This window comes from Tardiphaga sp. 285_C5_N1_2, from assembly GCF_052076065.1.
Lineage (GTDB): Bacteria > Pseudomonadota > Alphaproteobacteria > Rhizobiales > Xanthobacteraceae > Tardiphaga > Tardiphaga robiniae.
Map to the genome: position 1 here is coordinate 4,086,349 of NZ_CP197241.1, position 57,671 is coordinate 4,144,019.

The following is a 57,671-nucleotide window of genomic DNA, read 5'->3' on the forward strand; positions in this document are numbered from 1 at the left end:
TCATGGTCGGCTTCGGCGGGTTTTCGAGATTGTCTTCCACCTTGTCGATCTTCGAGATCTTCGACAGTTCGGCGATGTAGAGCGTCCCGTCCTTGAAGGCGAGACCGTTCGGGCGATAGAGGCCGGAGGCCAGCACCTTCACCTGGCGCTTGCCATCCTTGTTCATGACGGCATAGACCTTGTCGACGAGGCGCGAACCCACAAAGACCGTGCCCTTGTCGCCTTCGCGCATCGAGCGCGCATTGGCCATGCCGGCGGCGTAAACCTCGATATTGAAGCCCGCGGGCACTTTCAGTTTGGCAGTCGGCAGCTTGTCGGCGGCGGACGGAATCGGCGGCGGCGCGACGGGCGCGAGCTTGGCTGCAGCAGCGCCATCGGGACGGCCGATCAGCGGCGAGCCGGGCGGCAGCGCAGGCGCGGCGGCAACGGCTGGCGCAGCTGCAGGTGCCGGAGCGGCAGCCTGTGGTGCTGCTGGCGCTGGCGCCGCTGCGGGAGCGGCCGGCGCTGCACTCGGAGCTGCTGCAGGAGCCGGTGTTGCAGGTGATGTATCGGACTGCTGGGCAAAAGCGCCGCTTGTAAAGACGCCGATGAACGCACCGGCAAGCAATGCCCGGCGCGCGGACGTGTAGACACTCATGGATCTCTCCCCTTTTTTACGGAAGCCTTCTCTGCTCGCAGCACATGAGATGCGCCGCCCCCGAGGCTTTCCGGATCGCACTGTTGGATATTTTTATGTCGCTGCGCAATCAAAACATGGCGCGCGAGCAAGCCTGTGCGGATTCCCGCAATCGGCTAAAGCCTTTTCGGTTCTGATAGAGTTAGAACCGAGGCTCTAGCGTTGTGTATTGACGCGTTTTCTTGACGCGAACCGGTGCCCACTTCGCTCGACAACGCTCTAATGCCGCGTTGCGGACTCATCGGTGGCATCGAGCAGTGCTTCGGTGAACGGAAATTCAAGCACGATTTCGCCGTCCTTGTCCGTGACTTCCAGCACCGCTTTGAGCAGATCGCTCGGCGTGCCCTCGGAGCGCAGCAATTGCAGGATCATCGACCGCGCCACATCCCAGGCATGATCGGGATCCCGCAGCTCCTCGCCTTCGGGATCGACCACCAGCTCGTCGTTGATGCGTGTGTTGAAGAAATAAAGCGGCATGGCAATTCTCTTGGCACTGGGCTTGGGCGCCGACACAGAAGACCTCAGACCACGCGAATATCCCGGAAGATGCGGCGGGCTGAGGACGAAACGATGCCTTTCAACCAAAGGCCATCGCTATCTATGGAACGTTCTCGCCATTGCAATGTTGCAGCGCAACCGATTGTGCATTGCACGCATATTGTACCCCCATCGCTTCACATTGTGATGACGAAGTTGTTGGCGAACCTTTGAGCAGGGAATAGAGTTATGGTTATGCAGTACCTGACTGCAGATAAGCGGGAGAGAAATATGGCCTGGAAAGCACCTAAGATCGTCGAAGTTGCAGTCGGCATGGAAATCAACATGTACGCCTGCGCGGCGCGCAAGTAAGACTTGAGCTCAAGCTAAGTTTTGGGGGCGCCTTCGTCGACGACAGGCGCCCCGCGTCTTTTTACGAGACGCTAATTGGCCGGGATTCAGGGCGATCTCATGTTGCGTGTTGTCGTTCTTGGAGCCGCGGCCGGCGGCGGTGTTCCGCAATGGAATTGCGGATGCCGTATTTGTCGCGCGGCGCGCAATGAGCGGCCAGACTTGCGGAGCGGTCAGGCCTCGATCGCGGTCTCCACCGACAATGCCAACTGGTTCCTGATCAATGCCTCGCCCGACCTGCGACAACAGGTCACCGATACGCCCCAGCTTCATCCCCACCCCGATCATGTCAGGCATTCGCCGATCGCGGGCGTGATCCTCACCAATGGCGAGGTCGATGCGGTGGCCGGGCTCTTGTCGATGCGGGAAGGTTCGCCATTTACAATCTATGCGCACACACGTGTGCTGGCGATCCTGAAAGCCAACAGCATTTTCAACGTGCTCTCGGACAAGAACGTGCGCCGCGACGCCATCGAGATTGATACGTCTTTCGAACCGAAGCTGCAGGATGGCGCGCCGTCCGGCCTGGAGGTGCTGCCTTTCGTCGTGCCCGGCAAAAGCGCGTGGTATCTCGAAGGCCAGGCACATCCGGCCGGTGAGGATGGCGACGGCGATACGCTGGGTCTGCGGATTGCCGAGAAGGCCACCGGCAAGCATTTCTATTTTATCGCCGCCTGCGCGCGGGTGACACCCGAACTGAAACAACGCATCTCCGGCGCCCCGCTGGTGTTCTTCGACGGCACCGTCTGGCGCGACGACGAACTCATCGCGGCAGGATTGGGCCAGAAGACCGGCCAGAGCATGGGGCATCTGTCGATGTCCGGCGTGGATGGCGCCATCAGTGAACTGGCCGATGCCGGCATCGCCAGAAAGTTCTTCCTGCACATCAACAATTCGAACCCGGCGCTGCTACATGATTCCACCGAGCGCGCCGCATTGACCACCGCCGGCTGGCAAATCCCCGGCAATGGCATGGAGATCACGCTGTGAACGCACCCAGTGCAAACACGCTCGGCGCCAACGCCATTTCCGCCTATTCGATTTCGCCAGGGGTGCCGCTGGACAATGCCGCGCAACTGGAAGAGACGCTGCGCCATATTGGCGCGACGCGCTATCACAGCCTGCATCCGTTTCATAAATTGTTGCACGGCGGCAAGCTCAACAAGGGCCAGGTGCAGGCCTGGGCGCTGAACCGCTACTATTATCAGAGCACGATCCCCATCAAGGACGCCGTGGTGATCTCGCGCTTCCGCGACCGGGCGACACGCGTGGAATGGCGGCACCGCATCGAGGATCACGACGGTGATACCGGCGCCGAAGGCGGCATCGAGCGCTGGCTGAAGCTGACCGAAGGGCTCGGTCTCGACTCAGCCTATGTGGAATCCACCGAAGGCATCCTGCCGGCGACGCGTTTTGCCGTGGAGGCCTATGTGCATTTCGTGCGCGACAGGACGCCGCTGGAGGCCATCGCCTCGTCGCTGACGGAACTGTTCGCCCCCAACCTGCATGAAGAGCGCATCTCTGGCATGCTGAAGCACTATGACTTCGTCAATCCGGACATCATGAGCTATTTCAGCCGCCGCCTGACCCAGGCGCCGCGCGATGCCGGCTTTGCGCTGGATTACGTCAAGCAGCACGCCAACACCCCGGCCGAGCGCCGCGCGGTTTGCAATGCACTGATCTTCAAGACCAATGTGTTGTGGGTGCAGCTCGATGCGCTGTATCATGCCTATGTCGATGGCCATGTGCCGCCGGGCGCGTTCGTCCCGGCCAAGTAAGAAGGCAACGATGACGGAGTTGCGCAGCAATCGTCGGATCAGTGTCAGCGAGGCCAGCAAGCCGATCTTGCCGCGCCACGCCCGGCTGAAGTTCGACGAGACGCGCCAGCGCTGGGTGATCCTGGCGCCGGAGCGCGTGCTGGCGCCGGACGATATTGCCGTCGAAATCCTGCAGCTTTGCGATGGCGAACGTAACGTCGCCGATATCATCGACCTCCTGGTGGCGAAATACGCCGCGCCGCGCGACGATATCGGCACCGATGTCGTGGCCATGCTGCAGGACCTCGCCGACAAGGGCTTTCTCACGCAAGCGCGGGAGAAGACATCATGAGCCCCACCCTCACCGACGCCAGCCCCGTCTTCACCGATCCCGCCGACGGTCTCGCGATCATGGAGCGCACGCGCTCGACCGCAGAGACCTTCGGCATTCCCCTCGCCGTGCTGGCCGAACTCACCCATCGCTGCCCGCTGCAATGTCCATACTGCTCCAATCCCGTGGAGCTCGACCGCGGCAGCACCGAGCTGACCACCGACGAATGGAAGAAGGTGCTGTCCGAGCTTGCCGAGATCGGCGTGCTGCAGATCCACTTCTCCGGCGGCGAACCGACCGCGCGCAAGGACATCGTCGAGCTGGTGCAGCATGCGACGGATGTGGGTCTGTATTCCAATCTCATCACCTCGGCGGTGCTGCTGACGCGCGACAAGCTCGCAGCGCTGGCGGATGCCGGGCTGTGCCATGTGCAGATCAGCTTCCAGGGCAATGAGCCCGTCGTCGCCGACCGCGTCGGCGGTTACAAGAATGGCCACAACAAGAAACTCGAAGTCGCCAAATGGACGCGCGAACTCGACCTGCCGCTGACGGTGAATGCGGTGATGCACCGGCAGAACCTGCATCAGCTCGCCGATATCATCCAGATGGCCGTCGATCTGGATGCCGACCGGTTGGAGGTCGCGAATGTGCAATATTACGGCTGGGCGCTGAAGAACCGCGCCGCCCTGATGCCGACCATCGATCAGATCGAGGAGACCAGCCGCATCGTCGAGGATGCGCAGCTGCGTCTGAAAGGCATTCTCGATATCGACTATGTCGTTCCGGACTATTACGCGCTGCGACCGAAAAAATGCATGGGCGGCTGGGGCCGGCAGTTCTTCAACATCTCTCCATCAGGCAAGATCCTGCCGTGCCATGCCGCCGAGACCATCACCGGAATGGAATTTGAATCCGTGCGCTCCAATCATTCGATCGCCTGGATCTGGCAGAACTCCGAAGCCTTCAACCGCTATCGCGGCACCGGCTGGATGCCCGAGCCATGCCAGAGCTGCGCGTTCAAGGAAGTGGATTTTGGCGGCTGCCGCTGCCAGGCCTTCGCGCTGACGGGCGACGCCGGAAATACCGACCCCGCCTGCACGCTGTCGCCGCGGCATGCAGAAATCTTCAAACTGGCCGAGACGGAATCCACCGAGGGCCGCGACCGCTTCATCTATCGCAACTTCAACGGCGGCACGCTGGAGCCGGACGCGGACCACGTTCATGGCCGCTGATGTCCCCGCCCCGGTGAATGCGGACCTGTTTGCGCCGCTGACCTCGGAACATCTCGATGTCGGCGACGGCCACGCAATCCATGTGGAGAGCGTCGGCCGCAGCGACGGCATTCCGGCAGTCTATCTGCATGGCGGCCCCGGCTCCGGCTGCCAGCCCGATCACCGCCGGCTGTTCGATCCGCAGCGCTTTCACACCGTGTTGTTTGATCAGCGCGGCGCCGGCCGCAGCAAGCCGAAAGGCAAGCGCGAGGCGAATACGCTGCCGCATCTGATCGCGGATATGGAAACGATCCGGCAGACATTCGGCTTCGACAAATGGCTCGTGGTCGGCGGCTCATGGGGGGCGACGCTGGCGCTGGCCTATGCGCAGGCCCATCCGGATCGCGTGACCGGCATCGTGCTGCGCGCAACGTTTCTCGGCACGCGGGAAGAATTGCACGATGTCTTCAACGTCATGCTGCCGCGGCATTATCCCGGCCTGCATGGAGATTTTTTGAGCGCCCTTCCCGAAGCCGAGCGCGCCGATCCGCTGCCGAACTTCTATCGCCGCATTCTCGATGCCGATCCGGCCGTGCATGTCCCGGCGATCCGCGCCTGGGGCGGCACCGAAGCCATCCTGTCGGAGATCGCGCCGAAGCGCACGCGGCTCGACCGTGCCGAACTCGGCAACACCACGCGGATGATGCCCGCGACACCCGCGATGGAAGCACATTACTTCAAGCACGACTGCTTTATGCGGCCACATCAACTGATAGAGGATGCCGGCAGGCTCAGCGGCATTCCCGGCGTCATCATTCAGGGCCGTTACGACTTCCTCTGCCCGCCCGCCACATCGCATGCCCTGGCCAGGCGCTGGACCGATGCCGAGGTACGCATCGTTGAAGGCGCCGGTCACAGCCTGTATGACCCCGGCATGCGCGATGCGGTCATGAAGGCCATCGCCGATGTGGCGTCGAAACTGAAATAGGACTTCTGGAATGCCGATCAAAGGCACGGGAATGCTGATGACGTCGATGGATATCGACGCCAGCCATGAGCAGGAATTCAACCAATGGTACGACCGCGAGCATCTTGCCGAGCGCGTCGCCATCGAGGGCTTCAATGAGGCGCGGCGCTATGTGGCCGTGAACGCCAGGCCGAAGTATCTCGGCCTGTATTCGACCGCGACATTCGACGTGCTGGACAGTGATGCCTATCGCACGGCGCTGGCCAACCAGACCAAGTGGTCGCTGACCAATATCGGCCGCTTCCAGAACATGCTGCGTTCGGTGGCTCGGATCACTGTGAGCCGCGGTCAGGGCCGCGGCGCGGCACTTGGACTGGTGCGCATCCGGCCACCCGCCGAAGGCGCTGACAAACTGCGCAGCGCCATCGAAGCGAAGCTCGATCCCGGCGATATCAACGGCATCATTTCGATGCATCTGATGGAGAGCGATCCCCGGCTGTCGAAGCCGCTCACCGACGATCCCGCCGCACCCAATCCCGCCGCCCGCGACTGGTATGTGATGATCGACGGCACGGATGTCGAAGCCGTCGCTGCGATCATGAAGGGCCGCTTCACTGCGGCCATTGCAGCGGCAAAGGCAGAGCTGATTTCCGAGGGGACCTACCGGCTGATGTGGGACCTGGCGAAGAGCGATCTTTGAATTCACGGTCGACGCGACGCTACCTAACCTCTCCCCGCTTGCGGGGAGAGGTCGGAGTCGGCGCGCAGCGACGGCTCCGGGTGAGGGGGAGTTAGAGGTGAAGCTCAGCAAAAGCCCCTCACCCCACCCTCTCCCCGCAAGTGCGGGGCGAGGGAGTGCATCGACCGCGCCCAGCCTCGATTGAACGCATCCCGCTTCTGACGAGACCAAGGTGAACTGGCCCGCAACGGGCCGCCTCACCTTGCGAGACGTCGATGACCATCCGTGTGCTGTCCCTTCTGGTTCTCACCGCCGCTCTGATCATCGGCAGCCCGCTGGCGCGCGCCGAGGACGAGCCGGCCAAGGTCGATGCGGTGAAGGCAGCCGAATTCAACAAGCGCATGTTTGCCGGCCCGCTGGGTCCGAAGCTGACCTATGCCTGCTTCGTCCGGCGCTATGACGCCGAGCATCTGGCGCGGCACCCCAAGCAGAAGGTCAGCACCATGAAGCTGCTGGTCGTCGCCGGGCATCCGCCCGAAGAAAGCTATACGCCCTACTCGTTCCGGCTCGGATTCAAATATCGCCATCGCAAAGGCGACTGGGATTCCAGCGGCTCTTGCGGCCAGATCCAGGATACCGACAAGGGCCAGGAGGTGAAGTTCGCATGCAGCGTCGATTGCGATGGCGGCGGCATTGCGATCGGCCTGGCCAAAGACATCGACGCGACGCTGGTCCGCGTCGAGCGCGTCCGCATCTGGCAGAACAGCAAGCCCGATGAAGAACCCGGCACCGACGCGCTCACCGGCGGCGAAGATGACAAGATTTTCCGGCTCGACCGCACGAATCTGAAGGAGTGTGAGTCGTTGATCACGGACCGCAAGGAACTCGCGGCGATGCGCAGCAAGTGAGCGTGATTGACGCCAAATCGGAGCCAACCATGAATCGACGCAGCCTATTGTGGACCGCTCTGTCGACGGTCGGCGCGGGACTATTGGCATCGCGAGCGAATGCCACAACGGCCGACCAGAAACCGCCCGCCAAGCTCAAGGTCGTCTATCACCTCGCCGATGCCGACAGGGTGAATTTCGCCCTCGGCAATATCCAGAACCACTTCGATGGCGTCGGCGGCCCCGACAACGTTACCATCGCACTGGTCGTGCTCGGCCCGGCGCTGAAGTCATTTGCCCGGGCTTCCACCAATCCCGACATTACCGCGCGGGTCGGCAAATTCACCAAGGCCGGCCTGCAACTGGCCGCCTGCAGCAACACCATGAAGGCGCAGGATGTGACGCTGGACGGCCTGCTGCCGGGCTTCACCATCGCCGACCGCGGCGGCGTGGTCCGGATCGCGGAGCTGCAGTCGCAGGGCTATCTGTATATTCGGCCCTGACTCCCAGCTCTTCGCCGTCATTGCGAGGAGCCCTTGCGACGAAGCAATCCAGTCTTTCTTCGCTTGTGCCCCTCTGGATTGCCGCGTCGCTTCGCTCCTCGCAATGACGTGAGGGGCTGGAGGCGCTCCCCAACCCACAAAACCGACGCACAAAATTTGCACAATTGTCATGCCGCCGGGCCAATCTGGCGAACACGGAATTGCGATCCGGCTCCCGCGCCCTGAATGGAACCGTTCGGCTTGCCATGCGTATGGGTTTGGGGCGATCATTGGAACCGGGCCGCGGAACGTTTCGCGCGGCGATCGGCCTTTTGATAATTGTAAGCAGAACAAGGCATCATGAATCCCGTCAAAGCACTCGAATCCCACGGTCAGGCCGTCTGGCTGGACTTCCTCGCCCGCGGCTTCGTCGCCAAGGGCGACCTCAAGAAGCTGATCGACACTGACGCCGTGAAGGGCGTGACGTCGAATCCGGCGATCTTCGAGAAGGCGATTGGAAGTTCGGACGAATATGATGCCCCGATTGCCGAGGCGCTGAAGTCCGGCGACAAATCGCCTGCCGACCTGTTCGAGCACATTGCCGTCGAGGATATCCAGCACGCCGCCGATGTGCTGAAGCCGGTCTATGACAAGATGAAAGGCGACGACGGTTTCGTCAGCCTGGAAGTCTCGCCCTATCTCGCCAATGACACCAAGGGCACGGTCACTGAGGCGGAGCGCCTGTGGGCGAGCGTCAAGCGCCCGAACCTGATGGTGAAGGTGCCGGCGACGCCGGAAGGCCTGCCCGCGATCCAGCAACTGATCGGCGAAGGCATCAGCATCAACGTGACGCTGCTGTTCGCGCAGAAGACCTATGTGGAGGTCGCCGAGGCCTATCTGAATGGTCTGGAAAAATATGTTGCCGGCGGCGGCGATCCCTCGCATGTGGCCAGCGTCGCCTCGTTCTTCGTCAGCCGCATCGATGCGCAGGTCGACAAGCAGCTCGACGACAAGATCGCCAAGGCCAATGATCCATCCGAGAAGGCGCGGCTCAAGGACCTCAAGGGCAAGGTCGCCATCGCCAATGCGAAACTCGCCTATCAGGAATATCTGGAACTGTTCGCCGGCCCGCGCTGGGAGAAACTGAAGGCCAAAGGCGCAAAACCGCAGCGCCTGCTCTGGGCCTCCACCGGCGTGAAGAGCAAGGATTATCGCGACACGCTCTATGTGGAAGAGCTGATCGGGAAGAACACCGTCAATACCGTGCCGCCCGCCACGCTGGACGCGTTCCGCGACCACGGCGAAGTGCGCGACAGCCTCGAAGAGAATGTCGAGGATGCCAAGAAGGTGCTGGCCGACCTCGCCAAGACCGGCATCTCGCTCGACGCGATCACCACGCATCTGGTCGAGGACGGCGTCAAGCTGTTCGCCGATGCGGCCGACAAACTCTACGGCGCTGTGGCGCACAAGCGCGCAACATCGCTGGGTAACGGCATCGGCGTGCAGAAGCTGGCGCTGGGCGACGGCATCACGAAGAAGGTCGCAACCTCCACCGAAGAGTGGCGTGCGTCTGCGAAGATCCGCCGGCTCTGGCACAAGGACAAATCGGTCTGGACCGGCGCGGACGAAGACAAGTGGCTGGGCTGGCTGAACAGCGCTTTTGCCGAGAAGGCCAAGCTCGCCGACTACAACGACTTCGCCAATTGGGTGAAGGCGCAGGGATTCACCGATGCGGTGGTGCTCGGCATGGGCGGCTCGAGCCTCGGGCCGGAAGTGCTGGCGCAGACCTTCGCCAAGGTGTCGGGATTCCCGAAACTGCATGTGCTGGATTCCACCGATCCCGCACAGGTGCGCGCCATGGGCGCTGCAGTGACCATCGCCAAGACACTCTTCATCGTCTCCAGCAAATCCGGCGGCACGACCGAGCCGAATGTGATGAAGAACTATTTCTTCGACGAGGTGACCAAGGCGGTCGGCGCCGACAAGGCCGGTTCACATTTCGTCGCCGTCACCGATCCCGGCTCATCGCTGGAGAAGGTCGCGAAGACGCAAAAGTTTGCGCACATCTTCCATGGCGATCCGACCATTGGCGGGCGCTATTCGGTGCTGTCGCCGTTCGGCCTCGTGCCGGCGGCCGCTGCGGGCGTCGACCTCACCAAACTGCTGGACCTCACGCTGTCGATGGTCCGCTCCTGTGGGCCGGACGTGCCACCCGCTGAAAATCCCGGCGTGCAGCTCGGCCTCGCGATGGGCAATGCCGGCCTCGATGGGCGTGACAAGGTCACGATCCTGTCTTCGAAGAAGATCGCCGATTTCGGCGCATGGGCCGAACAGCTCATTGCCGAATCCACCGGCAAGGATGGCAAGGGACTGATCCCGATCGACGGCGAGACGCTGGGCGAGCCCTCCGTCTATGGCACCGATCGCTTCTTCATCGACCTGCGCACATCAGGCGAAGACGACAAGGGACATGACGACAAGCTGGCTGCGCTGGAGAAGGCGGGCCATCCCGTCGCGCGCATCGTAATGCCGTCCATCGATCATCTCGGCCAGGAATTCTTCCGCTTCGAGATCGCGACAGCCGTTGCCGGCTCCATACTCGGCATCAATCCGTTCAACCAGCCGGATGTCGAGGCCGCCAAGATCAAGACGCGCGAGCTGACGGAAGCCTTCGAGAAGACCGGTTCGCTGCCACCGGAGACGCCGGTGGTGTCGTCAAAGGAAGCCGATCTCTATACCGACGATAGCAATGCCGAACTGCTGAAGAAGGCCGGCGCCAATGGCGATCTGACGTCATGGCTGAAGGCGCATTTCCGCCGCGTCACGCCCGGCGACTATGTCGCGCTGCTCGCTTATGTCGAACGCGACGGCGCCCATATCGACACGCTGCAGCACATACGGATGGCGGTGCGCGACAAGAAGAAGGTGGCAACCTGCGCCGAATTCGGCCCTCGCTTCCTGCATTCGACGGGCCAGGCCTATAAAGGCGGGCCGGACACCGGCGTGTTCCTGCAGATCACGGCGGACGATGCCAAGGATCTCGCTATCCCCGATTACCGGGCGTCGTTCGGTGTCATCAAGGCGGCACAGGCGCGTGGTGACTTTGGCGTGCTCACGGATCGCAACCGCCGTGCGCTGCGCGTCCATCTCAAGGGCGACCTCAAGGCCGGACTTGCTGTTCTCGACAAGGCGATTACTGCCGCATTGAACTAAACGACGATCCGCATGGCCCGGACATTGCTTCGGGTCATGCGCAATCAATAAAGGACATCACACAATGCAGCTCGGCATGATCGGTCTCGGCCGAATGGGCGGAAATATTGTCCGCCGCCTGATGAAGAACGGTCACACCGCGGTTGTCTATGACAAGGACGCCAAGGCCGTCAGCGGCCTTGCCTCCGAAGGTGCCACCGGCGGATCGTCGCTGGAAGATTTCGTCAAGAAGCTCGACAAGCCGCGGGCCGTCTGGGTCATGTTGCCAGCCGGCAAGATCACCGAGACCACCATCGATGCGCTGACCAGGCTGCTGGAGCCCGGCGATACCATCATCGACGGCGGCAACACGTTCTGGCAGGACGACGTCCGCCGCGGCAAGGCGCTGAAAGAAAAGGGCCTGTATTACATCGACGTCGGCACGTCCGGCGGCGTCTGGGGCATCGATCGCGGCTATTGCATGATGATCGGCGGTGAAAAGAGCGTCGTCGATCGGCTCGATCCGATCTTCAAGACGCTGGCGCCGGGCATCGGCGACATCCCGCGTACGCCGGGCCGCGACAACAGCGATCCGCGCATCGAGAACGGCTATATCCATGCCGGCCCGGTCGGCGCCGGGCATTTCGTCAAGATGGTCCATAACGGCATCGAATACGGACTGATGCAGGCCTATGCCGAAGGCTTCGACATCATGAAGAACGCCAATATCGAGGCGCTGCCGGAAGCGCATCGCTTCGACCTTAATCTGCCCGATATCGCCGAAGTCTGGCGCCGCGGCAGCGTGATCCCGTCATGGTTGCTCGACCTCACCTCCTCGGCGCTCGCCAAGAACGAGACGCTGGATACCTATTCCGGCTTCGTCGAGGATTCCGGCGAAGGCCGCTGGACGGTGAATGCCGCCATCGACGAGGCGGTGCCCGCCGAAGTGCTCACGGCGGCGTTGTTTGCGCGGTTTCGATCGCGCAAGGAACATACATTTGCAGAGAAGATTCTATCCGCGATGCGCGCCGGTTTCGGCGGCCACAAAGAGCCCGATCAGCATCCGGATCCAAAACGGCAGGACGCGCCTGATATCATCAAACCAAAGGCGTAGCCCGCATGACCGAGATACAACCTCCAGGCCCTGCCAAATCCAAGAAGAAGCCAGACCCTTGCGCATTCGTGATCTTCGGCGTCACCGGCGATCTCGCCCACCGGCTGGTCATCGCGGCGCTGTATAACCTGCAGGCGGCCGATCTTCTGCCGGAGAAATTCTGCGTCGTCGGCATCGCCCGCAAGGACATGACCGGCGCGGAACTCCGCGACGACCTGATGAAGGGCCTGAAGCAATATGCGACGCGCCCGGTTGACGACGCCATCGCGCAGAAGCTGCTCAATTGCGTCACCTGCATCGAAGCCGATCCGGGCGAGCCGGAATCCTTCGATCGCATGCGCGAACAGCTCGACAAACTCGAGGAAGCACGCGGGACCGGGGGCAATCGCCTATTCTATCTGGCAACGCCGCCTTCGGCCTTCGCGCCGATCGCGCGTCAGCTCGGCCGCACCGGCATGCTGAAGGAAAACGGCTCGTGGCGTCGCCTCGTGGTCGAGAAGCCGTTCGGCACGGACCTCGAATCCGCGAAGAAGCTGAATAATGAACTGCTCGGCCTGATGAACGAGCAGCAGATCTACCGGATCGATCACTATCTCGGCAAGGAGACGGTGCAGAACATCCTGGTGCTGCGCTTTGCCAATGGCATGTTCGAGCCGATCTGGAATCGCAACCATATCGATCACGTGCAGATCACCGTGGACGAGAAACTCGGCGTCGGCCATCGCGGCTCGTTCTACGATGCGACCGGCGCGCTGCGCGACATGGTGCCGAACCATCTGTTTCAATTGCTATCGCTAGTCGCGATGGAGCCGCCCGCGCGTTTCGAGGCCAATGCGGTGCGCTCCGAGAAAGCTGAAGTGCTCGCCGCCGTCACCACGCAGACCGAAGCCGAAGCACTGCAGAATTCGGTTCGCGCGCAATATGTCGCCGGCCATGTGGGCGATACCGACATTGGTGATTATCTGAAGACCAAGGACGTCAAGGAAGGCAGTACCACCGAGACCTATGCAGCGATGAAGCTGTCGATCGACAACTGGCGCTGGGCCGGCGTTCCCTTTTATCTGCGCACCGGTAAGGCACTTGGTATCAAACGCACCGAAGTGGCGATCAAGTTCAAGCAAGCACCCTTCGCCATGTTCCGTGACATGTCGGTGGAAAGCCTCGCGGAGAACTTTCTCGTTATCGCGGTGGAGCCGAACGAAGGCATCTCGCTGAAGTTCAATACCAAGGTGCCCGGTCCGGCCGTGGAGATCGACGGCGTCGAGATGAAGTTCCGCTACAAGGACTACTTCCAGGCTGCACCGGCGACGGGCTATGAGACGCTGATCTATGACTGCATGATCGGCGACAATATCCTGTTCCAGCGCGCCGACAGCGTGGAAGCCGGCTGGCGCGCCGTGCAGCCGTTCCTCGATGCCTGGAAGAAGGCCGGCAAGGACGGGCTGAAGACCTACAACGCCGGCAGCGAAGGTCCCGAGGAAGCCAACGACTTGCTCAAGCGCGACGGTCGTAGCTGGCGCGTGCTGAGCTGACACGATGACAGCGCCCAATCGCCATATCGTCGTGGTCGAGGATGCGGTGGCTCTCGCCGAAACCGCAGCCGACCGGCTGATCGAGCGCATTGAAGCCAATCCCGGCCGCATCGCCATCTGCATGACCGGCGGATCGAGCCCGAAGCGGCTCTATGAACTGCTCGCCACCGAGCCCTATCGCAGCGAAATCCCCTGGGATCGCGTACACTGGTTCATCGGCGACGACCGCTTCGTTTCTTCAGGCGATCCGCTCAACAACATGAGTATGGCGCGAACTGCGTTTCTGGATGCATGCGCGCCGCTTGCGAATGTGCACCCAATCAAGACCGATGCGGCGAATCCGGACGACGCGGCGGCGCTCTATGCGCGCGAACTGCAGTCGTTCTACGGTGCAGACACTTTCGACAAGGCAAAGCCGCTGTTCGATCTGGTGTTGCTCGGCGTCGGCCCCGACGGCCACGTGGCGTCGCTATTTCCAAGCTATCCAGCCATCGAGATCAAGGACCGCTGGGTTGTCGGCGTGCCCGAAGCCCATGTGAAGCCTTTCGTGCCGCGCGTCAGCCTGACGCTGCCGGCACTCGCCTCATGCCGCGAGATGCTGTTCCTGATGAGCGGCGAGGACAAGCGCGCGATCCTGACGCGGGTGCTGAAGGGCGAGGATCTGCCAGCCAATCGCGCGCGGTCGGACGGCGAAACCGTGTGGCTGTGCGACAAGGCCGCCCTGCCGGACGACGCGCGTGGCTGACACCGTGCCCAAGGCCCTGCCACCCAAGACCCTGGCACCCAAGGCTCTGGTGGTGATGGGCGTCTCCAGCTCAGGCAAGAGCACGATCGCGAAGACGCTTGCTGAACGCCTCGGCTGGCGCTTCGCCGATGGCGACGATTTTCACCCGAAGGCGAATGTCGAAAAGCAGCGCGCGGGCCAGCCACTCACCGACGAGGATCGCTGGCCCTGGCTGCAGAGCATCGCCAACGAGATCGACCGCATCACCGCCGATGGCCAAAAGCTTGTCGTCGCCTGTTCTGCGCTCAAGCGCGCCTATCGCGATCTGCTATTGCACGGCCGCGACGACATTCGCATCATCTATCTCGACGGCTCCAAGGAGCTAATCGCCAAGCGCATGGCGGCGCGGAAGAATCATTTCATGCCGCCGACGCTGCTCGACAGCCAGTTCAAGACGCTGGAAGTCCCCGGCCCCAATGAGCGCCCGATCACAGTATCCATCGATGACGATGTCGACGGCATCGTCTCCGCCATCATCCGCCAACTGCCGACCTGAAGGATCAAACCATGACCAAGATCGCTCTCGTGGTGTCCGATGTCGACGGCACGCTCGTCACCCATGACAAGCGCCTCACCGACACGGCCAAGGCGGCCGTGAAGAAACTGGAAGACGCCGGCATCGGCTTCACCATCACGTCGAGCCGCCCGCCCGTCGGCATGCGCTTCCTGGTCAAGCCACTGGGGATCACGCTGCCGATCGGCCCGTTCAATGGCAGCTCCATGGTGGACGGCGACCTCAAGCCGATCGTGCAGCACCTGATCCCGGAAGCTGCGACCAAGCGCGCCATCGAAGTGTTGGAAGACCACGGCGTCGATATCTGGATTTTCACCAATGATGAATGGGTGATCAAGCGCGACGACGGCAAATATGTGCCGCATGAGCGCGACACCATCCAGCATGAGGCCGTGATGGTGGATGACTTCTCGCCCTATCTCGCCAAGGCCTGCAAGATCGTCGGTGCGAGCTCCGACTTCCCGCTGCTGGAACGCTGCGAAGGCGCAATGCAGAAGGCGCTGGGCGATACGGCTGTCGCGGTGCGCTCGCAGAACTATTATCTCGACATCACGCCGCCCAATCAGAACAAGGGCACCTTCGTACAAGCGATGGCGCAGCGGCTGGGTATCTCCCTCGAGGCCATCGCCACTATCGGCGACATGCGCAACGACCTACCGATGTTCAAGGTGTCAGGCATGTCGGTGGCGATGGGCAATGCGAGCGACGACGTGAAATCGCGGGCAACGGATGTGACGACGTCGAATGAGGAGGAAGGCTTTGCGGGCGCGGTGGAGATGATTTTGAAAAGGAATGCCACGTGACGTAACCCCCTCCCCCTTGCGGGGAGGGTTAAGAGAAGAGCTACTTCGCCCGCTCCACCTTCTTCTCCTGCGGACGCTTGGCGCTCGCCAGATTATGCGCCACGGCGATCAGCGCGATATGGGTCAGCGCCTGCGGGAAGTTGCCGGTCTGGCGTTTGACGCCGCTGTCATATTCCTCCGCCAGCAGGCCGACATCATTGGCGATCGCAACGACGCGATTGAAGAGTTCTTCCGCCTTGGCGATCTCGCCCATCTTGATATAGGCCTCGGCCAGCCATAGGCTGCAGGCCAGAAACGCGCCCTCTGCGGGCTGCACCTCGCCGGTGACCTCGCGCGGATCGTGGCGCAGCACGAAGCCGTCGCGTATCAGATATTTCTCGACCGCTGCGATCGTGCCCTTCACGCGAGGATCGTCGGCCGGAAGAAAACCCAAAGCCGGCAGCAGCAGAATGGCGCCGTCGAGCACGTCCGAGCCATAGGATTCCACGAAGGTGTTTTCGCGGGGATCGAACCCCTTCTCGCAGACGTCGCGGTGAATCTCCTTGCGCAGTTCCTTCCACTGGTCGACGGGGCCTTTGAGATTGAAGCTCTCGACGCTCTTGATGGCGCGGTCGAACGCAACCCAGCAGCCGACTTTCGACAGCACATAGTGCTTGCCGGGGCCGCGGCGCTCCCAGATGCCGTGATCGGGCTTGTTCCAGACAGAAGCGAGATGTTCGAGGATCTCGCATTCCACCGCCCAGGTGCCATCCTCGAGATCGAGTTTGGCAACGCGGGTCTGGTGGAAGGCATCAATCAACTCGCCATAGACGTCGAGCTGCAGCTGCGCGTGCGCAGCATTGCCGACGCGCACGGGCAGCGCGCCGCCATAGCCGGGCAGCCAGTCGGCCTCCCATTCGAGCAGGCGGCGCTGCCCCATGATGCCATACATGATCTGCATCTCGGCCGGTGCGCCGGCGACGGCGCGCAGCAGCCAGCGATACCAGGCGCGCGCTTCATCCGTGTAGCCGCTGTTCATCAGCACCAGCAGCGTGAATGTCGCATCGCGCAGCCAGCAGAAGCGATAGTCCCAATTTCTGGAGCCGCCGAGCTTTTCGGGCAGCGACGTGGTCGGCGCCGCGACAATGCCGCCGGACGGCGCATAGATCAGCGCCTTCAGCGTGATCAGCGAGCGCATCACGAGATCGCGGTGCTCGCCTTTGTAGGTGCAGCGGCTGCTCCATTCCTTCCAGAATTCCTCGGTGTCCTTCAGCGCCTCGTCAACATTGATCGGCGCCGGCACCTTCAGATGCGACGGCCCATAGGTCAGCACGAACGGGATGCTGTCGCCCTGTTTGACTTCGAATTTCGCGACGGTCGTGAGGTTCTCGCCATGGGTCTCGACGGGCGTGTGCAGCACGGTCATGTCGGGCCCGCAAATCGCCAGCACGCCGCCGTCCTTGTCGCGCTTCACCCAGGGGATGGCCGCACCGAATCCGAAGCGGATGATCAGCTCCATCCGGACCGTCACCGTGCCGCGATCGCCGCGGACGATGCGCACCACATCAGAGGCCGCGCCGCGCGGCGGCATGAAGTCGATCAGCGTGATGGCGCCGTCGTCCGTCTCCAGCGTGGTTTCCAGAATGAGGGAGTCGCCGCGATAGCGCCGTTTGCAGGCCGTGATCGGAGCGTCAGGCGTGATTTGCCAGCGGCCGTGATCCTTGGTGCCGAGCAGCGCGGTAAAGCATGCGTCAGAATCGAAGGCCGGCCAGCACAGCCAGTCGATCGATCCGTTGCGGTTGACGAGAGCGGCGGTCTCACAATCGCCGATCAGCGCGTAATCTTCGATATTGCTGTACAAAGTCTTTCCGCCACCTGACAAAATTTACGTCAATGCGGACAAACTCCTGTCCGCGGTTGCAATGTGCAGCGCGTCACGATCGATCGACGTGGCCATCGTCTCCACCGTGGCCGGCAGCCGCTGCCGCCAGTTCGGATGTTCATTGATGGTGCCGGGAATATTCGGCTGATCGATCACACCCAACAGGTCTTCCAACGCGACGGCCAGCAAACGGGTCCGCGTGCGCGCGAGAAAGTGAGCGACGGCGTAGAAGTCTTCGGTATTGATGCCCTGGGCTCGCAGCGCCTCGCTGAGCATCTGCAGCGCGTAACGGCGGGCATCGTCGCTCTCGCCGGGATCGATGCCCAGCGAGCGCTTCAGCTGCAGATCGTGCAGGCTGCGCCAGCCGGCATAGGTCGGCAGATCATGGGTATTGAAGGTCACCAGCGCATTCGGTGCGTAATAGTCGATACCGCGGAACGCGTAGCGTTCATCGCGCTCGAACATCATCACCAGATATGACCAGATGCCCCAGGATGCGAGATGATCGCGGAAGCCGTCCGGCACGGTACCGAGATCCTCACCGATCACCACGCAGCGATTGGCGACGCTTTCCTGCGCCGTCACGGCCAGCAGCGCTTCCAGCGGCATCTTCACATAGGCGCCGTTGTCGGCGTCATAGCCATGCGGCACGACGTAAAGGCGATTGAGGCCGAGCACATGATCGAGCCTGACGGCGCCGGCATAGCGCATCGAGGCACGCAGCATGTCCTTGAACGGCGCGAAGCCCTGCACTTCCAGCCCCGCGGCATTGAAGCCGGCCAGACCCCAGTTCTGTCCGGCGGGCTGCAGCGCATCGGGCGGCGCGCCGACAGAGAGATGACGCGAGATCGCGATCTGCTCGTTCCAGGCATCGAAGCCGCCGGACTGCACGCCGACCGCGACGTCGAGATAGAGGCCGACGGGCATACCGAGCTTGATGGTGAGATCAAAACAGGCCTTGAGCTGCAGATCGGCATTCCACTGCACGTATTCGATATAAGCGACTTCCTTGCCGTCCGGCCCGGCGCGGAAGGCCTCGCAGGTCGCGTCATCGGGCAGCAGCCATTCCGACGGCCAGTCCCACCACGCGGTCTGCTGCTGATGGCGCAGCACTTCGAAACAGGCAAAGCGTGTCAGCAACGGCGCACGTTCGGCGCGGAATGCGGCAAAGGCCTTCTGACGCTCGGATGTCGGATCGGCATAAAATGTCTCAAAGGCGGCACGCATCGCTGTCGACTTGACCGCGGCGATATCGACATAGTCGACGAACTTGCTGGCGCGCATCTCAGCCAGCGTGTCGCCGCTATCGTTCGCCGCATATTCGGGCAGCGCCTCGACGTCGATATAGAGCGGATTGAGAAACAGCCGGCTGTTCGGCGAATACGGGCTGCATTCGGCCGGCCGGTCGTCGAACAGCGCATGCAGCGGATTGAGCCCGACACCGCCGGCGCCGCTCGAGGCCGCCAGCTTGATCAGGTCCTGCAGGTCGGTGAAGTCGCCGATGCCCCAGTTGCGCTCCGAGCGCACGCCATAGAGCTGTACGGCGAGAATCCAGGACCGATCGAAGGTGCCGGGAAATGCCTTGGACGGCGCGACGATGAACGGCGCCTCATCGGGGAATTTCTTGGCGTCGACCAGCCTGAGCCGGTGCACGCCGACCGGCAGGTCACGCGGCCAGGTGATCTCGCGCCCCTCCGTCGTTCCCTCGGCGATAACCTTAACCCCGTCGAGAATTTTCCAGGTCAGGGGAAACGTGGCAGCCTCATTGAGGACCGTGCGGGCACCCTCGCCGGCCCGGACCACGACCGGACTCGCCACGAAGCGATGCGGCGTGCGCACCGGCATGGCGTCCAGAATGAGCTTCAGGGCAGCTTCGCCCGTGGTGTGCCACTGGCCCTGACCGTCGTGAAAACCGGTCTGGATTCCGAGTTCGGCAGCTTTGGTGAAAAGGTCCATTCGGCACGCTGTTTGCAGAGCAACAATCGAAAGTTGCTGGGAAATTTCTGAATTTGCGGAAGAGGATAGCCGATTTCAACGCGTCGATCTAAGCTGAGTTCCATGGGGAACCAAACCCCTGTCACGGGGCTTTGTATATGATCGCACCGTCTCTTTTTGAAAAATCGAACAGGGACGACACCTCATGATGGCATCACCGTGAACAGAACATCGCAAATCGTGGACACCGCCGGTATCGGCGGGGCTTTCCATATCGAAAACATCTATCCGATCATCGACGCTGGCCGCTTCCCGGTCAAACGCATCGTGGGCGAACCTGTCGCTGTCTATGCCGACCTGTATCGCGATGGTCACGAGATCATCGCCGCAGCCATCGTCTGGCGCCGCGAACAGGACCGCGAGTGGAATCGCGTCCCGATGACGCTGGAGGTCAACGATCGCTGGGGCGGCTCATTCATCCCCGATGGCATCGGACGCTATGTGTATGCGATCGAGGCCTGGACCGACGAATTCGCCACCTGGCGCCACGGCTTCGAACTGAAGCTGAAGGCCGGACAGGATGTCACACTCGATGCGCTGGAAGGCGCCGGCCTGATGACCAAGGCGCAGAATGGCGGGCCCGAGGCTTCGGCGCTCATCGTCAAGCAATGCGAGAATTTCCTGCAGACCGGCGACAATGAGCCGCTGCTGTCACCTGAGCTGCGCACCGCCATGGCCGAAGCGCAGTTGCGGCCTGACCTGACGCGCTCGCCGCTGCTGCCGCTGATGATCGACCGTGAGCGTGCCCGCAGCGGCGCATGGTACGAGATGGTGCCGCGCAGTCAGAGCACAGTGCCAGGCCAACATGGCACGTTCCGCGACTGTATTGCCCGCCTGCCCGACGTGCAGGCCATGGGCTTCGATGTGCTGTATTTCACGCCGATCCACCCCATCGGCAAGACCAACCGCAAGGGCAAGAACAATTCGCTGACCTCCGAACCAGGCGATGTTGGCAGCCCCTATGCCATCGGCGGCGCCGAAGGCGGCCATGACGCGATCCACCCCGAACTCGGCACCATGGAAGATTTCCATGCGCTGATCGCTGCGTGCAAAGACCATGGTCTGGAAGTCGCTATCGACGTCGCCGTGCAATGCTCGCCGGATCATCCATGGGTCAAGGACCATCCAGACTGGTTCAAGCGCCGGCCGGACGGCTCGATGAAATATGCGGAGAACCCGCCGAAAAAATACGAAGACATCCACAATCCCGACTTCGACTGCGAGGACGCGGGATCGCTGTGGAACGCGCTCCGCGACATGCTGCTGTTCTGGTGCGATCAGGGCGTGAAGATCTTTCGCATCGACAATCCGCACACCAAGCCGTTGCGGTTCTGGGAATGGGCGATCCATGAGGTACAGATCAGGCATCCGGACGCGCTGTTTCTGGCGGAGGCCTTCACGCGCCCGAAGCTGATGAAGGGCCTTGCCAAGCTCGGCTTCTCGCAGAGCTATACCTATTTTACCTGGCGCACCGCGAAGTGGGAGATCGAGCAGTATCTCAACGAACTGTGCGGCTATCCCGAGCGCGAATTCTATCGCCCGAACTTCTTCGTCAACACGCCGGACATCCTGCCCTATCACCTGCAATCCGGCGAAGCCTGGATGTTCAAGGCGCGGGTGGCACTGGCGGCCGCGCTGTCGTCGACTTATGGCATCTATAACGGTTTCGAATTGCTCGAACACGAAGCCATCCCCGGCAAGGAGGAATATCTGAACTCGGAGAAATACGAGATCAGGACCCGCGACTGGAATGCGCCGGGGAATATCAAGCCCTACATCACCGCCCTCAACCACGCGCGCCGTGCCAACACGGCGTTGCAGCAGACATCGAACCTGCGCTTCATGCCGGTCGACAACGACAACATCATCGGCTTCGTTAAGGAGTCGGTGGATGGTACCAATACAGTCGCCGGCGCCATCGCGCTGTCGCGCGATCCGTATGAATTCTGGCTGCCGATCGACACGCAGGTGATGGTCGATGGCGAGCGGCGCAATGTTGCCGCCGTCGAGAACATCATTACCGGCGAGCGCCATGGCGTCGAATGGGGCGGCATCCGCCTGCGTCTCGATCCCCAGCGCGATCCCGCCATCTTCTTCCGTTGCCTCGCCTGAAAGCGTTGACATGAACGTAATGACCGATATCGACGTTAAAGCGAAACAGCGCGCCGAGGAGATCGACAAGCTCTGGTACAAGGACGCCATCATCTATCAGCTGCATGTGAAGACATTCGCTGACAGCAACCATGACGGCATCGGCGACTTTATCGGCCTGACCGAGAAGCTGGATTACCTGCAGGATCTCGGCGTCACCACCATCTGGCTGATGCCGTTCTATCCGTCGCCTGGCCGCGACGACGGCTACGACATCGCCGACTATGGTTCGATCCATCCCGACTTCGGCACGATGAAGGACTTCAAGCGCTTCATCCACGAAGCCAAGCGCCGTGGCCTGCGCGTGATTACCGAACTCGTCATCAATCACACGTCGGATCAGCATGACTGGTTCAAACGCGCCCGCCGCAGCCCGGCCGGCTCTTCTGCGCGCAACTGGTATGTCTGGAGCGACACCGACCAGAAATATCAGAGCACCCGGATCATCTTCACCGATACCGAAAAGTCGAACTGGACCTGGGACCCGGAGGCCAAGGCCTATTACTGGCACCGCTTCTTCTCACATCAGCCGGATTTGAATTTCGACAATCCGCGCGTCGTCTCTGCCGTGGTGCAGGTGATGAAACGCTGGCTGGATGCCGGCGTCGATGGCTTCCGTCTGGACGCGATCCCCTATCTTGTCGAGCGCGACGGTACCAATAACGAGAACCTGCCGGAAACGCACAAAGTCATCAAGCATTTGCGCGCCGAACTCGATGCCTATGCGCCGGGCAAGCTGCTGCTCGCCGAGGCCAATCAATGGCCGGAGGACGTGCAGGAATATTTCGGCAACAGCGACGAATGCCACATGGCGTATCACTTCCCGCTGATGCCGCGCATCTATATGGCGCTGGCGCAGGAGGACCGTTTCCCGATTACCGACATCATGCGCCAGACGCCGGATATTCCCGGCGATTGCCAGTGGGCGATGTTCCTGCGCAATCACGACGAGCTGACGCTGGAAATGGTCACGGACGTCGAGCGCGACTATCTGTGGTCGACCTATGCGAACGATCCGCGCGCGCGCATCAATGTCGGCATTCGCCGTCGCCTGGCGCCTTTGATGGACAACGATCGGCGCAAGATCGAGCTGCTGGACTCGTTGTTGCTGTCGTTCCCCGGCACGCCGATCATCTATTACGGCGACGAGATCGGCATGGGCGACAATATCTATCTCGGCGACCGCAACGGCGTACGCACACCGATGCAATGGGCACCCGACCGTAATGGCGGCTTCTCGCGCGCCGATCCCGCGCGGCTCTACGCACCGCCGATCATGGATCCGATCTACGGCTACGAGTCCGTGAACGTGGAGGCGCAGTCGCGCAGCCTGTCATCGCTGCTGTCGGCGACCAAGCGCCTCATTGCTGTCAGGAAATCGACGCTGGCTTTCGGCCGCGGCACCATGACCTTCATCCGCCCCGACAACCGCTCCGTTCTCGCTTATGTGCGCCAACTCGGCGACGAAGCGATCCTCTGCGTCGCCAACCTGTCGCGCGCCGCGCAGGCCACCGAACTCGATCTGTCGCCGTGGAAGGAACGCGTGCCGCTGGAAATGCTCGGCCGCACCAAATTTCCGCCGATCGGCGATCTGCCTTACATGATCACGCTGGCGCCTTACGGCTTCTACTGGTTCCAGCTGCAGCTCCGCGATGTCTCCGAACATTCGCAGCCGCCGGTGGTGCCGGAATTCGAAACGCTGGTAGTGCCGCTCGGCTCGACCTGGATGACTCTCGCCCGTACGCGCGGTGTGTTCGAGCGCGACGTGCTGCCCTCCTTCCTGGCGCGCAGCCGCTGGTATCCGGAGCGACAGCCAAAGGCGATCCAGCCCGTGCTGACCGGCGCGATCCCGTTCTGCGAGATCGGCGACAACCGTCCATGGCTGGTGTTCTTCGAAACCACGCAGCGCAATGTGGCGACGCGCTATCTGCTGCCCATGCAGATCGAGTGGACCCGCTTCGACCGCGAACGCTACAATCCGAAAGCCTTTGCCGCTGTCCGCCAGGGCGCACGCGAAGGCACCTTGCTCGATGTCGCCACCGACCACATCTTCATTGCGCTGCTGTTGCACAATTTGCGCATTTCACTGACCGTCGAAGAAGAGGGCAACCGTCTGGAATTCCGGCCAACGACCAAGCTTGCCGAAAAGCCGGCGGCGCCGCTGGAGAACATCCGTGCGGTCGAAACCGAACAGTCCAACAGCACTGCATTGGTCGACAACGACTATGTCGTGAAGATCTATCGCAAGCTGCAGGCCGGCATCAATCCGGAGATCGAGGTCAGCCGTTTCCTGACGGATATCGCCGGCTTCACCAATACGCCGGCTTTGCTTGGCAGTGTCGAACTGGTCGAGGGCGATCAACGCACCGCCGTCGCCATCGTGCATGCCTTCGTGCAGAATCAGGGCGATGCCTGGACGGTGACATCGGCCTATCTCGACCGTTTCGCCGATGAGCAGCGTCTGCTGGCGGTGGATGACCACGCCCCGCACAGTGAAGAACAGGTGCCGTATCTGCTCTATATGTCGCAGACCGGCCGCCGTGTCGCCGAGATGCAGATGGCACTGGCCAGCCGCGACGACATCCCGGATTTCAAGCCGGAGCCGACGTCGCCTGACGATATCAGGCTCTGGATCAATGAAATCGTCACGCGTGCGGAGCCGGTATTTAGTGCGCTTGCCCAACGTCGCAATGCTGCAAAGGATTCGGATCGCGCACTGATCGATCAGGTGCTGGAACTGCGCCACGGCTTGCGGGGGTGGCTGACCGAGCTGCTGCCGGAGAATATCGATGGACTGAAGATCCGCCACCACGGAGATTTCCATCTCGGCCAGATGCTGATCGTCAAGGATGATATCTTCATCATCGACTTCGAGGGTGAGCCGCGCAGGTCGATCGATGAGCGCCGCCGCAAGGCGCCTGCTGCACGTGATATCGCCGGGCTCATTCGCTCGATCGATTATTCGGCAACGGCAGCGCTGGAACGCGCGCTCAAGGTAACTTCGGACGACACCGGCAAGCTGGCTGCGGCACTGGACGCCTGGCGGGAACGTGCCACCACGGCTTTCGTTGACGCCTATCGCGAGACCATGACCGATGCGCGGCTGTGGCCGGCAGACGCGGGAGCCACCAAGGAAATGCTGAACTTCTTCCTTCTGGAAAAGGCGCTTTATGAAATCGAATACGAACTTGCGCATCGGCCAGATTGGCTGCGCGTGCCACTGACTGGCATTCTGCGCATTCTGAACCAGTATTCTGAGGAAGCCGTATGACCAATTTGCCCGCCGAGGCTTACGCAATCGTCGAAGGCCGCCACTCCGATCCATTTCACTATCTCGGCCCCCACAAGGAAGCCGACAAGACGGTCGTGCGCGCTTTCCTGCCGGAAGCCGTGAAGGTCGATGCCATCGACGATCACGGGGCGACGACGGCATTAGAACGCGTCCATGACGCCGGCCTGTTTGTCGGCGCACTGGCCAATGGCTCGACCAAGTATCAACTGCGGGCGCGCTATGGCGACAGATCCGTCGATCTTGACGACCCTTATCGCTTTCCGCCGATCCTGACCGAATTCGATCTCTATCTGCTCGGCGAAGGCACGCATCAGCGGCTCTATGACAAACTCGGCGCCCATCCGATGGTGCTCGAAGGCGTCAACGGCGTCGGCTTCGTCGTGCTTGCACCCAATGCAAAGCGCGTCAGCGTGGTCGGTGATTTCAATTTCTGGGATGCGCGGCGTCATCCCATGCGCGTGCGCGGTGCCGGCTACTGGGAGCTGTTCATCCCGGGCGCGATGCCCGGCGATCACTACAAGTTCGACATCATCGGCCCGCATGGACAGTTGACGCAAAAATCCGACCCGATGGCCTTCGCCGCCGAACTGCGGCCCTCCACAGCATCCATCGTGCTCGACGAAACCAGGATCCCGCATCCGCGCCCTGCCCCGGATCACATCAATGCGCTGAACAAGCCGATGTCGATCTATGAGGTGCATCTGGGCTCATGGCGTCGCAAGGGCGACAATGAGTGGCTGACCTATCGCGACCTCGCAGAGACGCTGCCGCGCTATGCTCGCGATCTTGGTTTTACCCATGTGGAATTCCTGCCCGTCAACGAGCATCCGTTTGACGGTTCATGGGGCTATCAGCCGACCGGCATGTATGCGCCGACCAGCCGCTTCGGTACGCCGGCAGAATTCGCATTGCTGATCGACGCCTGTCATGCCGAGGGGCTCGGCGTGCTGCTCGACTGGGTGCCCGGGCACTTTCCGGACGATCCGCATGGCCTCGGCAATTTCGACGGCACGGCCCTTTATGAACATGCCAACCCGCTGCAGGGTCGGCACATGGACTGGGGCACGCTGATCTACAATTACGGCCGCACCGAAGTCGTCAACTTCCTCGTATCCAACGCGCTGTTCTGGCTCGAGCGTTACAATGTGGATGGGCTGCGCGTCGATGCCGTCGCCTCGATGCTGTATCTCGATTACAGCCGCGAAGCCGGCGCCTGGATTCCGAACAAATATGGCGGTCGCGAGAATATCGAGGCCGTCAGCTTCCTGCGCCGCTTCAACACGGAAGTGTTCGCCAAATTTCCGAATGCGACTACTGCAGCTGAGGAATCCACTGCATGGCCGCAGGTCTCACGCCCCGTCGAGTTCGGCGGGCTCGGATTCGGCTACAAGTGGAACATGGGCTGGATGCATGACACGCTGAATTACATCAGCAAGGATCCGATCTATCGCAAGTACCAGCACAACGACATTCTGTTCGGGCTGCAATACGCCTTTTCGGAAAATTTCGTGCTGCCGCTCTCTCATGACGAAGTGGTGCACGGCAAGCGGTCCATCCTGGGCCGCATGCCGGGCGACGACTGGCAGCGGTTCGCCAATCTGCGTGCGTATTACGCCTTCATGTTCGGACATCCCGGCAAGAAGCTGATGTTCATGGGCTGCGAATTCGCCCAGGAGCGCGAATGGAATCACGACACGTCACTGGACTGGCACTTGCTGGAGCAGGACAAGCATGCCGGCATCCATTCGCTGATCCGCGATCTCAACGAGCTGTATCGCAACCAGCCGGCACTGCATGAACTCGATTGCGATCCCGCCGGCTTCGAATGGATGATCACCGACGATGCCGGCAACAACGTGTTTGCGTGGCTGCGCAAGGGCGCCAACCCGCGCACGCAGTGCCTCGTGGTCGTGAACTTCTCGCCGAACGTCTATCATGATTACCGCGTTCGCGTGCCGTTCACCGGCGCCTGGCGCGAGGTGTTGAATTCCGACGCCGCGCACTATGGCGGCAGCAATGTCGGCAATTCGGGCGAAGTCATTGCCAAGGGGCTTGTCCCCGAACTCAGTCTGACCCTTCCACCGCTGGCCGCACTCTTTCTCGTACCGGAATTCTAGAGCATGAGACTATCCGCCGGCATGCCCTCCCGCCTCGGCGCAAGCTGGGACGGACGGGGGACCAACTTTGCCTTGTTCTCTGCGAACGCCACCAAGGTCGAACTGTGTCTGTTCGACAGCCAGGGGCGGCGCGAGCTCGAGCGCATCGAACTCCCGGAATATAACGAGCATGTCTTTCACGGCTATCTCAACGATGTCTCGCCGGGCCAGCTCTATGGCTATCGCGTGCACGGGCCCTATGAACCGGAGCATGGGCATCGCTTCAATGCGCACAAGCTGCTGCTCGACCCCTATGCCAAGAAGCTGGCCGGGCGTCTGGTCTGGAGCGACGCGCATTTCGGCTATCGCACTGGCTCGTCGCGCGAGGACCTCTCCTTCGATCGCCGCGACAATGCGCGCGGCATGCCGAAGGCCGTGGTGGTCGACGAAACCTTCAACTGGGGCCGCAAGGAAGCGCGTCCCAGCGTACCCTGGGAAGACACCATCATTTATGAGGCCCATGTCAAAGGCCTGACGCAGACGCGCAAGGACGTGCCGCCAGGGCTGCGCGGCACCTATCGCGGCCTGTCGTCGCCGTCGATGATCGAGCATCTCAAACGGCTTGGCGTTACCACCATCGAGCTGCTGCCGGTGCACAGCTTTGTCGATGACCGCCGGCTGGTGGAAATGAAGCTGGTGAATTACTGGGGTTACAACACCCTCTCCTTCTTCGCCCCGGAAGCGCGCTACGGCACCGACAATCCGCTCGATTCTTTCCGCACCACCGTGGCGCGGTTGCATGACGCAGGCATCGAAGTGATGCTCGACGTGGTCTATAACCACACCGCCGAAGGCAATCATCTCGGCCCGACGCTGAGCTATCGCGGCATCGACAACGCCTCCTATTACTGGCTGATGCCGGACAACCCACGATTCTATGACGACTTCACAGGCTGTGGCAGCTCGATGAACCTTACGCATCCGCGCGTGTTGCAGATGGTGATGGATTCATTGCGCTACTGGGTGGAGGTGTGTCACGTGGATGGCTTTCGTTTCGACCTTGCAACCACGCTGGCGCGCGGGCCGAATGGCTTCGATCGCAATAGCGGTTTCCTCACCGCCATCCGGCAAGACCCTGTCCTCGCGAACGTCAAAATGGTCGCCGAACCCTGGGATCTCGGCATGGGCGGCTACCAGGTCGGCGCGTTTCCATCGCAGTGGTCGGAATGGAATGACAAATATCGCAGCGCCATGCGCCGCTACTGGAGCGGCGAAGGCTCGCTGATCGGCGAAGTCTCCAGCCGCATGACCGGTTCGTCCGACGTGTTCAATCATGACGGCCGCAAGCAGCGCGCCGGGATCAACCATGTCACCGTGCATGACGGTTTCCCGCTGGCCGACCTGTTTGCCTATAACGAGAAGCACAACGAGGCCAATGGCGAGGACAATCGCGACGGCTCCTCGGATAACCTCAGCAACAATTTCGGCGTCGAGGGCCCGACCGACGATCCCGAGCTGCTGGCGCTGCGCCGACAGCTGCGCAAGAACCAGCTCGCCTGTCTGTTCCTCGCGCAGGGCGTGCCGCTGCTGCTGGCCGGCGACGAGGTCGGCAATACCCAGGGCGGCAACAACAATGCCTATTGCCAGGACAACGAGATCGGCTGGGTCGGATGGGACAATCTCGGCGACAAGGACGACGATCTCACCGACTTCATCGGCCATATGGCGCAACTGCGGCAGCGCTTCCCGCAGATCACCACGCAGCGCTGGCTCGACGGTCGCCGCGCCGATGGCAGCTATGGGGTGCTGTGGCTGACGCCCTCGGCCGACGAGATGACCGAGACGGACTGGGCGTTTCCAGACGGGCGCTTCCTGTCCTACGTGCTTAGCGCTTCCGGCGACAACACCAATCCGATCTTCATCGTGCTGAATGCGGCGCCCGAGGGCATTCCTTTCAAGCTGCCGAAGATGCTGGAATACAAGAACTGGCGGCAGGTGCTGAACACCGCCGACGAAAAGCTCTCTATCGCGATCCTGCCCCCCGGTAGCGACATCGATGCGCCGCCGCGTTCGGTACTGGCCTTTGCGGGGACGCCAGCATGAGCGCTCATTCGTTCGGACCACAGCTGACCGAGAAAGGCGCGGTCTTCCGCCTCTGGGCGCCGGCTGCGCAACGCGTCGACGTGGTACTTGGGAATCAATCCCATCCTTTGAAACTCGGCGAAGACGGCTGGTTTACTGCGGAGGTCGCAAGTGTCGAGGCTGGCGACACCTATCGCTTCAGGATCGACGACAAGACCGACGTGCCCGACCCCGGCTCACGCTTTCAGCCGAACGATATCGCCTGCCCTTCCGAAGTGATCAACCACAAGGCCTATCCGTGGCGCGCGACCGACTGGCGCGGGCGGCGGTGGGAAGAGACCGTGCTGATTGAAACCCATGTCGGTACCTTTACGCCGCAGGGCACCTATCGCGCGATGATCGACAAGCTCGATCACCTTGTGGCGACGGGGATCACCGCGCTCGAATTGATGCCGTTGGCCGATTTCGCCGGCAAGCGCAACTGGGGTTATGACGGTGTGCTGTGGTATGCGCCGGACGCGATGTTCGGCCGCCCGGACGATCTGAAGGCGCTGATCGACGAGGCGCATCTGCGTGGGCTGACAGTGTTTCTGGACGTCGTCTATAACCACTTCGGCCCGGAAGGGAATTACATCGGGCAATATGCGCCGTCCTTCTTCGGCGATGCGCAAACGCCGTGGGGCTCGGCGATCAACTATCACCTGCCGGAGGTGCGGGCCTACGCGATCGAGAATGCCGTGGCGTGGCTGCGTGACTATCGCTTCGATGGGCTCAGGCTCGATGCCGTGCATGCGATCCCCGAACAGGGCGAGACCCCGATGCTGCACGAGCTGAGCCGCGAGGTCGGCAAGCTAGCCGCCGACACCGGCCGGCTGATCCATCTGGTGCTCGAGAACGACGACAACCGCGCCACTCTGCTCGATCCCGCCACCAACCCGCCGCGCGGCAAATATCGCGCGCAGTGGAACGACGACTATCACCATGCCTGGCACGTGCTGCTCACCGGCGAGGACAAGGGCTATTACAGCGACTACGCACCGAAGCCGCTCGATCATATCGTGCGGGCGCTGGGCTCGGGCTTCGCCTATCAGGGCCAGTCGTCGGCGCATCGCGACGGCGCACCGCGCGGTGAACCATCAGGCGAACTCGCACCGGCGGCCTTCGTGAATTTCCTGCAGAACCACGACCAGATCGGCAATCGCGCGCTTGGCGATCGGCTGGAGACCTTAGCCAAGCCCAAGGCCATCGAAGCTGCACTAGCCATTACATTGCTGGCGCCGATGGTGCCGATGCTGTTTCAGGGCGAGGAATGGGGCTCGAAAGTGCCGTTTCCGTTTTTCTGCGATTTCGAGGGCGATCTCGCCAATGCCGTGCGCAATGGCCGCAAGAAAGAATTCGCCAGCGCCTATGAGAAATACGGCGACGAGATCCCCGACCCGCTGGACGAGAGCTCGTTCCGCTCGGCCTTCGTCGATTGGGACAATCGCGAAACGACCACGGGCAAGACGCGGCTGACGCTGGTTCGCGAGCTGCTCGCATTGCGCAATCAGCACATCGTGCCGCGCCTTGCTGGCGCACGGTTCGGCCAGGCTGAGGCGAGCGACGACGGTTTGCTCACGGCCTTCTGGACAATGGGTGACGGCAGCAGGCTGCATCTCACGGCAAATCTGTCCGACAAGGAAATAGCGGCTGCGCAGCCCGCATCCGGCACGACAATCTGGGGCAACACTACCACCGGCGTGGGGACGCCGTGGTCCGTCGTTTGGCGGATCGGAGATAGATAATGGCTCCTGCGATTCCCGTCGCGACCTACCGTATTCAACTCACCAAGGATTTCGATTTCGATGCCACCGCGGGCATCGTCCCCTATCTGAAGGCGCTTGGCATCACCCATCTCTATGCCTCACCCTTCATGAAATCGCGCGCCGGCTCGACCCATGGCTATGACATTGTCGATCACACCAAGCTCAATCCAGAACTGGGCGGCGACGAAGGTTTCGAGCGCCTGAGTGCCGCGCTGAAGGCCAGTGATATCGGCCTGATCCTCGACTTTGTGCCCAATCATGTGGGCGTGCATTTCGCAGACAATCCGTGGTGGCTCGACGTGCTGGAATGGGGACAGGCCTCGCCGCACGCCGTCTCCTTCGACATCGACTGGGACACCCTGCCCTATCGCGCACGCGGCGGCCTGCTGCTACCGATCATCGGTAGCTCTTATGGCCAGGCACTGGACAACGGCGAGATCGAGCTGAAATACGACGCCGAGGAAGGCAGCTTCTCGGCCTGGTATTTCGAGCATAGGCTGCCGATCGCGCCGGAGCGCTACAGCGAGATGCTGCGCACCATCGTCAAGGAAGCCGACGCCGGCAACACGCCAGCCGGCCGCGCAATCCTGACACTGGCGGCCAAGCACAAGGGCCTCCGCCATCCCAACCGGCGGGAAGCGCCGGCTTTCAAGCAGCAGCTGGCGTCGATCGACGGCGCTGCCGAGGTTATCACGCGCGGCCTCGACGCCTATCGCGCCGGGCTGGATCGGCCCGCCCAGATTCAGGCCATGCACATGCTGCTGGAGCGCCAGCACTACAAGCTCGGTCAGTGGCGCCTGGCATCGAGCGAGATCAATTACCGCCGCTTCTTCGACGTCAATACGCTGGCTGGCCTGCGTATCGAGGACGCCGATACGTTCGAGGCGATCCATTCGCTGGTCAAACGGCTGATTACCGAAGACAAGCTGCAGGGGTTGCGGCTGGACCACATCGACGGCCTTCACGATCCCTCGCAATATTTCCAACGGCTGCGCCGGCTGATCCGCGAGGCGCATGGCAACAGCACCAAGCCGTTCTATGTCGTGGTCGAGAAGATTCTCGGCGAGCACGAGAAGCTGGTGCCCTTCGCCGGCGTGCATGGCACCACGGGCTATGAATGGCTCAATGTGATCACGCAGGTGCTGGTCGAAGAAAAAGGCCTGGAACCACTGGGCGAAACCTGGCGACAGGTGAGCAACGTCTCGCCGAAATTCGAACCGCAACTGGTGGAAGCCAAGCGCCGCGTGCTCGATACGCTGCTGCTCAGCGAATTCACCGTGCTGACGCGTCTGCTGGCACGGATCGCCAACGGGCATTATTCGACGCGCGACTTCTCCGCCGACACGCTGCGTCAGGCTTTCGAACTTTACGTGCTGCATTTCCCGGTCTATCGCACCTATCTCTCCACCGCCGGTCCATCTGCCCTCGACCGGCAACTGATCGCCACGACCATCGAGAAAGCTCGCGCCGACTGGTTCGGCGCCGATGAAGGCTTGTTCGACTTCTTGCGAGACGCTCTGACGCTGGACCTGCTGAAGCCTGGCCGCCCCGCACATAGCAAGCCGCGAGTGCGACGCTTTGCATTGAAGGTGCAGCAGTTCACCGGGCCGACGATGGCGAAGTCGCTCGAAGACACCGCCTTCTATCGCTATCATCGCCTGCTGGCGTTCAACGAAGTTGGCGGCGAGCCGGCAGCGGAAGCGATACCTGTCGTCACGTTCCACGAGATAATGATCACACGCGCGCTCGAGCGGCCGCATGGCATGACTTCGACCGCCACCCACGATACCAAGCGCGGCGAGGATGCCCGCGCGCGTTTGCTGGCGCTGGCCGAAATGCCCGGTGAATGGGCCAGTGCTGTCAGCCGCTGGAAGTTGCTGAACGCGCCGCATCTGGTTGTTGACGGCGAGATGCGCGCGCCCTCCGCAGCGTTCGAGTATATGTTGTATCAGGCGCTTATCGGCGCCTGGCCGCTCGGCGGGCAGGACAATTCCTTCCTCGAGCGGATGCAGGCCTATGCGCTGAAGGCGGCGCGCGAGGGCAAGCAGGAAACGAGCTGGCTCAACCCCAACGACACCTATGAGAAGGGTCTGCGCACGTTTCTGGAGCGCATTCTCGACCCGGCCCAGTCGCCGGAATTTCTTGCAGCGCTTGAGACCTTTGCCAAACGCACATCGCTGATCGGCGCGTTGAATTCACTCAGCCAGATCACGCTGAAAGCGACCATTCCCGGCATGCCGGACTTCTATCAGGGCACCGAATTCTGGGATTTCTCGCTGGTCGATCCCGATAACCGCCGCCCGGTGGATTTCGCCGAACGCGCGAAAGTGCTGAAGGCACTGCAGCAACCGGATTGGGCGGCGCTGGCGCAGCACTGGGACGATGGCCACATCAAGCTCGCCTGGACGCGCGAGCTTTTGAAACGCCGCACCGAGATGGCAGCCGTCTTCACCGATGGCGATTACGAACCACTTGAAGTGACCGGACCTCATGCCGCGCACATCATCGCCTTTGCTCGGCGGCATCAGCGCGACGCGGCAATCGTCGTGATCCCACGTGTTTTTTCCGAAGCGACACAAGGCGGGCGGCATTGGCCGGAGGCGACGGCCTTCGACGCGACAGTGATCGCGCCCGGCTACCTCGTTGAAGGTTCTGCGCAGAAGAACGGCGCGATTCAGCTCTCCGTTGCCAAGCTCTTCAGGCAGATTCCGATGGCGATCGTGAAGGCACATGCCGCGCCGAAACGCATTCGTTCGACGCGTTTGCGATAGCACACACGACAAGGCCGCCCGGGATCGATGGCCGGACGGCCTGGCGGATGTCGTGCCGACTTGAGAAAGGTCGGTTCCCTTCCTCCGCGTGCTCAAAGCTTTTCATCAAATTGTTTGCGAGTGGTTTACGATCAAACTCGTGTGCGCCGCACTATCGCACAGCATTTTTTATGCTGCAGAGCGGCAGGCACGGAACATGCGTGAGATTTTCTGCACGCCGCAATCGCTGCTTCAACTCTTTTTCGTGAGCAGCAGATTTCCGCGCGATTTGATCGCTGCCTGCGCCACCTCGGCGAAGCGCTGCAGGAGCCAAGGCAGCACCACTTCGACGGTGACATGATCCTCGGCAACATCGACATGACCGGACGCCGCCTGCCCCATGGCACGGACGCGGAAGATCATCCGGTCGCCGTCCCAGCGCTCCTCGTCAACTTTCAACATTGGTACATTAGTTGCTGCGCGTGTCAGTCCTGTCTTGAGCCGGCGCGCAGCTTCCTCGCGGCCGAGACTGTGCGGAATGGAAACGACGAGCGGTTCAGACATCTCATGATCCTTTGTTAGCTCACACGGATGTAAGCGCGATTTCGCCCGACGGTAGTCGTAATCAAAGTTTCACTCATGGAACCTTGGGGATGCCTGCGCGTTTTTATCGCATGAAGGCAGCAGGCTTGTCCGTCTGCCAGGCTGAGGAGAAATCCATGTCCATTGGTACTATCATTCTGATCATTCTGATTATCGCCTTGCTTGGTGGTTTCAGCGGTATCGGCGGCGGTCCGTTCTACGGCACCGGCTATTACGGCGGCGGTGGCCTTGGCCTCATCGTGGTAATTCTGCTGATCCTCCTGCTGCTTGGTAAGCTGTAAGAGCGGATATTGATTTCAAGGCGCGCGATCCGGAAGGATCGCGCGCTTTTCCATGTGCGTACGCTCTCACCGTCATCACCCGCGAAAGCGAGTGATGAATGACGGTAAGAGTCATTTCAGTTTCCCGATCGCCGACTTGATCGACGACGCAGCATCCTCGTAACCCGCCCACGCCTTGCTCTTCGCCATTAGCGACGGGACGCTGCGCACAGTGAAATTCTTCGGATCCAGATCTTTGCGCAACTGTGGCCATGTCAGCGGCATCGACGCCGTGGCCCCCTTTCGCGCCCGCGGCGACAGCACCGAGACCGCAGTCGACATCCGGTCGTTGCGCAGATAGTCGAGGAAAATCTTTCCACCACGCAGCTTCTTCGACATGTTGAGGAGGTAGCGCTCGGGGTCGTCACTGGCCATCTGCTGGCACACGGCCTGCGCAAAACTCTTCGCCGTTTTCCAGTCGACCTTGTCCTTCGCGCCGCGCAGCAGCGGTGCCACCACATGCAGGCCCTTGCCACCGGTCGTCTTGCAGAAACTCTCCATGCCGAGGCTCGAGAGCCGTTCGCGCATCTCGCGTGCCGCATCCACGACGGCAATGAACTCCACATCAGGCGCCGGGTCGAGATCGAACACCAGACGCCCCGGTGTATCCGGAGCATCCGGCGCGCAATTCCACGGATGCAGTTCGAGCCCGCCGATCTGCGCGACAGCCGCAAGACCCTCGACGCGATCGATCTGCAGGTAAGGCTTGCGGTCACCGGAGACTTTCACGAGTTCGAGCAGGTTCGATGTCCCCGGCATTGCGTGGCGCTGGAAGAACTGCTGCCCGTCGATGCCGTCGGGCGCGCGCACGATCGAACACGGGCGACCCTTGAGATAGTCCATCATCCAGTCGCCCACGGCTTCGAAATACACCGCGAGATCGCGTTTGGTAACCGGCTCGCCATCGCCGGCATCCGGCCACAGCTCCTTGTCGGGTTTGGAGATCGATACGCCCATGACAACGGCATTGCCTGCCGCAGCTTTTGCGGGCGCGGTTTTTCTTGCCGAGCTTTTGGCAGTCTTCTTCGCGCTGCGCTTCGGCGTCGGCTCGGCAAGTTCGGTCTTCTTGGGAGTCTCGGCCTCGACCTCATCGGCTGGCTTGTCCTGCCGCAGCCCCTTGAATGACGCCTGACGCACCATGCCCGCGCCGGTGAAGCCTGCGAATTCGATCTCGGCCACCAGTTCGGGCTTGAGCCAGTGCACGTCCCGGCCACCCGGCGGCGTCTCCTTGCCGCCGAACGGGCTGGTCTTCGCCGCCGCTTTCTTCAATGCCGGCATGATGCGCGTGACCTTGTCCTGGCCGAAGCCGGTGCCGACGATGCCGACATAGGCCAGATGATCGCCTCTGTTGACGCCGACCATCAGCGACCGGAACTTGCCGGCATTACTCTTCCATCCGCCGATCACGACCTCATGACCGGCCCGGCATTTGGCCTTGGTCCAGTTTTGCGAGCGGCCGGACATATAGGGCTCCGACAGCTTCTTGGAGACGATGCCTTCCAGTGACAGTTTGCAGGCCGACTGCAGAATGGCGTCACCACCAGTCTCGAAATGATCGACATAGCGGATCAGGCTTTCCTTGCGACGGCCGCGGGCTTTGTCGAGTAGCGCCTTCAATCGCTCCTTGCGCTCGCCAAGCGGCAGCTTCCGCAGGTCTTCGCCATCCGCAAACAGCAGGTCGAACACGAAGAAGATCAGCGTATCGGTCTCGTCATCCGACAGCGCCGCCTGCAGCGCCGCGAAATCCGGCGCGCCATGAGCGTCAAGGCCGACAATCTCGCCATCGATGATCGCATCCGGCAGGCCGGTGGCTTCCTTGGCGATGGCCTGAAACTTGTCGGTCCAGTCGAGCCCCTTGCGTGTCTTCAGCGTGGCCTCTCCGTCTTCGACGCGGAGCTGCACCCGATAGCCGTCGAACTTGATCTCATGCGCCCAGCCATCCGCGGAGGGTGGCCGCTCCACGATGGTGCAAAGTTGAGGCGCGACGAAGCCCGGCATTGTCGTCGCCTTGGTCGGTTTGATGGATTTTTTGACAGCTTTCTTCGCGGTCGCGTTTTTCGCCGGCGCCTCTTTCTTCGCTGCACGACTGCCGACATCCGCCTTGGTCTTCACGCCCTTATTAGCGCGCGCATCGGCAGCACTGCCCTCGCTGGAATCCCAGATAGCATCGGGTTTGATCTTCGCCGTCTTGGCGATCATGAACGGTTTCGGCGCCTTACCCTTCCCCGCGGCAATGGCGCTCATGCTGCGGCCGGACGCCACTGACTTGTCATCGTCGAGGATGGTGTTGGCCTTGCCCTCCTTCGCGAAGTCGTCGCGATGCTTGATCAGCAGCCAGTTGGTGCGCTTGCCGCCATTGCGGTCATGCTTCATGCGCACCAGAACGAAGCCGCCATGCAGCTTCTCGCCGTCCAGCGTGAATTTCAGGTCGCCCTTCTTGAAGCCCTTGTCCGGATCGTCGCTCTCCCAATAGCCACGGTCCCACAGTTGCACGGTGCCGCCGCCGTATTGTCCCCGGGGAATCGTGCCTTCGAAATCGCCATAGTCGAGCGGATGGTCCTCAACCTCGACAGCGAGGCGCTTGTCGGCAGGGTCCATCGATGGCCCGCGCGTGACGGCCCACGACTTGAACACCCCGTCCATCTCCAGCCGCAGATCGTAATGCAGCCGCGTGGCATCGTGTTTCTGGATAACGAAGCGGCGGCGCTTCGCCGGCGCGACCACGATCTGGCCGGAGGGCTCCTTGGTGAGCGCGAAATCGCGTTTCCGGCGGTAGATCTGAAGCTGCTTGTCGGCCACACCGTCCCCCACTCACCGCGTTGGGCGCATGATCCGGCCCGGAACCAAAACCGGCAACTGCCGTTGAAGTTCCTGGAAATCCACGCCAGCGCAATACTTTGCGGCCTGCGCGCTTCATTTGTAGATCGAGTTGGAGGACGAGTATGGCCCCGCCCCGCGCTTATTGGAAAGGCTCTCTCAAGCTGTCGCTCGTCACCTGCCCGGTGGTGCTGTATCCGGCCGCGACCTCGGTCGAGAAAACCAAATTCCACATGATCAACCGTGAGACCGGCAACCGGCTGAAGCAGCAGATGGTGGATGTCGAAACCGGCGACGTCGTGGAGAAGGAACAGAAGGGCCGCGGCTACGAGATCAGCAAGGGCGAATATGTCGAGATCGAGAAGGAAGAGCTCGAGGCCGTGCAGATCGAGAGCAATCACACCATCGACATCGACAATTTCGTGCCGCGCGATGAGATCGACCGGCGCTATCTGAACAATCCCTATTACATCGCGCCCGACGGCAAGGCCGGCGCCGATGCGTTTGCCGTGATCCGCGATGCCATGAAGGACAAGGACCGCGTGGCACTGGCGCGGATCGTACTGACCAATCGCGAGCACATCATTGCCATCGAGCCGCTCGGCAAGGGCTTGCTCGGTACCACGCTGCGCTTCCCTTATGAGGTGCGCGACGAGGAGGACTATTTCGACGGCATAAAGAGTCCGAAGATCTCCAAGGACATGATCGACCTTGCGGTGCATATCCTCGACAGCAAAGCGTCGCATTTCGATCCCAGCAAGTTCAAGGATGAATATGAGACCGCACTGAAGACGCTGGTGAAGCGCAAGGCCGCAGGCAAGCCGGTGAAGGTCGTCGAGAAGGAGGAGAAGCCGGACAACGTCATCAACCTGATGGATGCGCTGAAGACGAGCCTCAAGGGTGGCAAGGGCAAGTCGACCAAACGCGCTTCGTCGTCACGACCACATGTGGCACGCAAGCGTCCGGTCAAGAAGGCTGCGCGGTCATCGGCGCGACATCGCAAGGCAAGCTGAGCGCATGAAGACTTTGGGAATGATCATAGGCATCGCGGTGATGCCGACCGTGGCAGCGCAGACGCAGCAGCTACAGACAAGGGAATGCAACGCCTCGAATATCGCCTTCGTCGCCGAAGCCATCGCCAAGATGGCCGAAGGCAAGCAAAAGAAGACCGCTTCCGACGAGATCGGCCTGGCCAGCGAAGCAATGGCGGAAGGCAAGGACGATGAATGCAAGGACCACCTGCTGAAGGCGACACTACAGACAAAGTGAGGCGATTCCGCTTCGGTCGAAACTGTCATGGCCGGGCTTGTCCCGGCCATCTACGTCTTTTCTCTCCCCAAGACGTGGATGCCCGGGACAAGCCCGGGCATGACGAAGATTGGTTCATATGCGTCGATCAACGTACATCGGCGCAGCCTCAGGCCTTCGTCGACTTCCGGGATTTTTTGGCCGCTTTCTTTTTCCCCGCCGTCTTCTTGCTGGCTTTCTTCACCGTCTTTTTCTTCGGCGCCTTCGGCACTTTCTTGCCCTCCGCACGGGCCTCGGACAGGCCGATGGCAATCGCCTGCTTCTTGCTGGTGACCTTCTTGCCCGAGCCGCCGCTTCGCAATGTACCGGCCTTGCGCTTCTTCATGGCCCGCGCGACCTTCGCGGCGGCCTTCTTGGAATATTTCGCCATTCCATGCTCCCGTTGTGATCGAAACGATCAATCGTCATCATCGGTGATGGTTCCGCGTGGGTGATGTGCGAACGGACGCACTTATGAAATCCCTATAACGCAGCACCGCATCTCATCTCGTTTTCAAACGAGCGGCCGATCATCTTGCAGCCATTCGCTCAAGCGAATGAACTGGAGACTGCAAGTGATCACCATCGAACCTCCCTCGTGTAGCTCATCCCTCGTTTTCATCGGCAAGAATGGCCGCGGCCAGTGGGTCGCGCAGGAGCAAAACGGCCTATTCGGCGGATTGTTTGTCAGCCGCGCGAATGCCGTGCGTTATGCTCTGTTCGAGAACGGCCATCGCCCCGAAGCTATCATCGAGACGGCGGGCCTCATCGAACTCGATATGAACGCCCTGCCCTTCACGGCAGCAACCTCTGTCGAACGGTTACAACAACGGCGCGTCGCCTGAGCTTCCCGCCATGTCCACAGTTGCTCTTCGGGCTCATGCCCTCCCGCAAGCTCATGCCTCCCATCACGCCAACGACTGGCTGCACGGCATCATCGCCGACGTGCCGACGCCGTTCGACGCGCATGGCGCGCTTGATCTCCTCACTTTCGCGCGGCTGTGCGAGCGACAGGTCTGTGCCGGCGCCAGTGCCATCGTGGTCGGCGCGACCACCGGCGAAGCCGACACGCTCACCTCGAACGAGCGCGCCACGCTGATCCGGACTGCCGCCGGCGTCGCCCGCGGGCGCATCCACGTCATTGCCGGCGCGGGATCGAACTGCACCAGCCGCGCCATTGAATCGACGCGGCTGGCGTGGGCCGCCGGCGCCGATGCCGTTATGTCGGTCGTCCCGTATTACAACCGCCCGACGGCAAATGGCATCGCAGCGCATTTCCATGCGATCCTGGAGGCGACATTACTGCCGGTCATTGTGCATGACGCACCGTCGCGTTGTGCCCGTGCGCTGACCGACGACACGCTCATCGATCTCGCCGCCTCGCCACGATTGATAGGCCTGCGCGACGACACTGGCGACGCCGGGCGACTGGCGCGATTGCGGCCGCTGCTGCCAGCGGGTTTCCGGATGCTGACGGGACAGGACACCGCAGCCCTGCCTTATCTGCTGCTCGGCGGCGACGGCGTTGTCTCCGCGATGGCCAATGTGGCGCCGCAGCTCTGCCGCGGCATGTATTACGCGGCCCGCCAGGGATGCCCACGCTATGCGACGACCATCTCCGACATGTTGGCGCCGCTCGCAGCAGCTCTGCCCCCGGACCAGGTTACATCGGCAGTGAAATATGCATTGACCTTGCGGGGCCTGGGGAGTGCCGCCGTGCGCCTGCCGCTGATCGAGCTTACAGATGCCGAGCAGCAGCAGGTACGCGCCGCGATGGACGCGATCTGGGCACAGCCCGACGACGCGCCGCCCCTGCGCCGCGCCCGCTAGGCTTGCGGGCGCTCGTTCTTCTCACGACATTTCGGGCCGGGTCCGCGCATATAATGCGCGGCCGGCCGATAGACAGCAGGTCCAATGACGAAACGCCATAGCCGGGCGAGAATGCCCGGCATGATGGACGCATAGGAGCCAATGCGCGCGAACAGCGCTGCAGAACGGTCTTCCCTCATGGCACGCTCCGGCGATCCGGAAGCACCGGCGTATCGGCGGCGCGCACACGGACGCGCGCCAGTTCACGCCGCGCCCGGCGCATCTTGTCGGCCACCAGGGCCATGTGGATGGCGGCGAAGAAGCCCTTGATATGGTTACGCGTCAGCCTGATGGCTACGCAAAGCCGTTTCCATTGGATGTCGCCCGAGTGATGGACGATCGGCGGCTGATTGCGGCTGATGAGATAGGAGCGATAGGCGCTGTCGGCCGAGAAATCGTGCAGCTGCGTATCGCGATTGTAGAACATCGTCATGATCGTTGTCCGTCTTCTCAAATCCCTGGCGCATGAGCGCGTCGGGATGGTGAGAAGATGCGGACATCGCCATATGAAATCGAGACGGGCAGCCGCGCCTGTTCATAGGCGCGGCATAAAGATCAGGAGGCTGGAACTACCGGAAAGACCAGCGCTCGCTCAGCTCTTGGCCATGCAGTCTTCGATGTAGAACCAGCGGTCGTCGCCGGCGAGGCCCTTGACCTTGACGTCCTTGCGGCAGGCCTTGAGCTTGCCCTTGTTGGCGCTCCACTTCGCCTTCATGTCCTTCAGACTCTGCTTGTTCAGCTTCATCTTGGCGGGCGCAGCAGGGGTTGCCGGCGTCGCAGGCGCCTGTGCCGAAGCAACGCCCATTGAAGTCACAACGAACAGTGCGGCCAAGAGGCCCGTAGTGATGCGTGTCATCGTTTATCCCCGAATGTGCTTGTTTTGAAGATTGTTCGTCAGATGCGAAACGGGACCGGAAGCTTTCGCTGCCGGTCCCGCGCAGGTTTTACTGGAAGATGCGCGCGGCGCTCTGCAGTGTCAGCCAGACACCCCAGCACAGCGGGACACCGACAAAGGCCCAGAAGGCAATGGCGGCGCCGTCGAAACCGCCCTTGCCAATGCCATAGGAGCCTCCGCCGGCCGATGCGGCTGCAGCACCCTTGGCCTGCAGCGCGGCGACTTCTTCCGGCTTCATAAACCAGTGCGGCGCCAGTGGCTTCACCAGCATGTTGCAGATCAGGCCGAGCACCAGCATGCCGGCGAGAATGTACATCGTGAAATCGTAGACCTGCGCCCGCGGCACGCCGGCAGCGATCTGGAATTCACGGATGTAGTTCACCACCACCGGACCGACGATGCCCGCAGTCGCCCAGGCCGTCAGCAACCGGCCGTGGATCGCACCCACGAACTGGGTGCCGAAGATATCGGCGAGATAGGCCGGGATGGTCGCGAAGCCGCCGCCATACATCGAGAGGATGATGCCGAAGGCCAGCACGAACAGAACCTTGCTGCCCATCGCCGCGAAGGTCGGCACCAGTGCATAGAGCACGATGCCGAGAATAAAGAACGTGTAATAGGTGTTCTTACGGCCGAGCTTGTCCGACAAAGACGCCCAGAAGAAGCGGCCGCCGATGTTGAACAGCGAGATCAGACCCGCAAAGCCGGCTGCGATGCCGGCAATCGCAGTCTTCTGCGCAGCCGAGAGCTGGCTGAAGGAGAGATCTGGCGCGCCGATCAGCTTGCCCGCGAAGATTTCCTGCAGCATCGGCGAGGCCATGCCGATGACGCCGATGCCCGCCGACACGTTCAGGCAGAGCACGCCCCAGATCAGCCAGAACTGCTTGGTCTTGTGCGCATTGTCGAGATGCACGTGGCCGGTGGTGATCATCGCATTCGCCGTAGCCGGCGGGGTCCAGCCTTCCGGCTTCCAGTTCGGTGGCGTGATGCGATAGGAGAACGCGCCAATGGTCATGAACACGAAGTAGATGACGCCCATGGCCAGGAAGGTCTGCCAGACGCCGACATCGGTCGGGGTCTTGAAATAATTCATCAAGAGGTTAGCCAGCGGCGAGCCGATCATCGCACCGCCGCCGAAGCCCATGATGGCCATGCCTGTGGCCATGCCGCGACGATCCGGAAACCACTTCACCAGCGTCGATACCGGCGAGATGTAGCCGAGACCGAGACCAACGCCGCCGATCACGCCGGAGCCGATCCACAGCAGCCAGAGCTGATGCGTGTAGACGCCGATCGAACCGAGCACGAGGCCGCCGCACCAGCACATCGCCGACACGAAGCCGGCCTTGCGCGGCCCGACACGCTCGAGCCAGCCGCCCCAGATGGCGGCGGAGACGCCGAGCAACACGAAGAACAGCGTGTACATCCAGCCGAGGCTGGCGACCTTCCAGTTACAGGTAGTGGTGAACAGCTCGGTGGCGAGGCTCATGCCCTCGCACACTTCCTTCGAGGCAGGTGTCGTGATTGCTTGCGACAGCGGCAGCCAGAACACGCTGAAGCCGTAGGCCATGCCGATACAGAGATGAATACAGAGTGCAGCAGGTGGAACCAGCCACCGGTTGAAGCCGGCGGTCGCAATGATGCGTTCGCGTTCCAGCAATCCTGGCTTGGTGCCAGACAGTGTTCCGGCGTTGCCCACACTTGTCATGAAAGTTCTCCCCTGCAGCCGACCCTTCTGAGCCGGTCTGCGATTTGAAAAAGTCGCTTCGTCAATTCCCCTGCGGCGCGCGGACAAAGATTCACGCACGCTCGCACTTTAGAACAGGGCCAGAAGCGACTGCGGGAGTCGATAGTCCAAAGGTATCAGGAGCGAAAATTTATCAATGATTTCCACTGCATCGCAGCAATTCAATCGCGATTTGCAATCGCAGCATTTCGTTTTTCGATGAAGAAAACGATCACATCGCCGCTGCGTTCGGAGGCTTCGATCTGATCGCCGCTTTGCTGAATCAACGCAGGGATGTCGATCACCGCGAGGGGGTCCGTGCAGTGGACTTCAAGCCGATCGCCCACCGACAGTGCCTTCATCGCCTTGCGCGTCATCAGCGCCGGCAATGGGCATTTCAATCCGGTCAGGTCGAGCTTGGTCACGGGCATCGCACAGTTCCATTTGGTGCAACTGCGTTATATCGGGCCAGCGCCAAATGTCATATGCAGCGGTATGGCGATGACGAACACATATCCGGCCACGCTGGGCGTGCTTCTCGCGGGCGGTCTCGCGCGCCGGATGGGCGGCGGCGACAAGCCGATGCGCGAAATCGGCGGCCGCAGCATCCTGGCCCGCGTGATCGCGCGCATCGCGCCGCAATGCGACGGGCTGGTGCTGAACGCCAATGGTGATCCCGCGCGATTTGCGTCCTTCGGTCTGCCGGTGATTGCCGACGACGTCGCGGATTTTCCCGGCCCCCTCGCCGGCATCCTTGCGGGTCTGGAATGGACAGCTGCCAACCGACCGGATGTCACATGGATGCTCAGCGTCGCCGGCGACTGCCCGTTCCTGCCGCGCGATCTCGTCTCGCGTTTGCATCACGCCCGCACCGCGGAGAATGCGCAGCTTGCTGTCGCGTCATCGGCCGGGCAATCGCACCCCGTCGTCGGACTGTGGGACGTCGCCCTCCGCCATGAGTTACGGCACGCACTCGTCAACGAGGACATCCGCAAGGTCGGCCGCTGGACATCCCGCTACGCGCTCGCGACCGTGGAATGGCCGACTGATCCTGTCGATCCGTTCTTCAATGCCAATACGATGGATGACATCGCGGAAGCCGAACGGCTTGCATTGCTCGACGACAAAGCCTGACCTAAGCTTCTCCCAACACGCGACCGAAGTGTCGCGACAAATGGGAGGACCTTCATGCGCGGCACATCTTTGTCCGTGATCTCAAGCATTGCACTTGCTCTCCTCGCCTCAACCGCCTCGGCCCAGGTCTCCGACGACGTCGTCAAGATCGGCGTGCTCACCGACATGAACGGTCCGGCCTCGACGCCCTCCGGCCAGGGTTCGGTGACGGCCGCGCAAATGGCCGTGGATGATTTCGGCGGCACCGTGCTCGGCAAGCCGATCAGCATCATCATCGGCGATCATCAGTTGAAGCCCGATGTCGGCGCCAGTCTCGCGCGGCGCTGGTACGATGTCGATCAGGTCGATCTCATCGTCGACGTGCCGGTCTCCGCTGTTGGCCTTGCCGTTCAGAACGTCGCCAACGATCGCAAGCGGCTGTTCATCACCCATTCGACGGGCGCCGCCGATTTCCACGGCAAGTTCTGCTCGCCCTATACGATGCAGTGGGTGTTCGATACCCGCGCCCTTGCCGTCGGCACCGCGCAGGAAGTGGTGAAACGCGGCGGCGACAGCTGGTTCTTCATCACCGATGACTTTGCCTTCGGCCATGCGCTGGAGCGCGATGCATCGGCCGTCGTCACCAAGACCGGCGGAAAGGTGATCGGCTCGGTGCGTCCGCCATTCGGCGCGTCGGACCTCTCGTCCTTTGTGCTGCAGGCGCAGGCCTCGAAAGCCAAGATCATCGGCATCGCCGGTGGGCCGCCGAACAACATCAACGAGATCAAGACTGCCGGCGAATTCGGCGTGTTCAAGGGCGGCCAGCAGATGGCGGCGCTGCTGGCGCTGATCACCGATATCGACTCGCTGGGCTTGCAGACCGCACAGGGCCTGCTGCTGACCACCGCCTTTTACTGGGACATGGACGACAAGACCCGCGCCTGGTCGAAGCGCTTCTTCGAAAAGACCAAGCGCATGCCCACCATGTGGCAGGCCGGCGTCTATTCCTCCACCATGGTCTATCTCAATGCCATCAAGGAAGCCGGCACCGACGAACCGCTGAAGGTCGCTGCCAAGATGCGCGAGAAGCCCATCGAGGATTTCTTCGCGCGCAACGGCAGACTGCGCGAGGACGGCTTGATGGTGCACGACCTGATGCTGGTACAGGTCAAGTCGCCCGAAGAGTCCAAGTACCCGTGGGACTACTACAAGATCCTCGCAAAGATTTCCGGAGAGGAAGCATTCGGGCCGCCGGATCCGGCCTGTGTGTTGGGAAAGAAGTAGTAGACGAAAACTATCGGCGGCGCTCCATCTTCCCCTCTCCCCTTGCGGGAGAGGGTGGCCGCGCGAAGCGCGGACGGGAGAGGGGTGCACAAAACTCGGAGTTCGTGGCGCCCCCTCTCCCGTCTGCGCGCCTTTCGGCGCGCATCCACCCTCTCCCACCTAGCGAAGCTGCGCTTCGCCTGGGGGAGAGGGGAAGCAAGAGCGATCCACTACGCTACTTCACCACCCCAATCTCTCTGAAATACTTCAGCACCCCGGGATGGATCAGCGCCACATCGGGCGCTGACGCCACCGTATTCGATGCTGTCGTCTCCTTCGCCTGTGCAAGCCGCGCACCGAGCGTGGCTTCGGCGGCGTGCAGCGTCTTCGCAAGGCGATAGGCGACATCATCCGGCAGCGTTTCGCGCGCGAGGATGTAGCTCCACGAGCCCACCGACGCGATCGGCGCCGGCTGGTTCGGATAGCTGTTGGCGCCCACCAGCAGCGGCTTGAGGAAAGTATGTTTGGCGCGGATCTGCGCGATCTCCGCCGCATCAGGCGCGATGAATCGCGCGCCGCCGGGGCTTTCGCTCATCGCCTTGAAGCCGGGCCAGCCCAGTCCCGCGCCCCACAGCGCTGCCACGCGACCGTCCTGCACCATGGCAGGACCGTCGCCGGCGCGGTCGAGATAGACCGCCTGAAAATCCTTGTCTTGATCGAGGCCGATCCCGTCCAGCACATAGCGCGACAGGAATACGAGGCCGGAGCCTTTCGCGCCGAAGGCGATCGGCTTGCCGACAAGATCGCGGATCGTCTTGTAGGGACTGTCGGCGCGGACCACGAACATGCCCGGATTGGAATACAGCGCGGTGATGATCTTGAGCTTCGTCGGCGCCCGGCCGATACCCTTGAAGGCCTCATAAGCAGGCTCGCCGGCCACCAAAGCGAGATCGAGCTGACCGGCCTCGAGCAACGGGATGTTCTCGGTCGATCCCTTGGTATTGCGCGTCACGAGCGTCAGCGACGGATCAGCCTTGTTCATCACCTCGGCAAAGGCGTCGCCATAGAGCGGGAAGCCGCCGCCGGGCGTCGCCGTGCCGAGACTCAAGCTGAGAGGCATGGTGGTCGACATCGGTTTGGCTCCCTCCTGCGCAATGGCCGTCGTGACAGTCAGGAATGCTGCGCAAACAAGCGGCATCATTTTCATGGGGCACCTCGACGTCGTTCGGCCTGCATCGTTCGACCAAGCTTGTAGGCAAAATCCGAATTCTATGAAAGCATGGAGGTAACGGGTGGCAAGCCCGATCGAACGACGTCGCGCATCAGCGCTGCGATTTCCATGTCTGGGAGGAACTATGATCGCTTTTCTGCGTGCCGCTGTGCTGTGTCTCGTCGGCTTCGCCAGCCTTACCACGACGACCCTCCCCGCCTCTGCCGCCAGCTATCCCGATCGCCCCGTGCGCTGGCTGATCGGTTTCGCTGCCGGCGGCCCCGTCGATATCGTGGCGCGCATCATGGCACAGTGGCTGTCGGATCATTTCGGCCAGCAATTCGTCGTGGAAAACCGCGCTGGATCGGGTGGCAACCTCGCCGCAGCAGCAGCCGTGACCTCGGCGCCGGATGGCTACACGTTACTGTTCGTCGCACCGAACAACGCAATCTCGGCCTCGCTCTACAAGAAGCTGCCTTACGATTTCATCCGCGACACCGTGCCGGTCGCCAGCATCATGCAGCTCACCAATATGCTGGTGGTGTCGAATGGCATGCCTGTGAAAACGGTCCAGGAGTTCATCGACTACTGCAAGGCCAATCCCGGCAAGATCTCCTATGCGTCGTCGGGCAATGGCACCTCGGTGCATATGTCAGCCGAATTGTTCAAGGCGATGACCAAATGCGACATGATCCACGTGCCCTATCGCGGCTCGGCGATCGCGTTTCCTGACATCATCTCCAACAAGGTGCAGTTGATCTTCGACAACCTGCCCACGGCGCTCGAACAGTCGCGGGGCGGCACCGTCCGCGCGCTCGGCGTCACCTCGCCGCAACGCTGGCCCATCGTGCCAGATGTCCCGGCCATTGCCGAGACGGTGCCGGGCTTTGAATCCATCGGCTTCTACGGCATCTCCGCGCCGAAGGGCACCCCGCCGGAGGTGATTGCCACCCTCAACAAGGCTGTGGGCGAAGCGCTGAAGGATCCGAAACTGATCGCACGGCTCGCCGAGACCGGCGGTGTGCCGAAGCCGATGACGCCTGAGGAATTCGGCAAACTGGTTGCCGCCGAAACCGAAAAATGGCGCAAGGTGGTGGAATTCGCCGGCGTCTCGGTCGACTGAGCCAGGGGCGATTGATCCGGGGGCGACTGAGCTAGACGCTCACCGCGACCATGGCGGGCAGCAGCCCAGAACTGCTGACCGCCCCGGCGACCAGATAGGCGAAGCCCAGCAAAGCCAGGAAGCCGAGGAAGAACAGCGCAAAGAAGATCATCGAGAGCTTCTTGGCGAAAGCCGAGATGTTGGTGAGGCCGAGGCCGCCGGCAATCAAGGAAATGATCAGACAGATGACAGCCCAGCGAAACACCCGCGCCTCCTGACGTTGAAATTGCGCAGACAAACGCCACCGGCCAGCCAAAGTTCCGCCCCCGGGAACGCGGCATTGCCCACAGGCGATGGCCGATATAAGGAATGCCTGCACCGCCGTCCCCGGTCCTCACGCCCGCTGGACGCCGGCGGGGCCTGTAGCTCAATGGTTAGAGCCGACCGCTCATAACGGTCTGGTTGCAGGTTCGAGTCCTGCCGGGCCCACCAATGATTTAGTGTTTTAGAGCCAGTCTGTGAGGGTCTGCTTTTTGCAGCCAAGCCATTCGGTACGCGTTCTGTCCTCTGAATCGCTTCCTGATCGCCGCATGAGCCAGACCTCAAGCCCGGTGAGACAATCGTCGTCGACGGCGACACTTTGGCGATGCCAATTCCGGAGATTTTCGTCAGTAGCGGAGAGGGTTGGATCGACGTGCCAAGACTTTGCGCCTGCAATCTCGCGGCCGGTCGAGATGAACCGGACCGTCACTTCCAAGTAGCCATAGCTAGTGCAGCATCATTGATTGACCGGTTCCAGAGCTGTCCCTAGTTCTGAAATCGCATCTCAGAGTCGGCCAGCGCATCCAGAACGATGATCGCGCGCTGGATCACGGCCTTCAGGGCGACGTGCAGTTGCTGCGTGTCATGCCGGCACCCATTGCGTATTGCCGGCTCTGTGGCACGATCAAGCGAATTTCAGCAGTCGGTTTGTGTGCAAATGATCTTTGAACCAATTCGATTGATGCCTGAGGCGCCCGGGCAAACCCCGGCGAAGAACCGCACGATCTTTTCTCTCCTGGCGGCGGTTAGATGGGTCCAGCGTTACGTTGACAGCGAAGCCAAGACAACGCCGCGGTGGACGAAGCTGATCGCTGTTCTTGATGAGGCGACTGTCGGGAAAATTGAGCCGCCCGAGGTTCGAACCGCGCTCCATGTCGCTTTGATGGCTGAAGGATGGGCGATGCCAGACGAGCTTGAGCAACCAGATATATTCACATCTGGCCGAGCGGATTCCCCGTAAACGAGCCGGGATCACAGATCCACCGGTAGCGGCACCACCTTCAAGTGGACGCCGGTATCTGTCATAGTGCAGGCTTCACTGCTCGGAGAACGCTTATGTTGTTCCCTGTCGGTAGTCGATGGCTCGCGGCGATTCTTGCGCTGACATTTGGTACCAGCGCGAGCGCCGGCGATGTGCTCTTCGAAAATGTTCGCATCTTCGACGGAAGAAACGCCACTCTTTCTGCTCCGTCACATGTGCTGGTCAAGGGCAACGTCATCGAGCGTATTTCCACGGCACCGATAGCGGCCGCAGACGCTCAGCGTGTCGCAGGAAACGGGCATACGCTGATGCCTGGCCTGATCGACAATCATTGGCATGCGATGTTGATACGGGTGACGCCGGCACAGGCTTTCGGTGACGTCGGCTACAACAATCTGCTGGCCGGTGGCGAAGCGACTGACACGCTGATGCGCGGCTTCACCACTGTTCGCGATGTTGGCGGGCCGGTGTTCGGCCTCAAGCGCGCCATTGACGAGGGCATCGTCAAGGGCCCGCGCATCTACCCGTCCGGCGCCATGATCACTATCACGAGCGGGCATGGGGATTTCCGGCAGCTGACTGATCTGCCACGCACGATCGGCGGCATGCTCACCCGCATGGAGCAGGTCGGTGGCGCGATCGTTGCGGACAGCCCTGACGAGGTGCGTGTGCGCGCGCGCGAACAACTGATGCAGGGCGCCTCCCAGGTCAAGTTGACGGCGGGCGGCGGCGTGTCGTCACCCTTCAGTCCGGTCGACGTGACCACTTTCACCGAGGCCGAACTACGCGCCGCCGTTGAAGCGGCCGAGAATTGGGGCACATATGTCGCCGCGCACGCCTTTACTCCGGCTGCGATCCAGAGAGCCGTCGCGGCTGGCGTGAAGTGCATCGAACACGGCATGCTGATGGATGAGGCGACCGCCAGGCTACTCGCCGAGAAGGACATCTGGTTGAGCTTGCAGCCCCTCCCCGAGGGCTTGAGGCTTGGCTTTCCGGAGGGTTCCGTCCAGCGAGCCAAGGCGGATGAGGTCTGGCCCGGCATAGCCAGGTCCTACGAGTTTGCAAGGAAGTACAAGATCAAGACGGCGTGGGGAACCGACGTGCTGTTCTCGCGCGCGCTTGCGCAGCAACAGGGGGCAATTCTGGCCTCGCTGACGCGCTGGTACACGCCCGCCGAAGCGCTGGTCATGGCGACATCGACAAACGCCGAACTGCTGGCGCTGTCCGGCAAGCGCAATCCCTATCCCGGCAAGCTCGGCGTGGTGGAACAGGGCGCGCTCGCGGACTTATTGCTTGTCGACGGCAATCCGCTGGACAACATCAACCTGATTGCCGATCCCGCGAATAACCTCAAAATCATCATGAAGGACGGCGTCATCTACAAGAACATTTTGAGCAAGTGAGCCTATGCGCAGCCTCCTCTTTTTGATCGCTATAATGATCGGCCTCGCATCGCCTGTCCGTGCTGCGGACGATGTAGCGGCGGCGCAAAAGATCATCAGCTCCCAAGCCGATGCGCTGGCGCGCGACGACGCTGTGACGGCGTATGGGTTCGCGGCCCCCGGCATCCAGAGCATTTTCACCGATCCCGACAGCTTCATGGACATGGTGCGCAACGCCTATGCGCCCATCTATCGTCATCGCAGCTTCGAATTCACCGAGAACAATACGTCCGGTGGTACCATCGAGCAGAAAGTCCATATCGTCGATGCCGATGGCGTGCCGTGGGATGCGCTCTACACGCTGGAGCCGCAGCCGGATGGCAGCCTGAAGATCAGCGGCTGCATGCTGCTGAAAGTCGGCCAGGCTGTGTGACACCTCACAGCGGCATTCACATTCGCACCTCACATCATCTATAATAGGTCCTGCACGTCTCTCGTCCTACGGTTGCTTCCCGGGTGAATTTGTTGCGGTACCTGTCCCTCAGCACACTGTCTCCCATTGTCCTGGGCAGCCTGTTGGCGTGCGGGGTGTCGACCATCGCGATGACTGACACGCGTCGCCTGTCCCTGATGCCCGATCCGCGCGGCGAGTTCATCCGGCTCTGCGCGCCCTTCATGGTGTCGCGCTATGCGCATCCCGAAGCGATCTGCGACTGCGTCCGCACCGCGCTGATCAGCGAGATCGGCGATCGCGATATTCTCGACGCGATCCTGTACGGGGTCACCGAGCGCGGCGTCCCCACGCTGAACGAGAACTGGCTGCCGCCGGACAAACGAAGCTTGATCCCGCGGACCATGACGGCGATTGCCGAGCCGACGCTGGATTGCATGTTCGGTAGCGGCCCGGCCAAACGCGCGCTCGAAAACGTACCGATCGATGGATTTCCGGCGATGCCACCGGTGCAGGATCTGACGCCTTAGGCGACCGATGCGCCCGAGGAGAAAATCAACCTGCGGCGCGCCCGCAGCATCAGCGCCGTGATGATGGTGACGTTGAGTGCATTCCAGGCGAGGCCGTTCATGAACGCTGCCGCGTAGGAGCCCGTAGCGTCGAAGATGACGCCCGACATCCAACCGCCAAGTGACATGCCTCCTACCGTGCCCAATATGACAATGCCGACACGCGTAGCCGCCTGCGATGCGGGCATCGCCTCGCGGATGATGATGGCATAGGCCGGCACCAGACCGCCCTGGAACAGGCCGAACATCGCCGAGATGATGTAGAGCGAGCCCAGGCTGTCGAAGAACAAATAGAACAGCAGTGCGAATCCCTGCAGCAACGAGCCGATCAGCAGCGTGCGAATGCCACCGATACGATCGGCCAGAAAACCCGAGCCAACACGGCTGACAATCCCGCAGGCCAGCATCAGCGACAACATCTCGGCGCCGCGCGTCACGCCGTAGCCGAGATCTCCGCAATAAGCGACGATATGCACCTGCGGCATCGCCATGGCGACACAGCAACCGATGCCGGCCACGAAGAGAAGCGTCGTCAGTGTATTGTTGCTGAGCTGCAGATCGACCTTGGGCGGCGGCGCATTGACGTGACTACGCCGTGTGACTGCACCCATCTGCGCGCGCAGAACCGCGAGCATCAGGAGCATCAGGACGGTTGTAACGATCCCGACACTGATATGCGTCGAGCGCCAGCCAAAAGTCAGAATGCCCCAGCTGACAATCGGCGGCCAGAGCGTGCCGCCGATATAGCTGCCGGTTGCAGCGACAGTCACCGCGATGCCGCGCCGGCGTTCGAACCAGTGCGACGCCTCCGCCATCAGCGGCCCGAAGGTTGCCGACGATCCTGCCCCGATCACCACGTGAATAAGATTGAACTGCCAAAGCGCCGTGGACTGCGACGCGAGAAGATAACCGGCGCCCATCAGCACCGTCGCAAGCGCAATCGTGGCCACGATGCCAAACCGGTCCGTGAGCCTGCCGGCGACCACGCCGCCGAGGCCGAAGCCGACCATGGTCAGGGTAAAGGCCAGCGACGCCGCGCCGCGGCTGGCCGCGAAGTCGGCCTGCACGGCCGGGAGCGCCACCACCACCGACCACATGCCCACTGACCCCAGTGAGCCGATGATCAAGGCAAGCGACAGCCTGATCCAGGCCTGACGGGAGTCAGGCAGGAACGGCATCGAATCTGAAGTGGGGGTCGCGATGGTCACGGCGGCAACATCCTCGGCGTGTGCCCACGGGTCAAGCGATATGCCGAAGGATTAGGCATGCAGAAACAGTGCAACAGACCGTTTCGGCCAAAACTGGCTCCGGGCTTGTGGCAAAGCCGGTCAGTAACGCCTCGTTAACCCTTTGCTAACCATACACACGGCAAAAATTGCCGAGTGGAGTCGCGTCTCGTCAGCTGACCGGGGGAATGCCCGTGGATGCCAGTGCGGTGCCTCACTTGCGGATCGGCGGCCCTTCGGCCGCCGCGCAGACGTTCGGCAGTCGCGAACGACATTCGCGCGGGGAAGCGACATCGATGACGGATTTGATCGCGGGTCAGGGTCTGGGCGCACCCAAGAGCGGCGGTTTCGACTTCGCCAGCATCAGGACGAACGTCTTGCGCGGCGATATCGGCCTCGCCTTCGGCGTTCTGATCATCCTTGTCGTCCTGATCATGCCGCTGCCAGCTATCGTGATGGATCTGTTCCTCGCGATCTCCATCACCATGTCGGTGTTGATCCTGATGACGGCACTGTTCACCCAGACGCCGCTGGAATTCTCGTCATTCCCCACCGTGCTGCTGATCTCGACCATGTTGCGGCTGTCGCTGAACCTGGCCTCGACCCGCCTGATCCTGTCGCATGGCCACGAAGGCACCGCCGCGGCCGGCCACGTCATCGAGGCGTTCGGCAATTTCGTGATGGGTGGCAATTTCGTCATCGGCATCGTCGTGTTCGCGATCCTGGTGATCGTGAACTTCATCGTCATCACCAAGGGTTCGGGCCGTATCGCCGAAGTCGCGGCACGCTTCCAGCTGGACTCGATGCCCGGCAAGCAGATGGCGATCGACGCCGATCTGTCGGCTGGCCTGATCGACGAGGCCACCGCCAAGGCGCGCCGCAAGGACCTCGAAGACGAAAGTGGCTTCTTCGGCGCCATGGACGGTGCTTCCAAGTTCGTCCGCGGTGACGCCATTGCCGGCCTGCTCATCACCGCCATCAACGTGATCGGCGGGATCATCATCGGCGTCGCGCAGCAGGGCCTGTCGTTCTCGGAAGCCGGCCGCACTTATACGCTGCTGACCGTCGGCGACGGCTTGGTCACCCAGGTTCCGGCGCTGATCGTCTCGACCGCCGCAGGCCTGCTCGTCTCGAAGGCGGGCATTACCGGCGCCGCCGACAAGACGCTGATCAAGCAATTCTCCGGCTATCCGCAGGCGCTGGGCATGTCGGCCGGCGTCATGCTGACGCTGGCGCTGCTGCCGGGCATTCCGATGCTGCCGTTCCTCGCACTCGGCGGCGGCGCAGCCTACCTCGCCGTCACCGCCAACAAGCGCAACAAGGTTGCGCGTGCCGAAGTCGCGCATCAGGCTGCAGCGCCCGCCGCCGCCGCCGCCGCACAAGCCGCCGCCGCGGACGAGCCGATCTCCGCATCGCTGAAGATCGACGATCTCAAGATCGAGCTGGGCTACGCGCTGCTGCCGCTGGTCAATGGCCCGGACGGCACCGATCGCCTGACCGAACAGATCAAGGCGCTGCGCAAGTCGCTCGCCGTCGAAATGGGTTTCGTGATGCCGTCGGTCCGAATTCTGGACAACGTGCAGCTCGAAGCCAACACCTACATCATCAAGATCAAGGAAGTGGACGCCGGCACCGGGCGCATCTGGCCGAACCAGTTCATGGTCATGGATCCCGGTGGCAATCAGGTCAACGTCCCGGGCATTCACACGACAGAGCCGACCTTCGGCCTGCCCGCGACCTGGGTCGATGCCGGCCTGAAGGAAGAAGCTTCGCTCAAGGGCTACACCGTGGTCGACGCCGCCACGGTCTTGTCGACGCATCTGACAGAGCTGCTGAAGGGCAATATGTCGGACCTCTTGTCCTACGGCGAAGTGCAGAAGCTACTGAAGGACCTGCCGAAGGAACAAGGCGAACTGGTCAAGGATATCGTCCCGTCGCTCATCACCGTGTCGGGCATCCAGCGCGTGCTGCAATTGCTGCTCACCGAACGTATTTCGGTGCGCGATCTCTCGACCATCCTCGAAGGCATTGCCGACGCCCTCGCCTTCTCGCGCAACCCGTCGACCATCGTCGAGCATGTACGTGCGCGCCTCGCGCGACAGATCTGCGCGCAGAACACGTCCTACAACGGCTACCTGCCGCTCATTGCACTGTCGGCGCAGTGGGAGCAGGCCTTCGCGGAATCGATCATCGGCACCGGCGAAGAACGCAGTCTCGCGATGCAGCCGTCGAAGCTGTCGGAGTTCATGACCACCGTGCGCGATCGTTTCGAACAGGCCGCGCGCGAAGGCGAAGCGCCGGTGCTGGTCACCTCGGCCTCGATCCGGCCGTTCGTGCGCTCGCTGGTGGAACGGTTCCGTGCGCAAACCACAGTGCTGTCCCAGGCGGAAATCCACCCCCGTGCGCGCCTGAAGACCGTCGGAAGCGTCTGATTCGGCGGCAAGAGGCTAGCAACCTTGCCCGAAACCGATGTAAATTCGTCACAGACAAGAGATTTGCCAGAATGTCGCATCCCGAGGCCATTTCGGGGCGACGGCACGAATCACTCTCAACGCTCTGATAATAAATAATAATTTATGAATTTCAGGGCCAAGCCGGGTGCTTCAATCGCGCCGGATCACGTCTTATCACTGCCTTGTGATCGACTATTTGGAACGGAACGACCCAACACCACGTTTCCTATGCGTGATGAGTTGAACCTGCCGACGCGGACACGACACAAACGGTCGTAGGCAGAGTAAGACGGCAGGGAGCGTTTCCAATGAACCACTCGATTTACAGCGCGGATCGCATGACCCACCTCAAGGTGGTGATCGTTGCTCTGGTCGCCGGTATCTTCGTGGCAGGCTTCGGAATCTCGGCCCGCATGAATGCTGACGAAGGCTACAGCCAGACCGCGAGCGCTCGTGTGATCAAAGCAGGCCAGCCGGTTGCTGTCACTACTTCGAACGCCAGCATGGTCCGCTAAGGAATTCAGGAATTCGCGTGGCGATGTCCCCCAAGGTCGTCAGGTGAATACATAGAAGCTCCACTTCCCCCCGAGTGGACTTCTGAATGGAAAACGCCCGCTCCCCACGGGCGTTTTTCTTTTGTGGGGTGCTTTCTTGCTTCTCCCTCCCTCAATCAGCGCAGCTGCGCAGTGGGATACTCTGCGCGCCAGCGCGCCATCACAGATTCAAATATCAAACAGCCAAACTCTCGCAGTCTCGCGGCGCTTGCGCGTCCGAGGTATGAGCAGTGCCCCTCGAAAATATGAGGGGTGGCAGCGCGCCGTGAGGCGCAAGGGGTGGTTTCTGTCGCGATCCGCTCCGCCGGAACGCCGGCAAGCTGCAACCGCGCAACGCCTCACGGCGCGCCACACCGCAGACAAGTTTACGCAGTCTGCGACTGCTACGGGCGATTTCTGTCCCCGGGACCGTTCTTCCGGGCAAAGGCGCAGAGCTCCGCACTCCGCTGATCCCGACGGTTTCCCGCCGTTCACCAATGCCACGTCCAGCCAGCATGAGTGGCAGACCCCCGTAGTGGGGCCGGACGGTGACCCAAGGCCTCCCGAGTGCGCGGGGTACGTCACCCCACACCCGCAGGCGCCGCATCCCTGTTCCACCTCAAGACGCCTCTAGAAGCGCCCCTCGCGAACCGGATGATCGGAGGATAATCCTCTTGGGGATATTGTCAAGATAAAATAGGAAAAAATGTTTAAGCCCTATTCTCTCGATTGTCATTCCGGGGCGCGCTCTTGCGCGAGCCCGGAATCCATAACCAACGTGGTTGACGGCTTCACGCGACGTTATGACGTCGACAAGCTCGTTTGGTTTGAGGTCTACGATGACGTCCTGTCGGCCATTGCGCGTGAGAAAGAACTCAAGAAATGGCGCCGCGCGCTGGAAGATCCGATTGATCGAAGAGCAAAATCCAAACTGGATGGATTTGTACCCGGTGCTTTCCGGCTGACGTGGAGTTTATGGATTCCGGGCCCGCGCAAGAGCGCGTCCCGGAATGACAATTGAGAGGTTTGCATTACAGCGACTGCGCCGCTTTCATGCGCCCCGGAATGACGACTGTGGGACCAATGCCGGATGACGAGAGAGCCAAACGATCACCGTGCCGGCGGCACCGTTTCGATCAGCTTGCCGGTGAACACGATCGGGCCCGTGGCTGCACCGGTCGGCGAACCGCCTTCCGGCTCCACGGTCACGGCATAGGTGGCCTGATTGACGACATCGGGATCATAGGCAGCGAGTGCAGCGCGCGATGTGAAGTCGTTGCTGCCGATCACGCCGAGCGAACGCGGGCGTTGCAGCTTGTCGGACACAATCCAGAGCTCGTAGCTTTTGCCGGCCTGCGGTTCGGCGCCAACCTTGCGCACTGTAAAGTTTTTGGTCGCCGCATCGACAGTGAGGATGAATGCGGGTGACGCAGCGTCGGTCTGCAGCAAGGCGACGTATTGCGACTGAGCTGCTGCGGGCGGCGCTACCGGCGCTGGCGCCTGCACCACCTGTTGCGCTGCCTTCGGGCGTAAACCCGCCGGCAGCAATTCGGGGCGATAGGCCTGTACGGCAATCAGCGCAACAAGCATAGCGGCAACGGCGGTCATGCCGGTGGCGACACCGCGCCAGCGTTTTGCCTGGACCGAGAAATCAATCACGTTCGAACGATCGAGCGTCGAACGGTCTATCGCAGGCTGCT

At 61.7% G+C, this 57,671-nt stretch carries 50 protein-coding genes, 1 tRNA gene and 1 pseudogene (2 of these 52 only partly in view); 36 read left to right on the top strand and 16 right to left on the bottom strand.

All coding sequences use genetic code 11. The annotated features are described in order from the left end of the window. On the bottom strand, window positions 1–637 hold the 5' portion of the coding sequence (locus tag AB7951_RS19390) for a PQQ-dependent sugar dehydrogenase (RefSeq protein WP_439062623.1). The gene continues 737 nt to the left of window position 1, outside the view; 637 of the gene's 1,374 nt are visible here — the first part of the coding sequence; its start codon is at window positions 635–637; the stop codon falls past the left edge of the window. Window positions 638–895: 258 nt separating this feature from the next. Next, window positions 896–1,153: a DUF6894 family protein gene (locus AB7951_RS19395; protein ID WP_089267437.1), complete on the bottom strand. Its 258-nt coding sequence runs from the start codon at window positions 1,151–1,153 to the stop codon at window positions 896–898. A 291-nt stretch (window positions 1,154–1,444) separates the two neighbouring features. Between AB7951_RS19395 and pqqA the strand changes: the two genes are divergently transcribed. The 15 genes from pqqA to AB7951_RS19470 all read left to right on the top strand — a co-directional run bounded on the left by pqqA (window position 1,445) and on the right by AB7951_RS19470 (window position 15,817). After that, window positions 1,445–1,525 (top strand): pyrroloquinoline quinone precursor peptide PqqA, encoded by an 81-nt coding sequence (gene pqqA / locus AB7951_RS19400; RefSeq protein ID WP_089267584.1) that lies wholly within the window; start codon window positions 1,445–1,447, stop codon window positions 1,523–1,525. Between the two features lie 99 nt (window positions 1,526–1,624). Then, entirely contained in the window at window positions 1,625–2,554 is a 930-nt protein-coding gene (pqqB, locus tag AB7951_RS19405; RefSeq protein WP_120288967.1) for a pyrroloquinoline quinone biosynthesis protein PqqB, read from the top strand. 35 nt (window positions 2,555–2,589) lie between these two features. Beyond that, entirely contained in the window at window positions 2,590–3,342 is a 753-nt protein-coding gene (gene pqqC / locus AB7951_RS19410; RefSeq protein ID WP_120289271.1) for a pyrroloquinoline-quinone synthase PqqC, read from the top strand. 10 nt (window positions 3,343–3,352) lie between these two features. Then, window positions 3,353–3,673, top strand: coding sequence for a pyrroloquinoline quinone biosynthesis peptide chaperone PqqD (pqqD, locus tag AB7951_RS19415; protein ID WP_120288966.1), 321 nt, complete (start codon window positions 3,353–3,355; stop codon window positions 3,671–3,673). Next, the gene (gene pqqE / locus AB7951_RS19420) at window positions 3,670–4,884 is read left to right on the top strand and encodes a pyrroloquinoline quinone biosynthesis protein PqqE (protein WP_120288965.1); all 1,215 of its coding nucleotides are present in this window, start codon (window positions 3,670–3,672) and stop codon (window positions 4,882–4,884) included. Before pqqD ends, pqqE begins: the two co-directional genes overlap by 4 nt. Next, window positions 4,874–5,851 (top strand): prolyl aminopeptidase, encoded by a 978-nt coding sequence (gene pip, locus AB7951_RS19425; RefSeq protein WP_120288964.1) that lies wholly within the window; start codon window positions 4,874–4,876, stop codon window positions 5,849–5,851. The genes pqqE and pip overlap by 11 nt, the downstream gene beginning before the upstream one ends. 10 nt (window positions 5,852–5,861) lie before the next feature. Continuing rightward, the gene (locus AB7951_RS19430; RefSeq protein WP_120288963.1) at window positions 5,862–6,530 is read left to right on the top strand and encodes a DUF4286 family protein; all 669 of its coding nucleotides are present in this window, start codon (window positions 5,862–5,864) and stop codon (window positions 6,528–6,530) included. 254 nt (window positions 6,531–6,784) lie between these two features. Continuing rightward, the gene (locus AB7951_RS19435; RefSeq protein ID WP_120288962.1) at window positions 6,785–7,417 is read left to right on the top strand and encodes a hypothetical protein; all 633 of its coding nucleotides are present in this window, start codon (window positions 6,785–6,787) and stop codon (window positions 7,415–7,417) included. A 29-nt stretch (window positions 7,418–7,446) separates the two neighbouring features. Beyond that, window positions 7,447–7,899, top strand: a complete 453-nt coding sequence (locus AB7951_RS19440; protein ID WP_120288961.1) for a DsrE family protein — start codon at window positions 7,447–7,449, stop codon at window positions 7,897–7,899. 339 nt (window positions 7,900–8,238) lie between these two features. Then, window positions 8,239–11,091: a bifunctional transaldolase/phosoglucose isomerase gene (locus tag AB7951_RS19445; RefSeq protein WP_120288960.1), complete on the top strand. Its 2,853-nt coding sequence runs from the start codon at window positions 8,239–8,241 to the stop codon at window positions 11,089–11,091. Window positions 11,092–11,155: 64 nt separating this feature from the next. Then, complete coding sequence (gene gnd / locus AB7951_RS19450) at window positions 11,156–12,184, top strand: phosphogluconate dehydrogenase (NAD(+)-dependent, decarboxylating) (RefSeq protein WP_120288959.1); 1,029 nt, start codon at window positions 11,156–11,158, stop codon at window positions 12,182–12,184. Window positions 12,185–12,189: 5 nt separating this feature from the next. Then, complete coding sequence (zwf, locus tag AB7951_RS19455; protein ID WP_120288958.1) at window positions 12,190–13,716, top strand: glucose-6-phosphate dehydrogenase; 1,527 nt, start codon at window positions 12,190–12,192, stop codon at window positions 13,714–13,716. Window positions 13,717–13,720: 4 nt separating this feature from the next. After that, window positions 13,721–14,461: a 6-phosphogluconolactonase gene (pgl, locus tag AB7951_RS19460; protein ID WP_120288957.1), complete on the top strand. Its 741-nt coding sequence runs from the start codon at window positions 13,721–13,723 to the stop codon at window positions 14,459–14,461. 55 nt (window positions 14,462–14,516) lie between these two features. Continuing rightward, entirely contained in the window at window positions 14,517–14,996 is a 480-nt protein-coding gene (locus AB7951_RS19465; protein ID WP_120289269.1) for a gluconokinase, read from the top strand. Between the two features lie 11 nt (window positions 14,997–15,007). Continuing rightward, a complete protein-coding gene (locus AB7951_RS19470) occupies window positions 15,008–15,817 on the top strand; it encodes an HAD family hydrolase (protein ID WP_120288956.1) in 810 nt (269 codons plus the stop codon). A gap of 40 nt (window positions 15,818–15,857) precedes the next feature. Here AB7951_RS19470 and AB7951_RS19475 read toward each other — a convergent pair whose 3' ends face one another. Next, entirely contained in the window at window positions 15,858–17,657 is a 1,800-nt protein-coding gene (locus tag AB7951_RS19475) for a glycoside hydrolase family 15 protein (RefSeq protein ID WP_120288955.1), read from the bottom strand. A gap of 24 nt (window positions 17,658–17,681) precedes the next feature. Further along, window positions 17,682–19,634, bottom strand: coding sequence for a 4-alpha-glucanotransferase (malQ, locus tag AB7951_RS19480; RefSeq protein ID WP_120288954.1), 1,953 nt, complete (start codon window positions 19,632–19,634; stop codon window positions 17,682–17,684). 198 nt (window positions 19,635–19,832) lie between these two features. Between malQ and AB7951_RS19485 the strand changes: the two genes are divergently transcribed. Genes AB7951_RS19485 through treY form a run of 6 tightly spaced genes read left to right on the top strand, consistent with a single transcriptional unit; the run spans window position 19,833 to window position 33,870 of the window. Continuing rightward, window positions 19,833–21,785 (top strand): alpha-1,4-glucan--maltose-1-phosphate maltosyltransferase, encoded by a 1,953-nt coding sequence (locus AB7951_RS19485; protein ID WP_120288953.1) that lies wholly within the window; start codon window positions 19,833–19,835, stop codon window positions 21,783–21,785. A 10-nt stretch (window positions 21,786–21,795) separates the two neighbouring features. Beyond that, a complete protein-coding gene (treS, locus tag AB7951_RS19490; protein ID WP_089267454.1) occupies window positions 21,796–25,095 on the top strand; it encodes a maltose alpha-D-glucosyltransferase in 3,300 nt (1,099 codons plus the stop codon). After that, window positions 25,092–27,233, top strand: coding sequence for a 1,4-alpha-glucan branching protein GlgB (gene glgB / locus AB7951_RS19495; RefSeq protein ID WP_120288952.1), 2,142 nt, complete (start codon window positions 25,092–25,094; stop codon window positions 27,231–27,233). Before treS ends, glgB begins: the two co-directional genes overlap by 4 nt. Before the next feature lie 3 nt (window positions 27,234–27,236). Next, window positions 27,237–29,315 carry a glycogen debranching protein GlgX gene (glgX, locus tag AB7951_RS19500; RefSeq protein ID WP_120288951.1) on the top strand — a complete coding sequence of 693 codons (2,079 nt, stop codon included), beginning with the start codon at window positions 27,237–27,239 and terminating at the stop codon, window positions 29,313–29,315. Then, window positions 29,312–31,078, top strand: a complete 1,767-nt coding sequence (gene treZ, locus AB7951_RS19505) for a malto-oligosyltrehalose trehalohydrolase (RefSeq protein WP_120288950.1) — start codon at window positions 29,312–29,314, stop codon at window positions 31,076–31,078. The genes glgX and treZ overlap by 4 nt, the downstream gene beginning before the upstream one ends. Further along, window positions 31,078–33,870, top strand: a complete 2,793-nt coding sequence (gene treY, locus AB7951_RS19510; RefSeq protein ID WP_120288949.1) for a malto-oligosyltrehalose synthase — start codon at window positions 31,078–31,080, stop codon at window positions 33,868–33,870. Before treZ ends, treY begins: the two co-directional genes overlap by 1 nt. 231 nt (window positions 33,871–34,101) lie before the next feature. On the opposite strand, the gene AB7951_RS19515 is transcribed toward treY, so the two are convergent. Continuing rightward, window positions 34,102–34,413, bottom strand: a complete 312-nt coding sequence (locus AB7951_RS19515) for a polyhydroxyalkanoic acid system family protein (protein ID WP_093760726.1) — start codon at window positions 34,411–34,413, stop codon at window positions 34,102–34,104. A 155-nt stretch (window positions 34,414–34,568) separates the two neighbouring features. Between AB7951_RS19515 and AB7951_RS19520 the strand changes: the two genes are divergently transcribed. Beyond that, window positions 34,569–34,733 (top strand): DUF3309 family protein, encoded by a 165-nt coding sequence (locus AB7951_RS19520; protein WP_081422059.1) that lies wholly within the window; start codon window positions 34,569–34,571, stop codon window positions 34,731–34,733. Between the two features lie 111 nt (window positions 34,734–34,844). Here the strand turns inward: AB7951_RS19520 and ligD are convergent, their stop codons facing one another. Then, window positions 34,845–37,571 (bottom strand): DNA ligase D, encoded by a 2,727-nt coding sequence (gene ligD / locus AB7951_RS19525; protein ID WP_120288948.1) that lies wholly within the window; start codon window positions 37,569–37,571, stop codon window positions 34,845–34,847. A 143-nt stretch (window positions 37,572–37,714) separates the two neighbouring features. On the opposite strand from ligD, the gene ku reads away from it, so the two are divergent. Together ku and AB7951_RS19535 are read left to right on the top strand one after the other, a co-directional pair. Further along, window positions 37,715–38,602 carry a non-homologous end joining protein Ku gene (ku, locus tag AB7951_RS19530; RefSeq protein WP_120288947.1) on the top strand — a complete coding sequence of 296 codons (888 nt, stop codon included), beginning with the start codon at window positions 37,715–37,717 and terminating at the stop codon, window positions 38,600–38,602. Between the two features lie 19 nt (window positions 38,603–38,621). Then, a complete protein-coding gene (locus AB7951_RS19535; RefSeq protein ID WP_120288946.1) occupies window positions 38,622–38,858 on the top strand; it encodes a hypothetical protein in 237 nt (78 codons plus the stop codon). 148 nt (window positions 38,859–39,006) lie between these two features. Here the strand turns inward: AB7951_RS19535 and AB7951_RS19540 are convergent, their stop codons facing one another. Next, window positions 39,007–39,267 carry a DUF6496 domain-containing protein gene (locus AB7951_RS19540; protein WP_439062621.1) on the bottom strand — a complete coding sequence of 87 codons (261 nt, stop codon included), beginning with the start codon at window positions 39,265–39,267 and terminating at the stop codon, window positions 39,007–39,009. A gap of 184 nt (window positions 39,268–39,451) precedes the next feature. On the opposite strand from AB7951_RS19540, the gene AB7951_RS19545 reads away from it, so the two are divergent. Together AB7951_RS19545 and dapA are read left to right on the top strand one after the other, a co-directional pair. Further along, a complete protein-coding gene (locus tag AB7951_RS19545) occupies window positions 39,452–39,721 on the top strand; it encodes a hypothetical protein (protein WP_120289267.1) in 270 nt (89 codons plus the stop codon). A gap of 10 nt (window positions 39,722–39,731) precedes the next feature. Beyond that, a complete protein-coding gene (gene dapA, locus AB7951_RS19550; protein ID WP_120288944.1) occupies window positions 39,732–40,706 on the top strand; it encodes a 4-hydroxy-tetrahydrodipicolinate synthase in 975 nt (324 codons plus the stop codon). Here dapA and AB7951_RS19555 read toward each other — a convergent pair. The 5 genes from AB7951_RS19555 to AB7951_RS19575 form a co-directional block, all read right to left on the bottom strand. Then, window positions 40,703–40,885 (bottom strand): hypothetical protein, encoded by a 183-nt coding sequence (locus AB7951_RS19555; RefSeq protein ID WP_120288943.1) that lies wholly within the window; start codon window positions 40,883–40,885, stop codon window positions 40,703–40,705. The genes dapA and AB7951_RS19555 overlap by 4 nt on opposite strands. Continuing rightward, complete coding sequence (locus AB7951_RS19560; protein WP_199712044.1) at window positions 40,882–41,178, bottom strand: hypothetical protein; 297 nt, start codon at window positions 41,176–41,178, stop codon at window positions 40,882–40,884. Before AB7951_RS19560 ends, AB7951_RS19555 begins: the two co-directional genes overlap by 4 nt. Before the next feature lie 159 nt (window positions 41,179–41,337). After that, window positions 41,338–41,601, bottom strand: a complete 264-nt coding sequence (locus AB7951_RS19565; protein ID WP_089267466.1) for a hypothetical protein — start codon at window positions 41,599–41,601, stop codon at window positions 41,338–41,340. A gap of 88 nt (window positions 41,602–41,689) precedes the next feature. Continuing rightward, entirely contained in the window at window positions 41,690–43,348 is a 1,659-nt protein-coding gene (locus tag AB7951_RS19570; protein ID WP_120288942.1) for an OFA family MFS transporter, read from the bottom strand. Window positions 43,349–43,548: 200 nt separating this feature from the next. Then, window positions 43,549–43,797, bottom strand: coding sequence for a sulfurtransferase TusA family protein (locus AB7951_RS19575; protein ID WP_093760742.1), 249 nt, complete (start codon window positions 43,795–43,797; stop codon window positions 43,549–43,551). A 70-nt stretch (window positions 43,798–43,867) separates the two neighbouring features. Here AB7951_RS19575 and mobA point away from each other — a divergent pair, with 70 nt between their 5' ends. Together mobA and AB7951_RS19585 are read left to right on the top strand one after the other, a co-directional pair. Further along, window positions 43,868–44,500 carry a molybdenum cofactor guanylyltransferase MobA gene (gene mobA, locus AB7951_RS19580; protein ID WP_120289265.1) on the top strand — a complete coding sequence of 211 codons (633 nt, stop codon included), beginning with the start codon at window positions 43,868–43,870 and terminating at the stop codon, window positions 44,498–44,500. A 54-nt stretch (window positions 44,501–44,554) separates the two neighbouring features. Further along, window positions 44,555–45,763 (top strand): ABC transporter substrate-binding protein, encoded by a 1,209-nt coding sequence (locus AB7951_RS19585; RefSeq protein ID WP_120288941.1) that lies wholly within the window; start codon window positions 44,555–44,557, stop codon window positions 45,761–45,763. A gap of 214 nt (window positions 45,764–45,977) precedes the next feature. On the opposite strand, the gene AB7951_RS19590 is transcribed toward AB7951_RS19585, so the two are convergent. Continuing rightward, window positions 45,978–46,949 (bottom strand): TAXI family TRAP transporter solute-binding subunit, encoded by a 972-nt coding sequence (locus tag AB7951_RS19590; RefSeq protein ID WP_439062620.1) that lies wholly within the window; start codon window positions 46,947–46,949, stop codon window positions 45,978–45,980. Window positions 46,950–47,097: 148 nt separating this feature from the next. Here AB7951_RS19590 and AB7951_RS19595 point away from each other — a divergent pair, with 148 nt between their 5' ends. Next, complete coding sequence (locus AB7951_RS19595) at window positions 47,098–48,075, top strand: tripartite tricarboxylate transporter substrate binding protein (RefSeq protein WP_120288940.1); 978 nt, start codon at window positions 47,098–47,100, stop codon at window positions 48,073–48,075. 31 nt (window positions 48,076–48,106) lie between these two features. Here the strand turns inward: AB7951_RS19595 and AB7951_RS19600 are convergent, their stop codons facing one another. Next, the gene (locus tag AB7951_RS19600) at window positions 48,107–48,319 is read right to left on the bottom strand and encodes a DUF1328 family protein (RefSeq protein WP_120288939.1); all 213 of its coding nucleotides are present in this window, start codon (window positions 48,317–48,319) and stop codon (window positions 48,107–48,109) included. 151 nt (window positions 48,320–48,470) lie between these two features. Between AB7951_RS19600 and AB7951_RS19605 the strand changes: the two genes are divergently transcribed. The 4 genes from AB7951_RS19605 to AB7951_RS19620 all read left to right on the top strand — a co-directional run bounded on the left by AB7951_RS19605 (window position 48,471) and on the right by AB7951_RS19620 (window position 51,720). Next, window positions 48,471–48,546, top strand: a tRNA-Ile gene (locus AB7951_RS19605). An 885-nt stretch (window positions 48,547–49,431) separates the two neighbouring features. Further along, window positions 49,432–50,760 (top strand): amidohydrolase family protein, encoded by a 1,329-nt coding sequence (locus AB7951_RS19610; RefSeq protein ID WP_120288937.1) that lies wholly within the window; start codon window positions 49,432–49,434, stop codon window positions 50,758–50,760. Window positions 50,761–50,764: 4 nt separating this feature from the next. Further along, window positions 50,765–51,172, top strand: a complete 408-nt coding sequence (locus tag AB7951_RS19615) for a DUF4864 domain-containing protein (RefSeq protein WP_120288936.1) — start codon at window positions 50,765–50,767, stop codon at window positions 51,170–51,172. Between the two features lie 170 nt (window positions 51,173–51,342). Further along, the gene (locus AB7951_RS19620; protein ID WP_139285952.1) at window positions 51,343–51,720 is read left to right on the top strand and encodes a hypothetical protein; all 378 of its coding nucleotides are present in this window, start codon (window positions 51,343–51,345) and stop codon (window positions 51,718–51,720) included. On the opposite strand, the gene AB7951_RS19625 is transcribed toward AB7951_RS19620, so the two are convergent. Beyond that, window positions 51,717–52,937 (bottom strand): MFS transporter, encoded by a 1,221-nt coding sequence (locus AB7951_RS19625; protein ID WP_120288935.1) that lies wholly within the window; start codon window positions 52,935–52,937, stop codon window positions 51,717–51,719. The two genes, AB7951_RS19620 and AB7951_RS19625, sit on opposite strands and share 4 nt — an antisense overlap. 242 nt (window positions 52,938–53,179) lie before the next feature. Between AB7951_RS19625 and flhA the strand changes: the two genes are divergently transcribed. The 3 genes and pseudogenes from flhA to AB7951_RS19640 form a co-directional block, all read left to right on the top strand. After that, window positions 53,180–55,417: a flagellar biosynthesis protein FlhA gene (gene flhA, locus AB7951_RS19630; protein ID WP_120288934.1), complete on the top strand. Its 2,238-nt coding sequence runs from the start codon at window positions 53,180–53,182 to the stop codon at window positions 55,415–55,417. Window positions 55,418–55,746: 329 nt separating this feature from the next. Beyond that, window positions 55,747–55,953: a hypothetical protein gene (locus tag AB7951_RS19635; protein ID WP_068737106.1), complete on the top strand. Its 207-nt coding sequence runs from the start codon at window positions 55,747–55,749 to the stop codon at window positions 55,951–55,953. Between the two features lie 799 nt (window positions 55,954–56,752). Next, window positions 56,753–56,936 (top strand): annotated as a pseudogene (locus AB7951_RS19640) (GIY-YIG nuclease family protein); the annotation flags it as partial. A gap of 145 nt (window positions 56,937–57,081) precedes the next feature. On the opposite strand, the gene AB7951_RS19645 reads toward AB7951_RS19640, so the two are convergent. After that, on the bottom strand, window positions 57,082–57,671 hold the 3' portion of the coding sequence (locus AB7951_RS19645) for an anti-sigma factor domain-containing protein (protein ID WP_120289263.1). The gene runs 292 nt beyond the window's last position; 590 of the gene's 882 nt are visible here — the last part of the coding sequence; its start codon lies off the right edge, out of view — the gene reads right to left on this strand; the stop codon is at window positions 57,082–57,084.

Coding starts and splice junctions, on each gene's coding strand:
- malQ (WP_120288954.1), bottom strand. CDS start 19,634: ATGGACCTTTTCACCAAAGCTGCCGAACTCGGAATCCAGACCGGTTTT.
- AB7951_RS19535 (WP_120288946.1), top strand. CDS start 38,622: ATGATCATAGGCATCGCGGTGATGCCGACCGTGGCAGCGCAGACGCAG.
- pqqA (WP_089267584.1), top strand. CDS start 1,445: ATGGCCTGGAAAGCACCTAAGATCGTCGAAGTTGCAGTCGGCATGGAA.
- pgl (WP_120288957.1), top strand. CDS start 13,721: ATGACAGCGCCCAATCGCCATATCGTCGTGGTCGAGGATGCGGTGGCT.
- AB7951_RS19620 (WP_139285952.1), top strand. CDS start 51,343: ATGACTGACACGCGTCGCCTGTCCCTGATGCCCGATCCGCGCGGCGAG.
- AB7951_RS19635 (WP_068737106.1), top strand. CDS start 55,747: ATGAACCACTCGATTTACAGCGCGGATCGCATGACCCACCTCAAGGTG.
- mobA (WP_120289265.1), top strand. CDS start 43,868: ATGACGAACACATATCCGGCCACGCTGGGCGTGCTTCTCGCGGGCGGT.
- AB7951_RS19445 (WP_120288960.1), top strand. CDS start 8,239: ATGAATCCCGTCAAAGCACTCGAATCCCACGGTCAGGCCGTCTGGCTG.
- AB7951_RS19585 (WP_120288941.1), top strand. CDS start 44,555: ATGCGCGGCACATCTTTGTCCGTGATCTCAAGCATTGCACTTGCTCTC.
- AB7951_RS19470 (WP_120288956.1), top strand. CDS start 15,008: ATGACCAAGATCGCTCTCGTGGTGTCCGATGTCGACGGCACGCTCGTC.
- treS (WP_089267454.1), top strand. CDS start 21,796: ATGAACGTAATGACCGATATCGACGTTAAAGCGAAACAGCGCGCCGAG.
- AB7951_RS19395 (WP_089267437.1), bottom strand. CDS start 1,153: ATGCCGCTTTATTTCTTCAACACACGCATCAACGACGAGCTGGTGGTC.
- treY (WP_120288949.1), top strand. CDS start 31,078: ATGGCTCCTGCGATTCCCGTCGCGACCTACCGTATTCAACTCACCAAG.
- AB7951_RS19520 (WP_081422059.1), top strand. CDS start 34,569: ATGTCCATTGGTACTATCATTCTGATCATTCTGATTATCGCCTTGCTT.
- AB7951_RS19610 (WP_120288937.1), top strand. CDS start 49,432: ATGTTGTTCCCTGTCGGTAGTCGATGGCTCGCGGCGATTCTTGCGCTG.
- AB7951_RS19615 (WP_120288936.1), top strand. CDS start 50,765: ATGCGCAGCCTCCTCTTTTTGATCGCTATAATGATCGGCCTCGCATCG.
- pqqB (WP_120288967.1), top strand. CDS start 1,625: ATGTTGCGTGTTGTCGTTCTTGGAGCCGCGGCCGGCGGCGGTGTTCCG.
- ku (WP_120288947.1), top strand. CDS start 37,715: ATGGCCCCGCCCCGCGCTTATTGGAAAGGCTCTCTCAAGCTGTCGCTC.
- AB7951_RS19465 (WP_120289269.1), top strand. CDS start 14,517: ATGGGCGTCTCCAGCTCAGGCAAGAGCACGATCGCGAAGACGCTTGCT.
- glgX (WP_120288951.1), top strand. CDS start 27,237: ATGAGACTATCCGCCGGCATGCCCTCCCGCCTCGGCGCAAGCTGGGAC.
- AB7951_RS19625 (WP_120288935.1), bottom strand. CDS start 52,937: ATGCCGTTCCTGCCTGACTCCCGTCAGGCCTGGATCAGGCTGTCGCTT.
- dapA (WP_120288944.1), top strand. CDS start 39,732: ATGTCCACAGTTGCTCTTCGGGCTCATGCCCTCCCGCAAGCTCATGCC.
- AB7951_RS19565 (WP_089267466.1), bottom strand. CDS start 41,601: ATGACACGCATCACTACGGGCCTCTTGGCCGCACTGTTCGTTGTGACT.
- AB7951_RS19440 (WP_120288961.1), top strand. CDS start 7,447: ATGAATCGACGCAGCCTATTGTGGACCGCTCTGTCGACGGTCGGCGCG.
- AB7951_RS19595 (WP_120288940.1), top strand. CDS start 47,098: ATGATCGCTTTTCTGCGTGCCGCTGTGCTGTGTCTCGTCGGCTTCGCC.
- pqqD (WP_120288966.1), top strand. CDS start 3,353: ATGACGGAGTTGCGCAGCAATCGTCGGATCAGTGTCAGCGAGGCCAGC.
- pip (WP_120288964.1), top strand. CDS start 4,874: ATGGCCGCTGATGTCCCCGCCCCGGTGAATGCGGACCTGTTTGCGCCG.
- AB7951_RS19515 (WP_093760726.1), bottom strand. CDS start 34,413: ATGTCTGAACCGCTCGTCGTTTCCATTCCGCACAGTCTCGGCCGCGAG.
- AB7951_RS19575 (WP_093760742.1), bottom strand. CDS start 43,797: ATGCCCGTGACCAAGCTCGACCTGACCGGATTGAAATGCCCATTGCCG.
- pqqE (WP_120288965.1), top strand. CDS start 3,670: ATGAGCCCCACCCTCACCGACGCCAGCCCCGTCTTCACCGATCCCGCC.
- AB7951_RS19540 (WP_439062621.1), bottom strand. CDS start 39,267: ATGGCGAAATATTCCAAGAAGGCCGCCGCGAAGGTCGCGCGGGCCATG.
- AB7951_RS19430 (WP_120288963.1), top strand. CDS start 5,862: ATGCCGATCAAAGGCACGGGAATGCTGATGACGTCGATGGATATCGAC.
- gnd (WP_120288959.1), top strand. CDS start 11,156: ATGCAGCTCGGCATGATCGGTCTCGGCCGAATGGGCGGAAATATTGTC.
- AB7951_RS19435 (WP_120288962.1), top strand. CDS start 6,785: ATGACCATCCGTGTGCTGTCCCTTCTGGTTCTCACCGCCGCTCTGATC.
- treZ (WP_120288950.1), top strand. CDS start 29,312: ATGAGCGCTCATTCGTTCGGACCACAGCTGACCGAGAAAGGCGCGGTC.
- AB7951_RS19590 (WP_439062620.1), bottom strand. CDS start 46,949: ATGAAAATGATGCCGCTTGTTTGCGCAGCATTCCTGACTGTCACGACG.
- AB7951_RS19555 (WP_120288943.1), bottom strand. CDS start 40,885: ATGAGGGAAGACCGTTCTGCAGCGCTGTTCGCGCGCATTGGCTCCTAT.
- AB7951_RS19570 (WP_120288942.1), bottom strand. CDS start 43,348: ATGACAAGTGTGGGCAACGCCGGAACACTGTCTGGCACCAAGCCAGGA.
- glgB (WP_120288952.1), top strand. CDS start 25,092: ATGACCAATTTGCCCGCCGAGGCTTACGCAATCGTCGAAGGCCGCCAC.
- AB7951_RS19560 (WP_199712044.1), bottom strand. CDS start 41,178: ATGACGATGTTCTACAATCGCGATACGCAGCTGCACGATTTCTCGGCC.
- zwf (WP_120288958.1), top strand. CDS start 12,190: ATGACCGAGATACAACCTCCAGGCCCTGCCAAATCCAAGAAGAAGCCA.